Origin of the sequence: Leptospira johnsonii (assembly GCF_003112675.1) — a bacterium.
Lineage (GTDB): Bacteria > Spirochaetota > Leptospiria > Leptospirales > Leptospiraceae > Leptospira_B > Leptospira_B johnsonii.
Genome location: NZ_BFAY01000007.1, coordinates 1 through 57,671, shown reverse-complemented (window position 1 = coordinate 57,671; position 57,671 = coordinate 1). Strand labels below are relative to the sequence as shown.

Below are 57,671 nucleotides of genomic sequence, written 5' to 3'. Positions count from 1 at the left end.
GGAAAGTGGGAGATCCGACTGAAGATGGATTAGAACTTAGGACCAGCTATTCCATTCTTCCTACCTGGCAAGGAACTGCTCATCTGGATTTTGAAATTTCCAATTACCAGTATAGAAAAGGAGGACTTTGGAAACCTCCTGTTTTGGGCACTGCGGAATGTGTCGGTCGCTATTACATGGATAGAAGGGACTTAGAGGGGATACTCTGCGGAGGCCTTTTCTTCTTAGGGCTATTTCATATTTTCGTATCCGTATTTTATAAAAAAGATTCTTCCGCTTTGATCTTAGGAATTTTTTCCATCACAGTAGGTTTAAGATTGTATTCCACTGGAGTGAGATTATTCCCCGAACATTTTTTAGTGGGACCTGAAATTTATCTTAGAACAGAATTTATCGCGTGGTTTATGGGTATGCCCTTAGCCCAACATTTTTTGTTAGAAGTATTTCCTGTAAACTTTGGAAAAAAATTCCTGAAGTTAGGTTATATCTTCGCGGGAATATTCACACTTATCACTTTGTTTACTGGGCCTGCGATCTATTCTTATCTGATCAATCCTTCTTATCTACTCTTTGTATTTAACGGAGCCTGTTCCTTAGTTGTCTTAGTAAAAGCGGTTTCTCAAAGGATGGTGGGAGCATATATCTATCTTACTAGTTTTATCTTTCTTCTATTCTTCATGGTAAGCGAGATATTATTTCATGCAGAAGTTTTGGACTCTTGGGAATTGAGCGGGATCGGGGTCGGAATATTCGTACTGGGAAATTCTCTTTCTTTATCCAGCAAGATGTTGAGCGGATTCCGAGAAAGGGAGAAGGTCCAAGAGATACTGAATACCAATTTGGAAGAGTTAGTTCGGAAAAGAACCAGGGAATTGGAATTTGCAAGAGACGAGGCCGAAGCTGCCAACAAGGCGAAGAGTGAATTTTTGATCAACGTAGACCATGAGGTCCGCACTCCTATGAACGGGATCGTTGGGATCACTCAGATGTTATTGGATTCCGATCTAAAGCCGGAACATAAGGAAATGTTGGAGTTACTTAAAAGAAGCGGGGATGCTATGATGGTAATCCTAGGCTCCATGCTGGACGCTTCCAGTTTAGAAAAAGGTACATTATATCTTTTGAATAAACGATTTAACCTCAAGGCCTCCATCTATGAAGCTGCTATGAGAGTAGAGGACAAGATCCGCAGAAAGAACCTGGACTTTAGTGTCACTCTTTCGGACAACCTTCCAGAAGCGGTAGATGGGGACGAAGAAAGATTTAAAACAATGCTTTTGGTCCTTCTGGAAAATGCGGAGAAGTTCACGGTAAAAGGGTTTATCAAACTTATCGGGGAAAAAGTCCAAGAAACCAATCTGGATTATAGACTTAGGTTTAGGGTCCAAGACTCCGGCATAGGAATTCCGGAAGATAAACTCAGTTCTATATTCAATCCATTCCAACAGGTCGATTCCGGAGTAACTAAACCTTTCCAAGGAGCAGGGCTTGGACTCGCACTTTGTAAGGCTCTCGCCCAGAAAATGGATGGGGATATCTCCGTCCAAAGTATCCCAGGCACAGGTTCTGAGTTTATCCTGGAAATCGCACTCTCTAAACCGGAAATCCAATCTTGACATAAGATTTCATCCTTCCAAGCTGGGTCCAAACTATATGGGAAGGATCCAAGAACTCAGTCCGGAACTAATCAATCAAATCGCCGCCGGGGAAGTGATAGAATCTGCTCACTCCGTCTTGAAAGAAATGATGGAAAACTCCGTGGACGCAGGAGCGGACACGATCGAAGTGGAATCCAGAGATGGAGGCCTGACCTCCTTACTTCTTTCGGATAATGGATCCGGAATAGCAGAAGAGGATATCCCACTTGCAATCCAAAGACATGCCACGAGTAAGATCCAAACATTAAAAGATCTTGAATTAGTTTCTTCTTATGGATTCAGGGGAGAAGCTTTGGCATCCATCGCTTCCGTTTCCAAACTTACGATCGAGACAGGAACTGGACTACCGACCGCTTGGAAGGTAAGAGCCGAAAAAGGTCAGATACTTTCCAAAGAAGCCATCCCAGGTTTTCAAGGAACTAAGATCCTGGTAGAGGATCTATTCTACAATACTCCGGTCAGAAGAAAATTTTTGAAATCGGTCCGTTCCGAAGATAAGAAGATCCGTGACAAAGTAACTGTCCAAGCACTCGCTAGGGAAGATATACGTTTTAGATTTGTCCAAGATCATAAAGAGATTCACAGACTTTCTCCAAAGAGTAAAAAAGAAAGGATCATTGATCTATTCGGAGAAAATTTCAGGGACCACTTGTTGGAGGTCCAACTAGAAAAAAAGGGTTGGAGAGCGAAAGGGTTTATAAGCGATCCTGATTTTTATAAATCCAACCGCACAGGCCAATTCATATTCGTGAACGGAAGGCCTGTGGAGATCAAATATTCATCTCATCTATTAAAAAAATGTTATGATGAACTTCTCCCTCCAAACGGTCATCCATACTGTTTTTTATTTTTCGAAGTGGATCCTGAATCTATAGATGTAAACGTTCATCCCGCTAAAAAAGAGATACGCTTTTTGGACGAGGAAGGATTTAATACATTTTTCTTACAGTTGATCCAGAAAGAACTCAGGTCCAGTACACCGGTCAGCTTCTTAGAGTTGAAAAACAGGCTTTTAAGACCCGAGCCTAAAAAGATGGAATCCACATTATATTCCTTTTCTTCTTCTACCGGAACGGAACAACAACTTTTGGGCGGCGCGCTTTACGAAGGAGTAAAACATTCTCCTTCTTTTCCCGTGGAAACTGTAGGTCCAGGTTCCAGGTTAGATGATCTAACCGATATTCCGGTCAAACATTCTGAGTTTATTCCTAAAAAACATTTCGGATTATTATTCGAAACATTCATCTTGGCAGAAGGTGAAGATGGTTTTTATATCATAGACCAACATACCGCTCACGAAAGGATCCGTTACGAAGAAGTTTTGAGAAAACTGAAAAAGAAAAATTACGGCATCCAACCTCTTCTTACTCCGATTCGTATTCCTGTTTCTAAACAAGAAGCGGAAGATATCAAAGACAGGCTCGGAGAATACCAAGAGGTCGGTCTAAAATTAGATTCACTCGGAGAAGATACAATGGTCCTCCGAGAAGTTCCTGGTTACTTTCTACCCGGCCATGAAAAAGAGATCGTTTTGGATTTTCTAAATCGTACCGGAGGCAAAGAAGTTCCAGAGCCGGAGTTATACGATCTTATGGCAAAATGTGTGGCTTGTAGATCCGCGGTTAAAAAAGGGGACCAACTTTCGGACCATCTCATCGCAGAGATGCTCAATCGTTTGAGTTATTGCGAAAACCCTTCACGTTGTCCTCATGGAAGACCCACCTTGGTCAAATTAACCAGAGAAGATCTGGAAAGAATGTTTCATCGCAGGTAAAATTTGAAAACCGAATCCCAAGAACTTAAAAATTCCACGGAGAATGTAATCTCCTCCTTAGTCCGACAAACATTGATAGCAAGTGTGATCTTGTTATTGATCGTTATAGTGCTCGCAAGATTTTTTAATGAAAGAGTGACTCAGGTCGCCGGTATCTTTTTGGATTACACTGGAGTATGGGGAGTGGGTCTTTCTATATTCATTGCGGATTCGGTGCATGTGTTCTTTCCTCCTGATACTTTTTTGATCCTTGCGGTCGCGGCAAACATGCCGGATTTCTGGGTAATCTTCTTTGCATCTTTTGGGTCGTTACTTGCAGGAGGATGTTCTTACTCCCAAGGAAGATTCCTTCTTCCTAAGTTAAACGTATTCTCTAAGTTCATTCGAGATCACGAAGAGAAGTTAGAAGTATATGTAAAAAGATTCGGATTCTGGGCTGTGGTCCTTGCGGCGCTCACACCATTGCCTTATTCTTGGACTTCGGTGGCTGCAGGCGCAATGAAAATGAGGGTAGGACTTTTTTTTACGGCCGCACTTTTTAGGATTCCCCGTTTTATTCTTTATTACTATCTAATAAAGGGCGGATGGATCGGGATCTAGACATTCGGATTGACGCATATAAGAACCAAAGGTAAAAAGTTTAGATGATGGACGATTCTCCCAGACTCATTCCTAAGACCAGAAAGGAATTGATCTTAGAAAATTTGGATTGGTTCGGTTTGCCTATTCGTATTTCCGAATTGGTGGAGAATGTATTGGATGGAAAGATCAGAGAACAATCTTTAGTATGCTGTCATAGCGCCTGCGACGTATGCAATTCTACTATCCGTTCCTGCATACGTAAGGTCCAAAGAGAATTGGAAGAAGAACTTGGGCAGTCTATTTGAAAGAGCACCCCTTCCTCATAAGATCAGACCTAGTTCCTTTGCTCAGGTCATTGGACAGGAAAAGGCAAAGCTTCAATTACAAAAATATAAAGAACCAGTAAGTATTCTTCTGTACGGGCCACCCGGAACGGGAAAATCAACTATCGCCAGGATCTTAGGCGGTACTTGGAAATTACCTTTTGTAGAATACAACGCTGTCACCACCGGTGTTGCAGACATCAAAAAACTATTGGAAAGATCCGAAAAAGAAGGAAGTATATTACTCTTTCTGGATGAGATCCATAGATTCAGTTCCTCCCAACAAGATAGTTTATTAAAAGGAGTGGAGACCGGAGGGATCGTGCTCATCGGGGCCACTACTGAAAATCCATCCTTTAGAATTACAAGGCCATTATTATCTAGATGCCAGGTGCTTAGACTAGAACCATTGGGAGAGAATGATCTTTTAGAAATACTTTCCAGAGGAATAGAATCCTTAGACCCAAAACCAAATATTACAAAAGAAGCAAGTTCTCTATTGGTCCGTTATTCCGGAGGAGACGCGCGGAAACTTCTCTCCAATCTGGAAGGCTTGGTACTCTCCAGAGATCCTGGAGTTCAGATAGAAGCTTCTGATATAGAGACGTTTTTGGAAAGTAGAGTAATCGAATACGATCAAAGTGGAGAAAGTCACTATGACGTGATCTCCGCATTCATCAAGTCTGTAAGAGGAAGCGATCCGGACGCTGCATTATTCTATTTAGCACTGATGTTAGAAGGGGGAGAAGATCCACTCTTCATCGCAAGGCGACTCATTATCCTTGCATCGGAAGATATTGGAAACGCTTCCGTCCACGGTTTACCTCTGGCAGTTGCGGGGCTTCACGCCTTAGAAACAATCGGGATGCCGGAAGGTAGGATCATTTTAGGACAGGTTACTACATTCTTAGCCTCTTGTCCTAAATCAAACGCGTCCTATTTAGGGATAGGTTCTGCACTTTCTTTTGTAAAAGAAAGGGGAACAAGTTTAAAGATCCCGAACCGACTCCGAAACGCTCCCACTGCCACTCATAAAAAAGAAGGAGCAGGTCAGGGTTATAAGTATCCTCATGATTTTGGTGGATTTACGCCATTCTCCTATTTTCCGGATGATCTATCTGATAATCCTCCTCAATTCTATAAACCTACCAAAAACGGAATGGAAGGAAAGATCAGAGAACATCTTTCTTCCATCTGGAAAAAGATCTCCGGCAAAAATTACGAATAATAAGTTCATAAATTTGTTGCGTAGCTAAATGGCTACATTTATATTTGTAGTTAAGTGGCTACATAATGAATTTGAGAAGAGATGTATTTCAGGCAATAGCAGACCCCACCAGGAGGGCCATACTTCTGTTGGTTGCCTCTCAGGCGATGACTGCTGGGGCAATTGCTTCCAATTTTGATACTGCCAGGCCCACTGTTTCCAAACATTTGCAGATACTGACCGAGTGCGAATTACTGAAGCAGGAACAAAACGGCAGGGAAATTTATTATCAATTGAATCCGAATAAGATGAAAGAAATTGCCGACTTTATAGAACCATTCCGTAATATGTGGGACGACCGATTCAATAAGCTAGAGTCCGTAATGAAAAAATACAGATCGAGAAAATAGAGTATGGAAAGAAAAACTAAAATAGATGCAGAAGACGGCAAGCAAGAGTTGTTGATTACCAGGGAATTCGATCTTCCTTTGGAGTTACTTTTTAAAGCTCATGTCGAACCGGAGATTGTTTCGGAATGGATGGGAACAAAAGTGGTGAAACTGGAAGGTAAAAAGCACGGAAGCTGGCAATTTGAAACCACAGATCCTCATGGAAACAGACATGGATTCAACGGTGTAATTCATGAGTTCATTCCGAACCAAAAGATAACCCGCACTTTCGAAATGGAAAATTCTCCTTTTCCTGTTCAATTAGAGTTCTTAGAATTCGAACCGTTAGGCGAAGAAAAAAGTAAACTTACTATGCATATAGTTTTTAAGTCAGTTGCACTCAGAGATCAAATGCTCAAATTACCGTTTGCTCAGGGCATCAACATGGCTCATAACAGATTACAAGATATTGCAAATAAATTAAAATAGGATATTGGACATGAGAAATAAGATTATATATTGGATCGCTACTGCATGGCTTTCTTTAGGGATGGCATCGACCGGGATCGTGCAGTTGATCCAAATGAAAGAAGAGGCGGATATGTTTGCACATTTAGGTTATCCTGCCTATTTGCTAATCATATTAGGTGTTTGGAAATTGTTAGGAGTAATCGCAGTGCTTGTTCCTAAATATCCTTTGATAAAAGAATGGGCTTATGCTGGATTTTTCTTTACTATGTCCGGGGCTGTGTTCTCTCATTTTGCAGCTGGGGATGGAGCGAAGGAATATTTTGGACCAGTATTATTGCTGGTGCTAACAGTGGCTTCCTGGTATTTCAGACCGGCTGATAGAAAGATCATTTCTGCGTGAGTAAAGGTATATGAATCCAAAAGTTGATTTCTTTTTTAAAAAGGCTAAAACCTGGCAAAAAGAATATGAGAAATTAAGAAGTATCGTTCTAGATTGTGGACTGACGGAAGAGTTAAAATGGGGACAGCCATGCTATACATTTCAGGAAAATAATATAGTTCTGATACATGGATTCAAAGAATACTGTGCGCTTTTGTTTTTCAAAGGCGCATTATTAAAAGACCCGAAAGGAATTTTAGTACAACAAACTAAGAATGTACAATCCGCTCGCCAGATCCGGTTTACCGATTTGAAGGAAATTGATAAGCTTAAAACTGCCTTAAAATCTTACATCAAAAATGCGATCGAGGTAGAGAAGTCCGGGCAGAAAGTGAATTTCAAAAAGACCAAAGAGTTCGATATGCCTGAAGAATTCTTAAGTAAATTAGAACAATCTCCCGACTTAAAATCTGCTTTTGATCAACTGACTCCAGGCAGACAGAGAGGTTACCTTCTTCATTTTTCTTCTGCCAAACAATCTAAAACCAGAGAAGCCAGGATAGAAAAGTATATCCCTCATATCATGAAAGGTAAGGGACTAGATGATTAAGAAGAAAGTAACAGCAAAGAAGAAGCTTACCAAGACCACGATCAAGAAATCACCTAAGATTGATAAGGCTGCAGCAAAGAAGAAGCCGGTTCTACTCTCAGGCGGAAATCCTCAGATCGCAAAAGGTTATGGAGATGGGCCGGTCCAAGAATATATCGCTGCCATGCCCGGTTGGAAAAAGGAAATCGGTCGCAAACTTGACCAACTTATAGTGCGCACTGTGCCTCATGTTAGTAAAGCGGTAAAATGGAACTCTCCATTGTACGGTATAGAAGGACAGGGTTGGTTTCTGGGCGTACATGTGTTTGCCAAATACGTTAAGCTAGCATTCTTCAATGGTGCTTCTTTAAAGCCGATGCCTCCAGGTGCGTCCAAGGTCCGAGGAAATCGTTATCTGGATATTAGAGAAGAAGACGAAATCGATGAGGCCCAACTTTCTTCTTGGATCAAACAAGCGAGCGACCTGCCCGGTGAGAAAATGTAAGACCAAGCGATTGGGCAATGGACCATTCTTTTGTTCAATAAAGCATATAAAATATCTGCAATAGCATATTAAATTCTTCCCATTCCTAAGTCAGGATCCTGAATGTTTTTAACTTCGGGAGGAAGATATGGCAAATACTGTATTCGAAAGTAAGGCTTCTTGGGCAGGAGGTTTAAAATTAAACCTACAATCCAGGAATCACAAATGGGTGGTGGACGAGCCGGAAATTTTAGGTGGGACGGACCAAGGACCGAATCCAGTTGAACTCGTGTTAGGTGGGCTCGCAAGTTGTGTAGGAGTTTTGGTTTCTCTTTATGCTCCTGCACATAAGGTAGAATTGAAGGATTTCCAAGTATTCGTGGAAGGAGATCTAGATCTGGATGGGTTCCAGGAACTTGCGCCTGTTCGCCCCGGTTTCTCTCAGATCCGCTATAGAGTAGATATCCAAACAGATTCTCCTAAAGAGCATGTGGATTCATTACTTGCTCATGTAGAAAGGATCTGCCCTGTGAAGGATACATTATCCGGAGTAGGAGTATTGTCCCAAAAATCAGGCTCTTCTGTCGCAGCTTGATCTTAACCTAGATTCCTTTTCGAAATTTCTGATTTGGATTTTCGGAAAGGAGTTCCTACCTCCGCTTTAAAAGAAATATATTTCTGTAATATTCTAGTCATCCACTTGTTGTAGATAGGGAGTACATTAGTTAAGAACTAGAAATTTTTGACATAATACGGTAAGGAAATCGCTGTTTCGAGACGAAACTAAATAAGGAAACCGCGGGTCTTACCCACCAAGACGAAAAAAGGAGGTTTCGAATGTTCCAATCCGAAAGAGAAAAAAACGAAAAGAGCCAATTCCAATCCGCTGGACCGATCCAAGTCAGAAGGGAATTTGCGCATTCAGAATCTGTGAATTTCTCCTCTAAAAAGGCAGAAAGCAGAAACGAAAAAGTGGTCCGACTGAGACCAGACCTGTACGAAAAATAGATCTGGAACTTTTCAAAGAAGTTCCGAAAGCCTTTCCAAAACCCGATCGTTCTGTTCCGGCCTTCCTATCGTAATCCTCAAGGCATTCAATCCGTAACTTTTCAGATTTCTTAATATGATCCCTTCCTTCAGGAGTGTCTCGAAGGTTTGGGTGGAATCTAATTTTGCTTGGTCCAATTTGATCGTGATAAAGTTTGCATAAGACTCGAAATAAAAGAGTCCCTTCTTCTTTGAGAAGTCTTCATAACGGATCATTTCTTTTAAGTTTTCCTTTAGATAATTCTCAACAAATTCCCTATCGCTTAGCGCGGTCGCCGCAGCCAACTGAGAAAGCTGAGAAACATTGAATGGAGGTCTTAATTTGTAGAATGCACGGATCATTTCTTCCGAAGCGATACCGTATCCGATTCTCATTCCTCCCAATCCGTAAATTTTGGAGAATGTATTCGTGTATAATACGTTAGGAAATTTTGAAATTACATCGGCTGCCTGGATCTCTTTTTTCGGATCTCTAGTTTTTCCGAATTCCATATAGGCGGCGTCTAAGACAACCATTGTCTCTAAGGAAATTTTTTGGAGAAAAGTATATAGATCCGACTTATCCAATGCATCTCCGATCGGATTACAGGGAGTGCAGATGAATATGATCTTAGGAGAATGTTTTTTGTATAGATCCAAGAACTGGTCCAAATCATGGAGTTCCGAACTTGTCTGGATTGTCTCAGCTCCACATTGTCCCGCATAAATGGAATACATTGAGAAAGTTTTACCGTTCTGGAGGATCTTATCTCCCGGACTTAAAACAGATCTGGTAGCAAAATCGAATATCTGGTCGCTACCGTTGCCTTGTATTACGTTTTTTGCATCTACTCCGTGAGCCTTTGCAAGTGCATCCTTTAGCGCCTTATAGGAATCGTCCGGATATAAAGGCATCTTATAGACCGCTTCTTTTATGACCTCGGAGACCTTGGGAGACACACCATACGGATTCTCGTTGGAGGCAAGTTTGAGAACTTTCTCCGGAGAAATTCCGTATTCACGTACGACTAGTTCTATCGGTTTGCCGGCCTCATACGCCGGGATCTTGTCTAAAGCGGGCTGGAATCGCATCTAATTCCAGAAAAAAACGGAGTCAGGATTCTTCCAATCGTTTTTGTTCTACTAACCTTTGGTAAAGTCCTTGGAAGTCTTTGAAAAATAAGGATTCGTTGAGTGCGTATTCCATTACCATTCTTTTGGTTTCTTCGGAGCCGAGTAGGGCTCTATCGGAAGCGAGCATTCTAATTCCACCGTCCAAAAGTAGATCCCTAAAATAATGATTATTGAATATATTTGGAGTGTCGGTAAAGGACCCCTTGGAATGCCAACCCAAAGTGTGAACGCCTAAGAGTAGAACTGTATCTCTGACGGAAAATCCCATCATGGAGAAATAATCCAGGGAATCTTTTACGTCCGGACTGTCTACAGGCATGAGCATTCTTCCGGACGGATAACTAGAATCCCGTCTTCCAGGAAGAATATGCACCTGAGGTCCTCCCGCTTTTTGCAGTGCAAGCGCGCCTGAAAGAGCTATCATGTCCGCAAGAGAAGGGACATTAGCTCTTCCTTCTTTTTCCATTTCTTCTTTTAAATGGATAACTGCCTCTATTTGTTTTGTGACTCCGCGATTGAACTCGTCGTTTAGGATACTTGGAAAACGGATGGAACCTTCGAGGCCTAACCATTCTCCGTCTGCGGAGAAGATAGAAGCAGCATGAAACACCATACGAAGCCAAGCACCTGCCTCCGTAGGATCTATCTTGTCCCAAAGTCTATATCCGGTTTCTTGCCAAACACTTCCTTCGCAGTTGTTCTTGGTCCCTAATACTTCGTGGACTTTATAATTCCCGGTCTTACCTTTCAGTTTCGTCTCGAAACTTCTTCCTTTCTGGATCCTATCCTTTACGGATTCATAAACCTTTTGGGAAATTAAGATCTTTGCACCCGCTTTCTTTGTGGTTGTTTCTATTCTACTCGCAGAATTGACTGTATCACCGATCGCTGTGAATGACATACTTAAAGGATGTCCTAACTTTCCTAGGATTGCAGTTCCATAATTGATCCCGATCCCAATCTCGAATTCAGCGCCCAAATGATTTTGAAGGTAAGTATTCAAATTTTCTAATTCAGATCTCATCTCTAACGCGGAACGGATCGCATTTAGATTTGCACGAATCGGATCCGGATCTTCTAATCCGAAAATCGCCATGAGCCCATCGCCTATGTATTTATCGATTGTCCCACCGTATTTTAGGACCTTGTCTCCCATTCTATAAAAGTAACGGTTGAGAATATGTATAACATCGTAAGGTAAATGATTTTCAGAGAAGCTAGTGAAGCCCCTGATATCGCTGAATAAGATCGCAACCGGTTTCTCTATCCCTGAGATCAGATCGGAGAATGTGGAAGCAAGTGCCCTGTCCGCCTCATCGATAACCAATCTGCGGAGCACAATATCACCTGTTGTTTTTGTTTGGCAGGCCAGTCTTACGTTTTCCGGAAAACCTTTCTTCTGAGCGAGTGCCGTTTCTTTTTCGTTGCGGGGAAGAAGATGTTCGTCCCCATCTTGGATCAATACCCTGCATGTGGAACAACGTGCGTTACCTCCACATGCGTGTATGTGCGGGATACCCGCGTCCAATGAGATCTGTAATAATGGCTTGTTTAATTCGGAAGGTTCGAGGAATACTTCTTTATCGTTTTCGAAAATTATCTTTATCATATTTGGAGATCGACTTTGGCGATCAGTGTTGGATCTTAATCTTTGTTCATTTTTATTTTTACATGATAAATACTGGAAGACTAATACTCAGACAGATCTATACATTCATCAGGAATAAAAATATTCTTAGGTCCGGACCGGAAATTCTTTTTTTCCGCGTCTAATCCCAAGTTCTCCGAGTATCCAATCGTGCAAAACAAAGAAAACGGATCATCAGATGAATCACCTAAAAGATCGGTGATTTTATGCGTCGACGACGAACTGATCATTCTAAGAGGATTGAAGGAGCAGCTTAAATCTGCCTTCGGAAAGGCCTACCAAATAGAAGCCGCAGACAGTGCAGAACTTGCCCTCCAAATAGTGGAAGAGTGTAACCAAGCTGGAATTCATATACCTGTGATATTAAGCGACCAGGTTATGCCAGGGATCAGAGGAGACGAGTTCCTGATCCGGATCCAAGAAACAAATCCTAATACCAGAAAGATCATGCTCACAGGACAGGCGAGCGCGGAGTCTGTGGGAAACGCTTTGAACAAGGCAAACTTATATAGATATCTTTCCAAACCTTGGGACTCGAACGATCTACTCATGACCGTAAAGGAAGCAGTCCGTTCTTATGAGTCGGATATTTCCCTTTCCGAATTGAACAAAAAATTAGAAGAGGCTCTCCTCTTTAATAGAGACTCAGGACTTCCCAATTTGGAATCCTTGAGAAGAAGATTGGATCTAGCAGCGGAAGAAAAGGAAGATTCTCTTCTCGCATTGATCCGTATAGAATCCACTTCCTTGACCACAAGGGATTTCGGAGTTTCTCTTTATAAGGATTTGATGAAGAAGTTCCTGGACTCTATGAAATCTATCCTCGGGAACTACGGAGAAATTTACCACGTATACGAAGACGAGGTAGCGATACTTTCCAAAGTGCAGGAAGAGGAGTTCCTACCGCACCTGATCGCATTTAGGATACTTCTCCGATCCGATTATTTTACAGCTTCCGGGATCTCTTTTCGGATCAATGCAACCATAGCTACCGCAAGTGGAAAAAAAGAGCTGTATTATAAGGCAAGACTCGCCCTTGTCAAAGCAAGCCAAGAACCTGAATTTGATTCAGAATCAGGGATCTATAGCTATTCTGAGAAGATGGACGACCAGGATCTGTACAAGATCAATATGGATCTGGGAAAAAGACTGAACCAGGCAATCCATTCTGGCAATGTAGTGCCTTATTTCCAAGGGATCATGGATAACCAAACCGGTAAGGTGGAAAAATTCGAATGCCTCGCTCGCATTGTGGAAGACGGGAAAGTCTACGCACCAGCGAGCTTTTTGTATCTGGCGAAATCCACAGGGCTTTTGAGAAGGATCAGTCCTATCCTTTTTGAAAAAGCGCTTCGTAAATTTTCAGATTCTCCTTATTCATTCTCCATTAATCTTTCCGAGACAGAATTAGAGAGTCCAAGTTTTCCGAAATGGGCTGCGTCTAGAATGGAACATTACGGCATCAATCCATCCAGAGTGACTTTTGAAATTTTAGAGACCGCAAGTTTTCATGGAAATCCTGAACGTCTGAAGGTGATCTCAGAACTGAAAGAATTAGGAGCAAAAATTGCAATCGACGATTTCGGAGTGGAGCATTCCAATTTTTCCAGATTATTGGAGATCCAACCGGACTTCATCAAGATAGATGGAAAATTCATCCAATCCTTGGAAAGAAATCGGACCGCATTCATTTTAACTTCTGCCATTACGGAACTTGCTCACAGGATCGGTGCGAAAGTAGTCGCTGAATTCGTCTCTACTCCGGAAGAATTGAAAGTTGTACGATCTCTGGGCATAGAATATTCGCAAGGGTATCTGATTATGCAGCCTTCTCCCGACATAACCCCGGTTTCGATAAAAATTATTGAATAGGTACTTTGGTCTATTTTTTCCGTACCACCTTGTAATTCATTCTTTCGAAAGATAAAGTCGAAAATGAGTTGCAATCATAATTTATAGAGTAAGTATCCTTGTTTTGCTCCGGATTTTGAGCCGGGGTTTTTATGTTTTTGTTCGTCTAATTTATACGTTGGTACCGGGGGAGCGGTGGAGAAAGCGATTCTTTTTGTTGATGATGAAGCGCTCATTTTGATGAGTATGAAATCCCAAGTCAAAAGACATTTGGGAGATACTTATCGTTATGAGACAGCTCTAGATGCGTCCGAAGCGATGCAGATCATTGAAGAATTGGTGACAGAAGGAGTTAAGATCCTGATCGTAATTTCCGACTGGCTGATGCCCAATATCAAGGGAGACGAATTTTTGAGGATCGTTCACCAAAGATATCCGGAGATCCAAAAGATCATCATCACCGGTCATGCCGACATTGCTTCTGTGGAAGCTTTAAAGAAAGAGATCAATTTATACAGTTACTTGAAAAAGCCTTGGGACGAAAAAGAATTAGTAACCACTATCACCTCAGCCCTTAAATAAATAGGGGGGCAATAATGAGCCTTCGAACGCGCTTTTCTCTTTATTGCGCCATTGTTCTATTTACATTCTCGGTTCTGCTAACTCTGTTGGTGGCAGCAGCTGCATATTACGACGCCAAAGTTTCTTCTCAGGAAGCTGCGTTCGCAAAAGCAGAAGGAGCTTCCTTCGAAGTACGTAAAATTTTTTCGGAAGCAATTACCAAAGTTGGAGAGGCAAAAAGTCGTTGGGAGCATTCCCGACCTTCTCGCGCTTCGGTTGAGAAAGACCTAGTAGATCTTTTTCAGAATGATAAGAAATTTTTAGGAGCAGGAGCTGTCTTTGAACCCAATCTTTTTGACGGAAAGGATTCTTCTTTTATAGGACGTAAGGGTTCCAACTCCAGTGGTAGATTTGTTCCGTACTTTCACAGAAGTATCAAAAATCCGAATGAGATTAGTTTAGAAGAAAGTGTATATTACGATAATACGGACGAAAGCGGGAACTATTATCAGATCCCAAAGGCAACGTTAAGCGATTTTGTCGGAGAGCCTTATTTTTATCCATTAGAAGGAGTGAATGTTTATATGATCTCCTTGATCCGACCGATCATCCGACAAGGAAGATTTATTGGGATTGTCGGCTTAGATCTAAAACTTTCCGATCTAGAAGAGGAATTGTTTTCCAAAAGGCCGTTCGGGGCCGGACATTTGGCGTTGATCTCCCCGGGCGGAAAATATGCTGTCCATGGGGCCAAAGGGATCCTTCAAGGAAAGAATGCGGGAACTCCTGAAGTAAAAGATTCCATCCAAAAATCCTTATCTTCCGGACAACCGTTTGCTTATTTAGTAGAAGGTGGGAATTCCTACATATTCCCATTCGGTATGGGGACTTACGGAAAGAACTGGGCCATAGAAGTGTATGTTCCGGATTCCGTTCTGTGGAATGATCTAGGTCCGATCATTCTAAGATGTTTGCTTATCACATTTGCACTCTTGCCAGTCTGTTTGTATTTTCTGGATAGATTCTTTTGCAAGTATGTCTCGGAAGGTTTGTCATCTGCTACTACTTTTGCAGATTCTTTAGGCGCCGGGAATTATTCCGCTCAGATCCCTACTAGAAACTTCCATGACGAGATCCATCATCTTTTTATAACATTGGAGAATATGAAGGAGAAGTTACTGGCTGCTATAGACCAACAGATACGGTCCGAAAAGATCCTAAGAGAATCCGCAGAGATCTATTCTCGTAACGAGATCATCCGTCTCCAAAAAGAAGAATTAGAAGAGGCATTGGGCGAATTAAAAACAGCTCAGGAAACCCTGCTTAGAAACGAAAGATTGGCGGCGATCGGTAGGATCTCCGGAGCTGTCAGCCATCAGATCAATAATCCGCTGGGGGCAATCGGAGCATCTAGGGAGAATATTTCCTTTTACGTAAAAAGAGTTACTGCACTTCTTCCTTTTCTTTTCGAATATTTGAGCCAAGCGAGCGAGCCGGAAAGGGAATTTTTCAATATCACCTTAAAAAGAACATTAGAAAATCATAAAGAACAGATCGGGAAAAAATTCAGAGAGACCAGGCATTCCATAGAGGCATTATTAAAACAGGAAGAGATAGAGGAAGCGAGTGATAAGGCTGCAGTTGTCGCTGAATTGGGATTTGCCGATTGTCCGGACTTTATTCTTCAATTATGTAGATGTTCCGAATGGGACCGTATTTCAGAATTTTTGATGGCAATCCGAGGATTGGAGATCTCGGAAGAAGTAATCCATAGATCTACGGATAGAATGTATAAAATTGTATCGGCGTTGGAAACCTATTCAGGGATCGCAAAGGAAGATAAAGAAAGATGGGTCAAGATCTCGGACACAATGGAAGTTGTGCTTGGAGTATACGAAGGTGCCGGTGGGAACAGAGTCACGGTAGAAAGAAATTATATCTCGGAAGCAACTATGAGATGTATCCCGGAAGACATGGTGCGGCTTTGGACTCAAGTTGTGGACAACGCGTACCAAGCAATGTCCGGAGAAGGAAAACTTAAAGTAAGTATCTATGATGCAGAATCCAAGATTATCTGCGAAGTGGAAGATAGCGGTTCCGGTATTCCTAAAAGTATCAGAGAAAAAGTGGGAGAGGTTCTATCTTCCGGAAAGTCGGAGGGAGAAGGAGCAGGGATAGGACTTGCAGTTGCCGCTTCCATTTCTAAAAAATACGGAGGCAGTTGGGATTGGGAAAGTGAGCCCGGCTGCACCATCTTTCGTTTTTCCTTTCCCAAATCAGAATAAAATATAATTTTTCAGGCTTTTTCAATGAGTATCAGATATAGAATTTCACTCTACTTAGCGATCGTACTTTTAACCGGCTCATTTGTTCTCGCCGGTATTAATTCATTTTCCTCTTATTTCAGTTTAAAGTCCCAGGTGGATTCAGGATCTACCATGGCGGGTAAACGTTACGAATATGAAATTTCAAATTTTCTAAATTCAGTTTTGGGATCTTTGAGGGGTTTTCAATTTATGTTGGAAACTTCTCATCCGACTAGAGAAGAGATGGTGGTCTCGCTCAAGAGATTAGCCGAAACAGATAATCATTTTTTCGGGACCTGGGTGTTGTATGAGCCCAACGCTTTTGACGGACAGGATGCCAGATATAAAAATACTCCTTACCACGATGCCACGGGAAGATTTGTTCCATATTGGAATAGGGCAACTGGAGAACTAAAGATCACATTCGCTGAATCTTACGATGTGGATGATACGATCAGCTTTTACTATCGTGTCCCTAAAAAGACCCAGAAAGATTTTATCTCAGATCCTTACGTATATTCCGTAAGCGGAAAAGATGTGCTAATGGTTTCTATGGTAAAGCCGATCCTACGAAACGGAAAGTTCGTAGGAACTGTCGGAACAGATATCGCCATGGAAAACTTACAGGAACTATTGGGCCCTATTCGGCCTTTTAGGGGAGAAGGTTATCTGGCTCTGGTTTCACCTGACGGACTCTATGCGGCAAATGGAGGAGATCCTTCCTTGGTGGGAAAAGCAATCCCTGAAGAAAATATCCGTGCCCAAGTAAAAGAACTAAGCCTAAAGGGTGAGGATTTTCAAATCAAGGGTTCCGGCCATACTAGATATTTCTTTCCTTTTTTATTAGGAAATTATGATAAACCTTGGGCAGTAGAAGTTTCAATTCCTGATTCCATCTTCTGGTCGGATATGAGAGGAGTGATCCTTCAGACGATTTTGTCCTCTCTGGTGATCATGGTAGTCATACTGATCATTCTAAACTTGATCTTCAATAAACTCATCACCACAGGATTATTAGAAGCGATCGGTTTTTCTGAGAAGATTGCGGATGGAGATCTGACTTCCCATATAGAGATCGCAAGAGAAGATGAGATAGGTAAACTACTCAAGTCCATGGATATGATGAAAGTGAATCTTTCTAAGATCATCCAGGATATCAAAACTTCTTCTACAAAACTGAACAGTACTTCTGATCAAATGGCGGAGTCCAGTCGTAACTTCTCGGATGTTGCTCAGGCCCAGGCTTCTGCGGCAGAGGAATCTTCTGCAGCTGTGGAAGAACTTGCAGCCTCCGCAGAGAATGTTCGTAGATCGATGGAAAAAGCGATCGAGAATATGAAGGAGATAGATACCAACGTGGTTTTACTTAGAGAACAGATTGGTACTATCAATAATGAGATGCAGACATTATCCCAGGTGGCATCCGAATCCCAGGAGAGAGCGGTGACAGGGGAGAATGCGATGGGTGCGACGAACCAAGCAATGGATGAGATTGGAGAAAGTGCGAGTCGTATCAATGAGATCTTATCTATCATCACTGAGATTTCTGAAAAGACAAATCTTCTCGCATTGAACGCAGCGATAGAAGCAGCAAGAGCCGGAGAAGCTGGTAAGGGATTTGCTGTAGTTGCAGAAGAGATAGGTAAACTTGCGTCTCAAACTTCTTCTTCCGTACAAGAGATCGGCGAGCTTGTGGATTCGACAAACAATGCGGTTCATAACGGAAACACTAAAGTAAAAGAAGCAAGTGATATACTTCGTAAGTTAAGGACCTCCGTTGATTCCTTTGGATTATCTGCGAAGAAGGTATTGGAATCAGTAAGAACCCAAGAGAAGAATACACAAGACATCCATCAATCAGCGAATTTCCTCATGAGTTTCAGTTTACAAATAGAAGAAGCAGTCCAAGAACAGAAACGTGCAACCGACGAGATTACTAAAACGATCGTAAGTATCTCGGAAGGAACTCAGGAAGTAGCCTCCGGAGCGGATGACCTCACTTCTTACTCTGGTGAGATGCACCAGCAATCCGAAGGACTTCTCAAATCTGTGGATAAGTTTAAACTTTAACTTCTAAAAATGGAAGAATGATCCGGAACATTGTGGATCCGGGTCTTGTTTCTACTTCTATCTTTCCTTCGTGTTTTTCCACGATCTTTTTTACAATATCCAGTCCTAAGCCGCTTCCTTCTCCCGGAAGTTTGGTGGTGAAGAACGGTTGGAAAATTTTATCTAAAATATTTTCAGGGATCCCTGGTCCATTATCAGTGATCTCCACGCAGACGGAGTCAGCCTTTTGGTAAACCTTGATCTTGATTGCTCCTCTGAACTCCATTGCTTGTAGGGAATTGTAGATCAAATTTGTCCATACGTGGATCAGATCGTCTGGATAACATAATATTTTTGGAATACTCTCGTATTCCTTGGAGACCTGGATCCCTTTTTTGAGTTGGTTTTGGTAGATTGTGAGAACCGTTTCTATATTTTCCGTGATAGAAGCCGGGATCTTTTCCGAAGTTGTATCGAAATGAGAGAAGTTTTTTAAAGCGTATAAGATCTTAGAAACGCGGTCCACTGCGATCTGTATCGTATTCGTATTAGAGAAGAAGAATGCTTCCAAAGTGGAATATTCCAGGAGAACGTTTGCTCTTTCGCAAATTAAGAAAGGAAGTGCGATCTTAGGCAATTCCCTGAATCCCATATCGGTCAGAGCATCCGCAATGGCATAAGGTGTTGGAATATTCAATTCTTGTAATTGAGACACTATATTCTTTTTAGCGTTTCTTTCTTCCATTCCTGCCAATTGATCTTTCGGCTGCCGAACCATACTTAAGAATTGGCGGAACGATTCTACTTGTTCTGCATTCATTCCAGTTAATACGTTTTGTACATCCGGTAGAATGGTTTGGAAACGGATAAGACATTCTTGTAGGTTTTGGTTGGAGGCTTGTACTGCACCGATAGGATTATTGATCTCATGAGCTACTCCTGCGATCAACTGTCCGAGAGCTGCCATTTTTTCGGATTGGATGAGCTGTGCCTGAGCTTTTTTAAGGTTTTCTAATGTTTCCTGAAGCTCATTTTTTTGCATCTCTATCAATCTGTTCCGGACAGAGATCTCATCGTTGATCACTTTTAATTCTTCTACTTCTTGGATGGCAGAAGTATCCAAAAGACTGATGGCAGCTACATATGATTCTCTTTCCGTATAAAAATGTACACTTCCGATAGCTGAGAATACCTGGCCGTTCGAGCGTATCGCTCTCAATTCCAGGTTTTCGGAACTTTCGAAAGAGCGTATTCTTGCATGTAGTGTTGCCCAGGAATCAGGAGCGAATAAGGATATGGGAGAAACAGAGTGCAGATCTTTCTGATTAAAACCGAATACTCTCAAAAAAGCAGGATTGGTATCTAAGATATCTTCCGTTCTTGGATCTAAGAATATGATCGCCTCGTTAGCGAATCTATAGAAGGTTTGGAACCTTGCTTCGCTTGCTTTCAATTTTTCCTCGGACTTTTTTCTGTCAGTGATATCCGCGATGATACCTGCCATTCTTCCCGGAACCTTCTTAGAGTTCCGATATACTTGGCCTTTAACTTCCAGCCAATGGATGGTTCCATCCGGATGGAAAAATCTATATTCTAAATTGATTACATTCTCTTTGCCTGAAAAACTATTTCGTACCGCTTTTCGGATCTTGATTTTGTCGTCTGGATGTGCAAGATCCATGAATACGGAACTATCTTTATCAAGATCCTGAAGATCCATCCCGAAAACGGAAGCAGCGTCGGAAGACCAATGAGCCGTTCTATCTTTTAGATTCCAACTCCAGGTTCCCATTTTAGATGCGTTCAATGCAAGTCTGAGTCTTTCTTCGCTCAGCTTCAACGCTCTTTCGGCCAAAAGTGATTCAGTAATATCTAATATTAGAAAAACTAAATTTTTGATCTTACCGGAAGCGTCCTTGATCGGGGCTCCGTTGATAGAGAGGAATTTTTTATTTCCGAAATCGTCCTCTATTGCATGTCTGATATCGTATACTGGCTGCCCGGAGGTGAGTACTCTGACAAATGGTTGGTCGTTTAGAGTCCATTCCCCTCCGTCTATGGAGGTTGCCTTCCATTCGGGTGCATTGTATTTTCTTTTTTGGATCTGATCTAGATTTAAGCCGAGAACCTTCTCTGCAGAAGGATTTGCATATAAGATCTCTCCTTCAGGATTTAATACTGTGATCGCCGCTACGGAAGTTTTCATGATCTCGGAAAGAAGATCTCTTTCTGCGATGAGTTCACTATGCTTTCTCTTTCTCTCTATTGCGTTTGAAAGTGTCTCACCGATTGCTTTCAAGTTCGCGATCTCGAATTCTTCTAACTTGAGATCCGTTTCGTTCAATGGAACTTCACTATTCATTCCTAAGGCTCCGACTACTCTCCCTTCTAAGGTAAGCGGAACGGCGATTAGGAACTGGATCTGCAAAGAGTTCAATTTGTTCTTAATATCCGATTCTGGAAAATCTTCCTGATTTAACAGAAATATCTTTCCATCTAAGATCTTCTTTGTCAGAAAATTATTCGGATCTACAGGACTTTCAGTAGGCCAGCTAGGGTTTTGATTATTGGATTTTGGATCGATGAATTCATACACCAGGGTCCTGATTAATTTGTCCAAATCGTATAATACTAGATTCCCTCTGGACATCTTGAAAGTTTTAACGATCTTTCCGACAGTATATGCGATCGCTTCTTCAATTTCTAATATGGGTTGGTTGATAAGTTCCGTAGAAATGGAAGAAGTTAGACTCTCTATACTCCTTTTATATTCTTCTTCCTTCTTTCTTTTTACCTCGTCGCTGATATCTTGGATCGTTCCTAAAAGTTTCAGCACTTTCCCATCTGAATCGTTGATGAAATCCGTTCTGTTTAAAAGGAATTTTTCCTTTCCGGAAGGGGTGATAGATCTATATTCAATTTCTGCCGAGATGCCTTCTGTGACGGACCTTTTGAAATGTTCTTCTACTTTCTCTCTGTCGTTCGGATGTATATAATCGAATGTAGGGACAAGCATTCTATCATTTGTTTCTAATATTTGGTATAGACCTTCCGAAGCGGTCATCTTTCCGGAAGGAATATCGTATTCCCAACTTCCGATTTTTGCTGTCTTTTGAGCCCTGTCTAAGAATAGTTTTGTTTCTCTTAATTCGTCTTCTATCTGCTTTTGTTCAGATATATCGATATGGATACCGATCATTCGGATCGGATTTCCTTCCGGATCTTTGTCCGTTATTTTTCCTCTAGTTAGGATCCATTTATAAGAACCGTCTTTGCATCTTAATCGGAATGCCGTTGAGTAGGCAGGCAATTCTCCTTTTGCGTAACTTTGCCATGCGGAGTTTGTTTTATCCCTATCTTCCGGATGGAGACTATCGTTCCAAAATTCGTAGGTGGGAATTATTTCTCCAATTCGATAACCAAGCATTTTCAGCCAGTTCTCGTCTACATGATGTTCGTTCGTTACAATATTATAATCCCATATTCCTAGGTTGGCTCCTTGGACTGCGAGATCCAAGGTCCTTTCTTTTTCTTCTAGGATCTTTTCTGTTTCTTTTTTTTCGGTAATATCAATGTGGATACCGAGTGCTCGAACAGGAGTGCCATCCTTGTCTCTTTCCCAAACTTTTCCCCTGGATCGGATCCATTTCCAAGATCCGTCCTTACATAACATTCGGAAGTCCGTTTCGAATAATTCCGATCGACCTTCCATATGTTCTTTTAGTCCGTCTACGATTAAGGTACGATCATCCGGATGGATCCTGGATCTCCAGAATTCGCTCGTCGTTTTGAATTCTTCTAGAGTGAATCCAAGGATCTCTGCACATTTTTCATTTGGTATTATAATGCCGTTTGGAATATTCCAATCCCAGAATCCTAGGTCCGCACTTTTGATGACTAGATCCAATTGTTCTTCTCTGCTTTTGAGAAGTTCTTCTGCAGCGAGTTCTTTTCTAAGATCGATTATATTTCCGCGGACTAGATTGGTAGAGCCAGGGATCTTTACTAAATGTATTTCGCAGGGAATGACTTGTTTGTTCTTATCGCAGTGATTCCATTTGAATACGGGAGTTTCTCCCCGCAATGCCAGCGTTATTTTTTCGTAGGCGGATGCTCTGGAAGTTTTTCCGTCTGGCTGGAATTCCGGAGAAATTTCTGCAGGACCTAATCGTAAAAATTCTTCTCTAGTATAGCCGAAAAGAATTTCAGCAGTTGAATTGACTACCTCGAAGATGCCTGTATCCGAGTTCACAATTGTGATTGCAGAAGGAGAATAATCGATCAAGGACCGCAAAAGACGATTGTCAGATTCCGAACGTGAAAGTTTCTCTAATTCTTTCTCTAACTCAGAAATCCTCTGGCTTGCAGCTTCCAACTCCGTTTGGAGATCCTTGCCATTCTGTTTTGTATTTTTGGGATCCACTCTCTATTTAATAGAAAGCGAAAACCTCACTTTGAAAACAAAAATACTGGAGGTCTTGGTTTTTCATTCAAGCTTTGTTGTGATTGTGTGGAAAGAATAAGGCAAAATTTTCCTGATTCCCGCGATGCTTAAAACATAAACTATTCAAAATATTTCAAACGTTCAGAAATAAATTATCAATATTTTTTATAATAAAATTTTTTGAGTGACGAGTTAAGATAAATACAGATTTCTTTTCGTCTTCTTAAGGATTCTCGTCCTGTAGAAGATCACTCTATGTACTTGGGAAAAATCGAGAGAGAATAGGGTGGCCCGCCCTAGTTTATATTGGAGAAACAATTATGTTCCTTGGAGTTTGGCCGAAGCGTCCGCTCGCCTGCGTGGCAGGACTATTTATTATTTTCGGTTTCGGAGAATTATTCTCAGCCGATTTTGTTCGTTTAAAGAACGGACAGGTGGTCCGAGGTAAAATCATCTTAGAAGACGATGAAAAAGTATTGGTTGCCGAGAACGATGACTATGTCCGTTTCGTGGATAAGGATAATGTAGCTCAGGTAAGTTATGAGAAAGGGAAGCAGAATGTAGGAGCTTCTACCTTAGATAAAAAAACGACTCCACAAAAAGTTTCCGATATTCCTCAAGGACATGTGGAAACCGGTCCTCCGAATATGTACGGTCCGAGTGCAGGGTCTAGCAATGGTAACGGAGGAGATACCTCTATAGAAGTGATACACGAGGTGGTGACGGACTTTATTTGGCGGGGACTTAGTTTCTCCGGAGAGATCGCAAACCGTAGGGACAACGAAAGTTATAGAGCAATGACCTTCGTTCCTTCTTACCAACCTACTGTGACTTTTAATACTCCGCTAAAAGGTTTCCAAGTACAGTTTTGGGGAAACTTCCAATTAACGGAACGTAATGATAGGGACAACGACGGAAGATTCCAAATGTATCCAGGAGGAGCCGGTCCTGGTTATGCTGGGCAAGGTTCTGCCGGATCTTTGAGTCCATTCTCTGCTCCTTCTCCAGACTCGTTAAACTCTGCTTGTCCTTATGATACTCAGACTAACTTGATGGCGGGAAATCCGACAACAGGCTCCACTTGCGGTGGAGATGTTCCAGGCTTTAAGAAAGAACAGAACGGTATGAAACGTTCGGATGGATTGTTCTACGCATTCTATTATAATTTTGAGAAAACCAGTTGGGGAACTTTTACTGCGGGGATATGGTTCTATAATACTTTCCAAAAGAGTTCTGCTTACCTTTCCCCAGCTTTAGGAGCATACAATTCTTCTGCGGCGCAAGGAGTTGCAGGAGCGAATAACCCTTCTACTCAGATCACTCGTTTAGCGTGGCAGGAATATTTCTTCTTTTGGAAATTGCCTTTCTTGCAATGGGTGAATCCTACAATTTCATTTTATACTCAATTCTCTCAGGAGAATGCGGGTTTGATGGCGGGGAAAAACTATCTATCTTTAACGATGGGTCATGAATTTTTCGAAGGTAGTTTTTTCAGGATACTTCCTCAGGTCAATATAGGTTATGCGATGAGTAATAATATCGTGGATAACAGATACGGGATCCAGGATATTACTTCGACTCTTACTTTTTTCTTCGGAAAGTTCTTCGTGAAGGCTGCAGACGTATATAGACCTAATTTATATATGTATGATACGGATAATTATTATGGAGCGACTGGCGGTTACGTAAATAGCACTAGTAAGGACAGTAAGATCGTGGATCCAGGAAAGGTGAACGGTCCTGCTAATCAGTTGGTACTGGATTTTATCAATTCTTCCACTTCTATACCTGATCAGTTGAGACAATCAGTGAGGGAGTCTTATCTTCTCCAGAAAATTCCTTCTCACTTGGTATGGTTTAGTATTGGTTTTAGCCAAAACTTCTAGGTATATAAGGAATATTTAAAATGAGTATTCGGTTCAGGATTTCACTTTATCTCTCGGTAGTTTTACTCTCCGGTTCGGTCATTTTGACCGCGATCAACTCGATTGGATCTTATTTCAGTCTGAAGTATCAAGTGGAAGATGGATCCAGAATGGCCGGAGAAAGATTTGCCTATGAGGTGAAGGATTTTTTGGACTCAGCCTTGGGCTCTCTTAGGGGGACCGAATATCTATTAGAATCTTCTAAACCAGCTCGGGAAGAAGTTGTTGCTGCACTCTGGAAATTGGTGGAGGCCAACCAATATTATTTCGGGACCTGGGTTGTATTCGAACCTAACGGATTTGATGGACAGGATGCAAGATTTAAGAATAGACCTCCTTATCATGATGGCACAGGGAGATTTGTGCCTTATATCAACAAATCTAAAGGTGCAGTCACAGTAGAGCCGGTAATATATTACGAAAATCTGGACGACTCTGGGGCCTTCTATACTGTTCCTAAAAAGACTCTTCATGATTTTGTTGCGGATCCTTTTTCTTATCCTGTAGGTGGAAAGGAAGTTCTCATGGTTTCCTTGGTGAAACCAATATTTAGAGGAGGAAGTTTTTCAGGAGTGGTAGGCATCGACCTCGCCATGGAAAATTTACAAGAGCTCTTAGGGCCTATCAAACCATTCAGGGGAGAAGGTTATCTTACACTTATTTCTCCAAATGGAACCTACGCAGCTAATGGAAAGGATCCTTCTTTAGTCGGTAAAAAGAACCCAGACCAAGAATGGTTGAAACAGATCGTAGAAGGAATCTCAAAAGGAAAACCTTTTTCTCTACATGGAGGAGGAGAAGGTCATCATTTCTTTCCTTTTTTATTAGGAAATTATGATAAACCTTGGGCAGTAGAAGTTTCAATTCCTGATTCCATCTTCTGGTCGGATATGAGAGGAGTGATCCTTCAGACGATTTTGTCCTCTCTGGTGATCATGGTAGTCATACTGATCATTCTAAACTTGATCTTCAATAAACTCATCACTACAGGACTATTGGAAGCGATCGGTTTTTCTGAGAAGATTGCGGATGGAGATCTGACTTCCCATATAGAGATCGCAAGAGAAGATGAGATAGGTAAACTACTCAAGTCCATGGATATGATGAAGGTGAATCTTTCTAAGATCATCCAGGATATCAAAACTTCTTCTACAAAACTGAACAGTACTTCGGATCAAATGGCGGAGTCCAGTCGTAACTTCTCGGATGTTGCTCAGGCCCAGGCTTCTGCGGCGGAGGAATCTTCTGCAGCTGTGGAAGAACTTGCAGCCTCCGCAGAGAATGTTCGTAGATCGATGGAAAAAGCGATCGAGAATATGAAGGAGATAGATACCAACGTGGTTTTACTTAGAGAACAGATTGGTACTATCAATAATGAGATGCAGACATTATCCCAGGTGGCATCCGAATCCCAGGAGAGAGCGGTGACAGGGGAGAATGCGATGGGCGCGACGAACCAAGCAATGGATGAGATTGGAGAAAGTGCGAGTCGTATCAATGAGATCTTATCTATCATCACTGAGATTTCTGAAAAGACAAATCTTCTCGCATTGAATGCAGCGATAGAAGCAGCAAGAGCCGGAGAAGCTGGTAAGGGATTTGCTGTAGTTGCAGAAGAGATAGGTAAACTTGCGTCTCAAACGTCTTCTTCTGTACAAGAGATCGGAGAGCTTGTGGATTCGACAAACAATGCGGTTCATAACGGAAACACTAAAGTAAAAGAAGCAAGTGATATACTTCGTAAGTTAAGGACCTCCGTTGATTCCTTTGGATTATCTGCGAAGAAGGTATTGGAATCAGTAAGAACCCAAGAGAAGAATACACAAGACATCCATCAATCAGCGAATTTCCTCATGAGTTTCAGTTTACAAATAGAAGAAGCAGTCCAAGAACAGAAACGTGCAACCGACGAGATTACTAAAACGATCGTAAGTATCTCGGAAGGAACTCAGGAAGTAGCCTCCGGAGCGGATGACCTCACTTCTTACTCTGGTGAGATGCACCAGCAATCCGAAGGACTTCTCAAATCTGTGGATAAGTTTAAACTTTAAAATGATTCACGCAGGGCGTTAAGATAAAAAGATCTTAGAATTACTGAGAAAAGTCTTCGCGGCTTCGCGTTCCCAAAACGATTTAGAGAAAGAGTATTTTCTCTATCATTTTTCTTTGAATAGTTAAGGTATCTTTTTCGATACCGTTTCCCATTCGGAAAATCGGTTTATCATTCTTTAATATTTCCAATTCCCAAGGTTTCTTTTCTAAAATCACATGCACGTAAGAAACAAAAGAATCCGCAAAAAAATCGTCTGCATTTGCTGCAGAGTATAAGGTAGGAAAAGGAGTTTTGGAAAGGATCGGGTAAATTTTCTCCCAGTTGTCTTCCAAAGAAAGAGATTCAGAGTAAAAACGGATCTGAGGTCGGATCGTAAAAGTAGAATCATCCAAGTAGCTTACCTTCTCGGATTTCCAAACTTCTTTATAAAACTCAAAGTTTGCAAAGGATCTTTTAGAAGAGAAAAAGCTTGGACCTATTTTTTCGGTTTCGGAGAGAATATGACCGAATTCATGTAACACAATATAACGAAGCGCATTTGCTTTAGTATTTTGTTTCTCTTCTTCTATCCGGATCCGTATTTTTATATTTCCTTTTTGGAATGTAGAATTTTCTTTATAGCTGATCCAATCGTCTGCGTTTCTGTTTAAGGTATTCGCATCTAAGATCACAAATCCTCCGACCGATTTACCGTCCTTGCGCACGATTCCGCTAACTGCTGAGCCGCCTAAATTCTCGCAGACATAAATACGAAGCAGTTTGTTTTTTAGAAGAGAGGCGACCGGTCCAGTTTGAGAATTTAAGGCATCTATCAGAGTGGATTTGAATGTATTTAGGTCTTTGGCGGGCGAAGGTGACTCAGCAAATCCATCCACTCGATTCAGTTCATTCACATAATCTAAAGCGTAGTTATCTAAATTGAAAATCCTAGAAGCCCAGTCAGGAGACTCCAAACCGACATAGTTTTCTATCCTTGAGAGAGGAGTGGAAGATAGAACATCTGAATAAGGATTTGGATCTCCCGCTTCTTCTTTGCAGGAGTAGAAGGTTTCAAAAATAAGAATGAATACGACAAACAATCGACACATTTCAGTCTTTAGCTTGGATTTCTTTTCGGAAAACATGCGGCTTTGAATATGCAAAACTTGAGCTAGAACGAAAAGTATTTTTCTTTGCATCGCAAAAAATAGGAAAGAGAAGGATAGGGTTATTGATTTGCATTTCATAGCCCCTTTGTAAGATTTGTGCCTGTCTCACATGAAGACTAGTGTCTTTTTTTATAACACTTGTAGATTTCCCCGCAATTATGCTCGGACTTCTTTCTTGTTATGTATAGTCGCTTTGTTTCTTTATGGAGTCTCGATCTTTTCGGATGTGACAAATCCTTGGGAACTTCCTAAAGATGAGAGGATCTTGAATCGAAAGGATGTGAGTCATATCGTTTTAGAGACAAGGCCCGGCGGATTTCGTGTAACTTTACTGATTAACGAAAGATTTCCGTATAACTATAAATCAAAATCAGCCGCTTTCTATTATTCTAATATTAAGGATTCTAAAGAAGGTTTGGAATTGGCGGAAAAATTAGACCGATATCTTAAGTCCGGCTTCAATATGAAGATCAGATTTAATGGATCGGAAATTTACGAATTTATATTAGATGAATCTATTCAATAAAAAAGCTAGCGGAATACTCAACCCTTGGTCTTTCCTGGAAACCGAGTTCAACTACAGGGAAGTAAGCGCCTGGAAAGACTTCGTTCGGATCGATCAATCATTCATTCGACTTGCTTTTTTTCTGCACTTCTTAGTCTATTTTTTAGCTCTGATCCCTGAGATACAGAATTCTCCTAATGGAACCATCTATTTCGGTCTGATACTAAGTTTGAACCTTCTCAGTTTGGTTCTTTCTTTTCAAAGAAAATACCTTCCTGCAGTCATTCATGGCACAAATTTCAGCATTATTTTTTTAGTGATGCTGATCTTAAACGAATCCTTCTACACATTCGACGATCTTCATAGTTTACAACTTTATAATAATTACTTTCTGCTCGTCGGATTTTTGGTTTTATTCCAAATGTTTCGGCTTAAGGTAAAGGGCTGCTTTTTAACAGCTACGTATTCTATAGTATTACATCTTGGATTCATTTATTTTAAACTAAAGAATGGTCCTCTTCCGGGATTCCCTTTGGTTTTATTCGTACCGGATGTTGTCTATCTGATCCTAAGTTTAATCGGGACAACAATTGTTGTAATTGTAAGAAGGTTGGTTCGTATTTCTTCCGAACTGGATTCAGAATACAGATTTTTACAACATGAACTTCAGATTGCAAGAAAGGTGCAGGAGACATTATTTCCGGAAGATATTAGCATAAAAGGTTTTAAATACGAGGTATTTAGATCCACTCCCAACGAGATCGGCGGGGATTTTTACGATTTTATACAGTTAAGGGAAGGAAACACAGGGGTTTTCTTAACTGATATAGCGGGCCATGGGATCGCTTCCGCGTTAGTCGCGTCATTTATCAAAATTATGGTCGCGACCATGCCTTATCGTCTCAAACTACATCCTGTCCGACTATTGGAATATTTGGACGAGACACTTCTTAGACAGTTCAAATCTCATCATGCTTCTGCGGTTTATATATTTTTCGATTTTATTTCCAAAGAGATCCATTTTGCAAACGGGGGACATCCTTATCTGATGCATTCCCAGAATGGAAATGACTTTAGGGAAATTGAAACTACCGGAAGTATATTAGGATTTGGGATCAAAAGACCGATCGCTGAACTGGTTTCTTTGCCTATTGCGTCCGGAGAGAGGTTGTTTTTATACACGGACGGATTGATAGAGAATCGAAATCCACAAGGAAAACAGCTTGGAAGTGAAGGCCTAATTGAAATCCTGAACCGAAATAAGTCTTTTACCGATTTAAAACAGTTTAAAGAAGCTGTCCAAACCGAATTGTCTGCATTCTTTAGAGACGTAGAGTTCGAAGACGACACACTTTTTCTGATCATCGAGATGGAGTAAATATATGAGCGAATCACTGATCCATTTGCAGAAAGAAGGCAAACTGGCGATCTTAGAGATCAACCGTCCTTCTGCGTTAAACGCATTAAACGAAGAACTATTAAACGAACTAACTAGCGAGATCAATAATCTAGAAAAAGATCCGTCGATCCGCGTAGTGATCATTACCGGGCAAGGAAAGGCATTCGTAGCCGGAGCCGATATCTCTAAAATGAAAGAATTGAATGCAGACGGAGCGGAGAAGTTTGCAGCCCTAGGACAAAGCACTTTTGATCGCATCCAAAAGAGTAGATTGGTATCCATCGCAGCAGTGAACGGATTTGCATTGGGTGGGGGACTGGAGCTTGCGCTTGCTTGCGATATCCGTATCGGTTCCGAAAAAGCAAAATTAGGACTTCCTGAAGTCTCCCTCGGCCTGATTCCCGGATTTGGCGGGACCCAAAGACTTGCAAGATTGGTCGGTTACGGAAGAGCAGCAGAACTTATCTTCACAGGAGATATGATTGGTGCAGAAGAGGCTTATCGTATCGGTATATTAAATAAACTTGTTAAAGATGGAGAAGATCTGATCTCCACCGCAAAAGCGACCGCAGAATCCATTTTGAAAAAAGGACCTATCGCAGTTTCCGCGGCTAAATCGGTGATCCTGAACGGGTTGGATATGCAATTATCCAAAGGACAGGAATTGGAGAAAAAAGAATTCTCCAATCTATTCTCCGGAAAAGAATCCAAGGAAGGAATGGGAGCATTCTTAGAAAAACGCACCCCTAATTTTTAAGGATCTATGAAAGTTTTCAGATTCTTTTTACTTTCTGTTTTATTCTGCCTTCCTATGGCAGGTTGGGGAGAATATAATTCTCCCTTATATTTAGAAAAGACCACCATATACATAGGCGATCATGCTCTTCTTGTAGAAGTCGCAAACACAGACGAATCTAGACAGAGAGGATTGATGTTTCGTAAAAAGTTAGGTGAGAATGAAGGAATGATCTTCATCTTTCCTAATGAGGACTATTTATCTTTCTGGATGAAGAATACTCTAATTCCTTTGAGTATAGGTTATTTTTCAAAAGACAAGAAGCTCGTCGATGTTTACGAAATGGCCCCGAACCAAACACAAGTTCTGTATCATTCTACCCAAAAGGTACTGTATGCAGTGGAAGCAAATCCCAGATGGTTTGCGAAACGTGGATTGGGAAAAAATTCAGTTTTAAAGATCGAGAATAGATTTATTGGAAAATGACCCGCCCGTAAACAGGGCGGATCTTTTGCAGCCTGGTCTGAAGTAATAGACCGGGCTTTTTTATAGTCCGTCCCAAAACTTAGGTTATCGACAATTACCAAGTCTCGGGCTTCAAGAGCCTGGACCTTTTGGGACAGGCTCTTATATTAAAGCGATTCTGCCGCTCTTAATTGAAGGTCTTGCAAGCTTTGAGCTTCAACTACTTTAGAAGATTTTAATTTACCTTGCTCAGTAAGTTTTAAGATCACTTGGGATCCTACTGACTGAGAAGTAACTTCGATCTCTGAAAGTTGACCTTCTCTCTCTACGAAAAATTTACCAGGCTGAGAACGAAAAGCGGTCAGAGTTTCTGATTTTCCTTCTTTAGAAATAGCTGTCAGATCCAATCTGGAACCGAAATCAGTGTAAACTAAAGTCAGTTTTTCTCCCTCTTGTTCGAAAGATTTCGCGTATCTTCCTTCTTTATCGTACTCGTTTAGTCCTACAGGGTTACTTCCGGACCAGAACTCGATCAGGTTGAAAAGAAGAAAGTCGATAAATCCACCGATTGCCATTAAAAATCCGAAAGGAATATAAAATAGAACCGTTTTTACGATCTTTGCAAGAAGGCCGCCGCCCACATTGATTCCGTCGTTGGCATTGTAAAAGACTCTTACGAGTGCGAATTTCCCAAAGCAGTTCGCTAAGGAACCGAAGCTAGCTCCTACCAGTACCAAGGTAAGGATGATTTTTTTTAAAACGTTTTTCATCATTGAAAACGGAACTCCTTTATATGAGTGGAATGCGAAACTACGAATAAAGGATGGAAAAAATCTTGCAAGAGATTTACATTCTCTCTTCCGTTTTGTAGGACAAAATCTTGACTGAAAAATTCCTGCCCTAAACTGATCCAATAAAGGAAAGAGAATCCCTTGACCTAGTTCCAGTCTCGGTATTTCTGGACCGAAAGACGGTTAATAACAATAAAACCGTCTTAGGGGCGGATGCCCGTTTGATTTAGGGAACCTACGTGATCTTTCCCACACTGGAATTTTTTCTTTTTTTCTCCTTCGTATTTGTAACCCATTGGTACATTTTACCGGCGCTTATTCCGGAGCCAAAACTACGCAAATCACTCATCCATATTTTCCTACTCATCATGAGTTATATCTTCTATATGAGCTGGAACTGGAAATTCGGCGGTTTGATCTTATTATCCACCGTAATTGATTTCTTTTTGGCGGATCTGATCTTCGAATCTAAGGACCAAAGTTTCCGAAAGAAGATGATCGTCATCAGCTTGGTCTTGAACCTTGTATTCATTTTAGGATTTTTTAAATATTACGGATTCTTAAGCGAGAATCTGAATGCTCTCCTGCATTATTGGGGCTTTCCTGGTTTATTCCCTATTCTTAAAATAGTTCTTCCTGTTGGGATTTCCTTTTATACCTTCCAGAGTTTGAGTTATACGATAGACGTATACAGAGGAGCCATTCCGTCCGAAAAGAACTTCATAAGATTTGCGTTATTCGTTTCCTTCTTCCCTCAGTTGGTGGCGGGGCCGATCGTTACAGCCAAAAGTTTTTTACCTCAGCTACAAACAGAGAAGAAGATAGAGGATATCCCTTTCAGAAAAGCGATCCGTTATTTTCTAATGGGATATTTTAAGAAGGTAGTATTATCGGATAATATTTCTCCGATCGCAGACCTGATCTTTAAGAACCCGGATGTGTATTCTACGGAAGCACTTTGGTTAGGCGCGTTTCTTTTCTGGGTTCAAGTATACTGCGATTTTAGCGGTTATACGGATATGGCATATTCTGCGGCTCTTCTCTTAGGTTATGAGCTGCCCGAAAACTTTAGAATGCCTTATATTTCTCAGTCGGTTACCGAACATTGGAGAAGGTGGCATATCACTCTTTCCAGTTGGCTCAGAGACTATGTGTATATTTCTCTGGGTGGAAATCGTGTAGGGCTTTTTCGTCATAGATTTAATGTTTGGTTCACGATGTTTGTGGGGGGAATTTGGCACGGAGCCAATTGGACTTTCCTCATCTGGGGATCTATCCAAGGCGGATTCTTATTATTAGAATCTGTATTAAAAGAATGGAAAGCAAAATGGTTCCCGGAATTAACAATTTCAGATTCTTGGGACAAGATATTAACCCCTGTTAGAGTTTTATATACGAGCACGGTGGCAGTTACCTTCGGTGTGATCTTCCGATCTGCAAATATAGAATCCGCTCTGAATATGATCCACGGAATGTACGTCTATCAAAGCGGGGAACTTAGACCTTATATGTTAAAGCAAGGGATCCCAGCGATACTTTGTGTGATCATCGGACATTATCTAGGTTGGCTTATTTACGAAAAAGGAAAGGAGTTTAAGATTCCTGTCTGGTTGGAATTTTCTCTTTATCCATTGATCGCATTTTGTTTTGCGATCTTAAGTCCGGATGGAGAAATCCCTTTTATCTACTTCGACTTCTGAAAAAAGTAAAACGCTGGACACTTGCCGAATTCGTTTCTAATTTGATCCCTTATCGATGAGCGAACCCGGCCAAAAACCTAGGAGTCCCAGATTTTATCCCAGAGATTTCGACGAGTATATCGTACAGGTGGATTCTGGTCTCATCACGTTAGAAGGAAAACTAGGCAATATTTCCGAATCCGGTATCTGCATTTTAATGAGCGGAGAAGATCTGCCAGGCTCCGTTCCGATCGAAGGTTCAGTCATCGAAAGAAGGACTGGCAAACGTCTGGAATTTTTAGGAGACGTAGTTTGGAAAATCCCAAAGCAGGTGGACTCCAAACGAAAGTATTTATATGGGATACGCTTTAGAGATCCTTTAGAACTGACAGAGTCTCTAATACTCATCAATCTTTCCTTAGAAGGTTAAAATCCTAAAACCGCATACGTAAGAGCAAGCTTCCTTACGTCATATTTTTATTGCAAAGGCCAGGGAAGAGCCTACCTATGTCGTAAAGGCTTCTAATGATCGAAACCGATAATCCTCATCGCAAACAAACCGTACGAGATAAAGAAATCCAACTTCTAAAACGGATCAAAGAAGGGGACGACAAGGCATACATAGAGCTTACCGGCCCTTATAGAGAGAGATTGTATAGAAAGGCTGTCTCTATGGTAAAAGATGGAGATGACGCGGAGGATATCGTCCAAGACGCACTGATCTCTGGATACCGCTCCATACGCAATTTTAGGGCAGAATCCGGGGTTTATACCTGGCTTTACCGTATCGTGGTCAATAAATCCAAGGACCTTCTGGCCAAAAGAAAGAGGGCCAGGGAGAATTCCATGGACGATTCCGAGTTCCAGGTCACGGATGATCGTATTAGCTTCGAAAAAAAAGTAGAACTTTCCGACGAGAGTAACTATCTAATCAACAAAATCAACGAACTCGAGGATATATACAAAGAAGTCATCGAGCTCCGGTATTTCGAGGAAATGTCCTATTCACAAATAGCAGAGATCCTCGGAACCAATATCGGAACAGTCAAAAGCCGGCTCTTTAAGGCAAAGGAATTTTTGAAACATCTGATTATGAAAGATGGAAAGGGCGAAGGCTTTTTTAGGTAGTAAGGTATGGAAAAACAAGCAAGTAAACAACAGGGCACGAAATTCGGCTTCGCCGCAATTTTTCAAAAGGAAGACCCGGATCATGTTAAATTAGAAAATTCTTTAGTTCGAGCGGTTTCCGAACTTAGAATGGAACAAATGAAGGATGTCCGTCTCTCTAAGGACTTTGATCTTCGACTAGAGAATCTTCTCAAAGATGTCCGCTTCGACGAAGAAACTTCTTGGTCTAAACTTTACCGCAGTTTTGTCTGGAACCGTTCCTTCCAATACTCCCTCAGCGCAGCTCTCGCAATCCTAGTTCTTGCAGTTACAGTCGGTCGCTTCTCTTCTTCCAACGAAACAAGTTTGGCAGAAAGATCCGGAACTCTTACAGTCGGCGAAGACCGCGAATTCGTGGATCTTCCTTCCTCTGCAAGAGTGGATGTGGATATGAATTCACGTCATCTTCTGGAAATTTCCAAAAATCCCCAAGCTCATAAGACCTTAGGTTCTTTAGAGCAGTATTTTCTCGAAAAAGGGGATTATAGAACGGCTCAAGAAATTCGCCACGTTCTGGAATCTACTAGCAAATAATTCTCCACTGCGCGGCTTCATTCGAAGCCGCAAAGAATACTAAACTTTTAGTCTTTTATGATACAAACCTGGATCTAAAGAATCCAGGATACGTTTTGCTTCCTGTGCTATTTCTCCATAAAGGATCGAAGTTCTGGAGTCGAGCAAGGCGCAGCAAAGTTGGATCATTCTACACTTTACCTTAAATTCAGTTCCACCTTTACGTAGCCCCAAAGAATCACGAAGTCTGAACAATTCGGAACGATATACATCCAATTCCTTATCGCTCATTTTACGGATCTCTTTGAATACTCCCCTTTCTAAAAGAAGTATCGGCAATGCTTCTTTTAGTTCACCTTCGTCCTTGAATTCTTCTTTTAGGATCTGTATGGCGGAAAAGATGGGCTCCGACCGTACGGATTCCAGTCGGATTGCGCTTGGCTCTTTTAAGAAAGCTTCTCTATAGAGTAGTAGTCCTTGGGAATGATGTCCGCTTAGGTAAGTACATTCCGCTCTAAAAAATAATAACTCGGGAGAGAATCTTTCCAAGCCGGACGAATCTCGGACGACTTCGGAAGCGAGGTCGGTGTCTTCTGCGAGTAATAGTCTGTATGCAAGTTCTGCGATGAGTCCTGGAGAAAGTGATTGGATCCCTTCTTTTCTAAGAGCGATCCGTACTTGGTCCGTGGTTTCTTGCAAGATAGATTTCATTGCAGAATGATAAGATAGTTCTTTTGGGAAGGATTTACTTTTATAAACTGAATCGAAATCCTTCAGGAATTCTAATAGAAGTCCCGTTCTTTCTCTTCCTTCTTTTGTGAGATGGATCCGATCTATTCTATGATCCCAGAAGGAAGAAATATAAAACCCCGAGGCAAACTCGGGGTTTTCGGGGTCTTCTTCCAATAGGGAATCGAATAAGTTTCGGGAGAGTTCGAACTCTCCTTCGGATAAATGTTTTATCGCTTCTTCGTACTTCCTGTCTTGGTCCATCAATGAGCGGCTTTTTTGTCGTGGTGTTTGCTTACTTGTTTTACGATCTTATCTTCTAAACCGTCTATGCAGGAATAAATATCTTTGTCTTCGTGTTGAGCGTTAAACTTACTTCCGTCTGCAGCTAAATTCAAATTAGCGCTGATCAGCCCATGCACCTGTTCGAATGAAATTTCCATCGAAACTAACTTTTGTATGTATTTAGAGACTCGTTCTAACTTTTTTCCGGCATAATCTTCTGCCGTTCCGGAATGATCTAAATTTTTCCAATTAAAAACGATTTTCATGTAAAGCCTCCGTGATCTTTATTTATGGCTTCTCAAAGTTTCATCATAGCACGAATGCGGACCAGAAAAAACTAAAGAAACGTAATTTTGGACGGGGAAAGAAAGGGAGTCATCCCAACCCAGGAATTCCTGTAAGATTAGGATGGAAAAAATCAGAGTCAAATCAAAAAAAGCGCCCGCCCCGCAAGGGGCGGACCAGGGAAGTTAGAACTAGAGATGGGATGATTTCCTAGCGTTTCTTAGTCCTTGTTTAGAGTCAGGCTTGGCTGTTTCGCAAAAGCCAGGCTACATGCTTCCTGGTATTTTTTAAGACCTTCTTCCTCTGCGTGAAGAGCTGAATCAAGGTCACCAATCTTTTGGTATACATGGATAACTTCTTTAATGTTCTCTAAAGCTTGGCAGGATTTGCCGAGACGGAATTCGGAGATGGATTTCAGGTAAAGAACCAGAGCGTATCCAGCACTTTCTTTATCACCGATTTTTGTTCTCACAGCTAAGGACTGATCGTAAAAAGCGATTGCACCTTCGTAGTCTCTGGTTTTTTGTTTTAGACTTCCGAGGGCAGTAAGCTTATTTGCCAGCTGGGTATCTGTCTCAGGTGTATAGTTCTTGAGCGAACTTTCGATCACACTGGTCTCAGGTTCTGCATAAATTGCAGTGGAGATGCTTAAAATTAAGGCAATTTTAATTATTTTGTTCATCTTTTTATCTCCCAGCCGGGGCTTTGTATAATATAGTGCAAGGGCCGTGCCAAGTTCCTGGGATTTCTTCGATTTTTATTTCTAAAAGCTGAAAATTTCCCAGAAGCATGATCCGAGTATAGCGTATAGGCTTCTGGAAGTATATGGGGAGGGGTGTAAGGAGTTCCTACCACCCCGTTAGGAAAGTATTAAAGAGAGTGGGAGCTTGCTGGTTCTTAGATAGGTGCTTCTTCCAGCTCCAGATCTGCTGATTTTTTACTCTGTTCAAATGGATATTTGAGGCTGGTTAGGCTTGCGATCTCATGCATACAATCATGTAGGAAATCTTCCGGGTCCATATCTGCAGTTAAATATCTGAGTTTTCCTGCGCGAACTATGAAGCTGGTCCTACGCAAGAAGCCTCTTGGCTTATATTCCAATCCCAAGCATAGAACGGGAAGCGGTTCTTCCGGTTTTCCGACTATAAATCTAAATCCACCGGGGCGGCCTTTTCCCATTTTGTAGGGAACGGTAGTTTGTTCTGGAAAGATCACTAGCATATTTCCTTCGTTTAGGACCTTTTTAGCGAATAGTAGATCGTTTTTACTTTTTCTGGGTTCTTTTCTGTTGAGAGGAATTCCCCCACAACGAAGGAAAAAATCAAAGAACATGGGAGAAGCAAGCGAGTCTTTCATGATCGCCCAGATATCCATTCTTCTATGGTATAATGCTTTGGAAAGTCCCAAGGGGATATCGTCGTTTCTTTGGTGTTTGGACAATACTAGGACTTTTCCGGTTTCGGGTACATTCTCTAATCCGTAAACTTCCGCTTTATAAAATAAGGATCCGTAGAGTCTTCCGAACCAGCGCAGAGCTTTTCTGGCTTTTTCGGAACTTCCTGGATGTGGCTTTTGTATATTCTTGGATGACATTGTTGAATAAGAGGATAATTTGGAGAGAAGGTTGCAAAATAGCAAAGGTATTTTCGTTACATTTTTATCTCGCAAAGAGTGCACACAGGATTTTTAAATAGGAATAACCACTTCTCTCCGTGTGAAACGATCCTTTATTTTTCGTGTTAACCAGACTGAAAACGAATAGGTGGATCTTCTAAAAAACTATTTATCAGTTTTAAAAGCCTTTGCTTCTTGGATTTCTACGATTGGATAGTTCTCTTTTTGGATCAGCGGAAGTTTGTGTTCTACTTGGAAACTTTCCGAAATGAAATTCAATTTCGAACCTAAAATTTTTTCCGATCGGGATTTCACCTTGATACTTAACCAATCGTATTTTAATTCCACTGTTTGATCTTCTTTTGCTACAAGTGAGATCGATTCCATATTTTCTATCGGAATAGTGATCTCGAAACGTTCCGAATTTATAAGTAACTTTCTTTCTTCCAAAAGAACGGATTCTACGAAGAAGGTCCTGCCGTTCTTTAAGAGTATTTTTAATATAGGAGTAAGATGAGAAAGATCGGGTGAATTTTCGGGTGTAATAGGTTTATTTACTTGGTTTTTTTTCTCTTCCCGTTTTCCGAAAGTATTCAATATTATTTCTTTGGCTTGTTTTAATTCTTCGGAAGCTTTTTCCATGTATTGGGAGATCGTATTCGCTAAGACTCCCGTTTTATATATTTTTTTCGGATTTTCCGAAGTGATATATGGGTCCTTTCCGGACGATCCTATCGAACGAAAATTTTCCAGCGCTTCTTTATCGTTTAGAATTTCTGCGGTTTTTAATGAATTTTCTGTAACGGTTTTGTCCTTATATTTGAATTTTCCGATTACCATCAGCCTGCGATTCGAAAGAATAGAGGCCCTATCTTTCCTTCCCGTTTTTATGATGTTCGTGTATTTTTTGACTGCTTCCGGGATCTCTCCTTTTAGTTCGGTGCAGCGGGCGCGCATGTATTGTTCATTCCTGGTGGGGTTTCGGATGTTATCCAGGTATTTTAACGTTTCCGAACAATCTCCGAGTGAAAATAAATAAGATACTTTTTCTGCGCTTGTCCCTTCGGCTTTGAAGGAGGCTCGAATATCAAGATTTTGTAATAATAAGGAAAGTAATAATTCTGCAGTTTCCGAATAATTTGTTCCGGGATATTTTTCTACGGTCTCTTTCAGTTTTGCGATCGCATTCTCCAATTCTCCTATTACCGCTAAACAAAATCCCCTATGTAAGGAAACGAATGCCGCCTCGTCAGTCCGAGAATCTAATTTTTTTTCCAAAGACCAGTATTGCTCTTCCGCTTTATCGTATATCCCGCTTCTTTCCATTTCAAAAGCGAGCTGCAGATAGAAGATTTGTTCTAGATCTTCCTCCAAACGGATAGGAGGTTTTAATGTTAGGAATCTGACTATATTAGCGATCCATGTTCCGGATCTTTCCCAAGGTGATAGGGACAATCTGAGATTTTCAGGGGACTCGTTTAGAATGGAACTTTCTAATACTCCGGTGACCAGTTCTTCTTTGAAATTTTCCGAGTTCAAAAATGTAAGGCGAACCCTGGATTTTAAAACGACCGATGCCAAGTCGTAATTCATGATCCTTTCTTTTAATAACAAATATCTCAGTTCTAAAATTTTCGCGTTCCCAATCCAGTAGGCGGATATCGGAAATAAGACCATCACTACCAGGATGGAAATAACGTATGCGGACCGTTTCATTTCGGGATCTCAAAAGCGAGTATGCTCACATCGTCCCTGAATCTGGCAGCGAATTTTTCGAACTCGAAGGAGAGTCCGTCTACGATCTCTTTGCAGGACTTGTTCTTGTTTTCTAAAAAATATTCTTGTACCCTCTGAAGTCCGAATTCTGTCCCGTCGGCTCCCATCGTTTCGACTAAACCGTCCGTATACATCAGTATCTTGTCTCCGGGAGCGACTTTCATCCGCACTAACTCATATGAATATCCTGTGATTGTTCCCATGGGAGGCCCGGAAGTAGGTATGGTCCTTATTTCGTCGGAGGAAGGTCTTAGGATCATCGGTTCATTATGAGCGGCATTACATACTTCCAAGGTTCCGCTAGGATATAATCTTAAAAGAAGGGCTGTCGCAAAGAATGAGGATTGCAGTTTTGTTCCGATCAGATCGCTTAATCTGCTTAAAGTTTTTTCGGGAGATTCGTATTTTGCGGAAACCGCATCGGTAAAAATCCCAAGTACCACTGTGACTAACGCAGCGCTTACGCCATGACCCGAGGCGTCTGCGAGAAAAAAATATTGGGAGGAGTCCTTGCCTGAGCCCAATCTGTAAAATTTGTATAAATCTCCGCTAACCTCTCTCAAGGGTCTATAATATATGGATAGATTGTAACGTTCCATTCTGGAAAGTGCTATCTTGCTTGGCAGAAACATCTGCTGAACTTCTTTACCGATCGCCAATTCCTTGGAAATTTCTCGATTTAGTTTAGTGATCCTCTCCATGTTCGAATCGATCTGAGAAGCCATCGCGTTGAATGTCTGCCCTAAATCGTCCAATTCATCCTGATTCTTGAAATTCCATGCAACTCTGGAGCTTAAGTCTCCTGTATACATCTTATGGCTGGTATTTTTTAGTATTCCTATCTTTTTGAATATTCTCCTGTACAAATAATATCCGAACAGTCCATGGAATACGATTCCCCAAAAAATTGCGATCGCCATCTGTGCAAATATATGTGTCACCCTTTCTCGGATCGAAGGGAGGGAAGCGATGCCTAACAGATACAAGGGTTCTTTTTGGACGGATCTAAAGGGAATGAGAAGGCGAATTGAAAAATTCGTCTCGTCCAGATCCGTCTTATAGGGAGTTCCTACAAAATTTCCTGACGAATCTGCTAATTGTTTTATCTCGGAAAGGATCTCAGGAGAAATATTCTCTTCCGACGGCTGTTTTGGTTGAGATATCCAGATCTCTCCATTCTCGCCGAACACTTTGTAGGAGTTGGTTCCTAAAAATTTTAGATTTCTTTCGAATGAGTCGTAAGACTGTGGTTCTCCTTTGGATAAATGTACCAAACTTAATTCCTGTTGGAGTTTTTCCGCTAACGTCTTGGACTGAAATTTAAAGTTTCTTAAAAGCAGATCGGATTGATTTTCGAAGATCATCACCGAGAAAAAGCTGATGTTTACAGCAGCTAATAAGGAATAGAAGAGTCCGATTGTCCAAACAAGCGACGTCTTTTTGGCATCCACTGCGGGTGTAACTACGAAATTTTGTAAAAGCATGATTAGGCAGTACTTCCTTTCTTTTTTGGATACATCAAAACTGGTTTTTTCAAATTTTTCCGATGATTAATGCGGCGAAGCGTAGTCTTGAACGCGTTTTATAAAAATGGAATGCGTTTTAAACACCTAAAAAGTCTTCAAACAATCTCCTGTTCTTTCTCATTTCGCGACCTATTTGCATTATTTCTCTTTTTTAGTAAACTATTAATAGGTTTTTGTCCAGCGAAAGTATTCGTTTGTTATAAAACGAGTTTAGGGACGTAATTACGGAAATTCATATTTTATGAAAACGTACATTATGAAAATGGAAATAAATAATTTATTATTCTTATTTTGTGAGGATGTTTGTGATTTGAGCGCGATGAATTTTTATATTTTGTTTTGAAACATTCTATTTCTAATTACTTAGGATTAGTTTTGCTCTCTTTCTTATATTAATTTTTGCGTATGTTTTTCGATGTTCCTAAAAATTTGTAGAAAAACGAAAGATCACTTGTTATAGTGCGTTTGTTTTTCGTTCTTCTTGTTTTTGTTTATTTGGAAATAAATTATAAAAAAGGAATATATTTGGCATGTTTATCCGTGTTCGATCGATCTTTCCTCGAATTGCCGGATATGTATTGTTCGGTGTTTTTCTTTTTCAAAGCTGTACGATTTGGCCTAGCCTGACTGCTTTGGCAGGGATTCAGGCCAACGGCGGCTCGGGGTTGAATCCTTTTATTTTTCTTCTATTCGGGAAAGGGAGTTTAGAACGGATCGAAATATATTCTCCCTCAGGATCTTTTGCGAAAACTTCCACACTCTCTTTGAAAGCGACTGCGATCTATACCTTCGGCGAGAGAGAGGACATAACTGAAAAAGCTATATGGTCTTCTTCGGATCCTTCCATCCTTAGTTTCGGCGGGATTGTTCCGGGGCAGGTGCTCGGTGCCGAGATGGGTAGAGCGAGAGTTCGGATCGGATTTAGGAATTTTACGTCCGAAAGGGAATTAGAAGTAACTAGAGCTCCCGTTACTTCGATCACGATTACTTGTCAAAATCAGAATACCGATTTGGCGATCGGAGTAATACGTCAATGTGCTGTCACAGGAACATTTGCGGACGGCACAAGTCAGGATTTAACCGGAGATCCCGGACTTGCTGTAACGTCAGGGAATGGATCTATATTAAGGGTATTGCATAATCCGAATAATGATCCGGATACGATAGATATTACCGGAATCAGGGCAGGAAGTACCCAAGTCAGAGCCAATTATAGGGGAATTTCCACATCTATTAGTGTGACTGTGGTGGATACTAGTCTGGTTACCATACAGATCACTCCGGTGGCTCCTCCGATTGGACAAACTTCCGGCAATGGGCTTCCTAAAGGAAGGACTATGCAGTATATTGCAACGGGTTCTTTTGCCGATGGATCTTTCCAAGATATCACAACCGTAGTTACGTGGAGTTCGGATGATACTGGTATTGCGGAAATAGACGACGCAAGCGGTTCCAAGGGATTATTAACTGCAATTGGATTCGGAAACACGAATATTAGAGTTTCCGCTCCTCCTAGTTTGGCTGGCGGTACGGTGATTACCGGTTCGACAATCGTTTATATTTCCGCAGCGGTTTTGGATCGGATCGAAATTTACTCAAGTGGCCAAAATCCTTTACCCTCGGTCGCCAAGGGAAGGTCCGCACAGTTGACTGCCATCGGTGTGTATAGCGATGCAAGTACACAAAATATAACAAATTCTGCAACTTGGAGTTCAAGCCTTACGTCGGTTGCGACAGTGGATAATGCAGGGACGATAGGTCTTGCACATGCGGCGGCTGTAGGTTCCACTACTATCACGGTCCAATATTCCGGTGTGAGCGGGACAGCATCCTTTACGGTTACTTCTGCCGTTCTGGAATCCATCGAGGTTACTCCTGTGAATCCGAATGTAGCCAAGGGATTGACTCGTCAATTCACTGCAACAGGAACTTTTTCGGACGGAACGACTCAGGATTTGACTTCTACCGTTACTTGGACTTCTTCGTTTACAAGTGTTGCTACGATCAATAATACGAATTCCGGAAAAGGACTCGCTAATGCTTTGAGTTTGGGAACCACTACGATTACCGCAACGTCCGGATCTTTTAGCGGAAATACTGTTTTAACTGTAAGTGCGGCAGCTTTGGTCTCTATTCAGATCACTTACAATTCGGTAAATCCTGTAACGATACCGAAGGGGATCAATCCTCAATTGATCGCTACAGGAACTTATACGGACGGAAGCACTCAGAATATTACAAATTCTGCAAGTTGGTCCTCTTCGAACACATCCATAGCAGTTGTGGATAATTCCGGTTCGAAGGGATTTGTGACAAGCATTGCAGTAGGACAATCCACGATCGAAGCCGTCATGGGTTCCATTACGGGGACTGTGAATTTAACGGTAAATGCGGCACAACTGATTTCCATTTCCGTTTCCCCGGAAGAATGGATTTTAATCTCCGGAGAAAAATATTCTTATAGAGCGATCGGGACGTATACGGATGGGGTTAGAGAAATTACCGGGCTCGTTCTTTGGGAAATCATACTGGCAAACGGCACAAGCGGGGATGCGACCGTGAGTAATGATCCATCTACGAAAGGGGTCGTCACTGCGGTATTTAATACAACACAAGGATATCCTTTAACTGCTCGGGCCAGTCTGGATGGTATCGTCGGAAATACCACATTTACTATCATAAGCGATACCGAGAGGCCGATTCTTTTAAGAGCGCAGTATATAGATTCCACACACATACAAATAGAATATTCGAAAGTGATGTATGCAAATACTCAGGCGGGAGCGCCGTATCGTTATAAGTTGGTAAAATCCAGTGCGGTAACAACAATGGAAGATTCCAACCAGGTACGCTGTTCGAATAATACAAATTATACGGCTACTTATCCTTCTCCCGATTCGATCTCTATTTCTTCTCTCTCTCCGGCTACCACTAATTCCAGGGTATTTGTTATGACTTTAGGGACGGCCCTTACGGCAGGGACCGAATACACTGTGATCGCCGATAAAGCAAGCCTCAGCGCCACTTCAGGTGCATTAACTTGTCCGAACACCGCCGATTTTGTTGCGGCAGAGCAGATCAAATTGAAGTCTGCTTCTTGTGCAAATTTAAACCAAGTCGTATTAGGCTTTTCAAAAGGGTATCTAGGCGGAGTGGATGCAGTAGGTTCGGCCCTTTGTTCCAGTCCGATCGAATGTGCAAAACGTTATAAATTCAATACCGGTTCATTGGGAGAAATCCAAAGTGCAGTTGCGTTAGACGGAACTGCTTGCGGAGGAGCGGCGGCCGATCCTAACAAAGTTTGTTTGTCCCATACTAATATACAGTCGGGAAGCCAATTTTCTCTGATTGCTGCGAACGGGGCGAACGGGGACGGATTCGACAATTCTTCTTGGGGATCGATCAGGGATTCAGGAAACGGGGAAAATTTACAATCTAGTCCTTTCGATAGAGTAAGCTTTTTAGGATGCGGTTCCGCACCGATCAATTTTGACGACGGCCCTCTATTGCTTGATCCTTATGGATCCACTTTCGGGAATTTGGTGGATTATAAAGGTAGAATTTATAGCGGACCGAATAATGCGGGAAATGCTGCCCTTAGATTCAATTATGACGGTTCAAATCCGGAACTGATAGGCTTTAGTCTTCCCAGGGATTCGGTCGCTTCTCCAGGGGGAGTTGGGATCCAAGCAAACGATTCTTGGACTTCTACAAATACTGCGAATACTGGAAATGGGGTCATTAAAACTCTCGGGCATGCCGGATGTACTCCAAATTCCGCAGACAGGGCCTTAGGATGCGGCCCGGATAATGAAAGTGGACGGGGAATTTTCGCGGTTGGATCCCTTGGATCTGATTCTTTCCTGTTCGCTGCAGGGGCAAAAACACAACTGATCGCGGGACAATATTATTTCGGGGACTATGTATATTATACATTAGATTCTGATAATACTTTAAATTTCAAATATACGGATTGGGCAAATATTACTGGAGGAATTACTGCTGCGCCTTCCAGTATGCTGACGCTGAACAATAGACTTTTAGTAGGTTGGGCGAAACGAAACTGGGATGGAAGCACGGCGAACGACTCTCCCGATTTCGGTTTTATCAGCTTCAACTCAGCAGATACCGATACCGGATACTGCACCGCCGGAAATAACTGCGACGCAAACACTGCTGCTATCAAAGGAAAGCGGACCTATATCAATTATCTTCCTTATTTCGGAGGAACTGCCAACGGAGTGGCTCTCAATTCCTCTCCGAATTGGGGACATTATCTGGATGTGGATTCCGTATTTACTTTCAATAATTTGATCTATGCCGCGAATGGTGGAGGGCCTGCAATAGGACACAATGGATCCATTATACGTTCGACTAATTCGGATCCTACTACCCCTTGTTCAGCACCGGATGCTTGCGCAAACTGGATGGAAATAGGGCCTAGAACAAACCAATACTGGCATAACGTGGAGAGTCCAATGGACAATCCGAGTAATAACTGGTTTTCCTTGGAGTTATATAAGTTCTTCGATCTGATCCCGGGAGATAAGGCGTTCCCTGCTTTCGCCGAATTTAACGGAAAACTTTACGTGGCAAGGAACGTATGTTTGGCGAGTGCCGGAACGATTACCGATTTTAGGACAACACCATTCTCGGGAACAAACGGTTGCACTGGTGGAAGCGACGATTCTAATCGCAGAGCCCAGATCTGGGTATGTAGTCCGGCTCTCACCGGAGCGGCGGACAGTTGTGAATCAGGCGATTGGAGTTTAATCGCAAATAATGGAAGTGGGAACGTTGATTTCGGAGATCCTACAAATCGAACGATCTCTATGCTGATCAAAAACGGATCATATTTGTATGTAGGGTTCGATAATCCGGGGGGAATTAGGATTTATAGGACGAACTCGGCTAACCCTAATTCTGCGAGCGTTTGGTCTAAGATCGGAGCTGATGGTCTCGGAGATCCAAGTAACGTGCAGCAGATTTTTTCGGCAATTTCGGTCTTCACGTTCGGCTCTGACTTCGTTTATATCAGCACAGGAAAGGACGGAGTCCCGATCAGAGTTTATAGGCAGCATAATTGAAGACTGAAATTCCAGGGAGGATTAACTATATGAGCAATCGGACTTTATTACATATCCTTACTTTGATCCTATTCGCTTTTAATTGCAGGCATGCCTGGGTAACGTATCCTGCCATTCCCCCCGAAGCATGTTTGGCCTATGCGGAAAGCTCGGAATGTAAAACTGCTTTGGACCAACGAAAGAAAAATACCAAAGGAAAGATCGGAGAAACTTTTAGCATGAAGGACCATTATTATCTAATGGGCCTTTTTCCGAACGAAAAGGTGGTAAATCTCGCTTCTCTTTGTCCCCAAGGACCTAAGTCAGTACATCAGTACATGACGTTTTGGGACGTATTCTTTGAGCAGTCTACTATAGGGATATATTCTCCCCAAACTCTGGAAGTGGAGTGTTATCCATGGTGAAACGAATTCTAATATTTCTCGCTGTGGTTTTATTGGGATGCCATAAAACCGTTCTTACATTCCAGAAAGATTCCAGATCCATAGTATTTAAGCCTAATACCCAGGAAATGAAATCCGCTAGGCAGGGAAGTCTAGTTGCAGGGTATTATTTCGTTTCGGACCCCATTGAGTTCAGTTGCCCGAATCCCAAAGAAATTCCTGAGGTGAAAATTATCACCGGGATCTGGGATTCTGTGATTCATGGGCTGATCGGGGGGATCTATTCCACTAAGACCTTAGAATCCTTCTGCGAAAAAAATTAGGATTGTCGTTTTCCATACGAGACCGGTTAGATTAAATAATTCTTTTTTAGGCTAATAAGATCTTCCTGGCATAGCAGCTTTGTTTGAAAATACAGCTGATCTTTCGGAAAAAACGAATAGCATTTGCATGGATTTTTTCTAAACTCGTTTTGGAAGGTCTGCCGGATGGTCGCGCTTTCTTTTCTGATCGAGTGGGTTTTCCCTCATTCGGGAAGTTTGTGAGGAAAGTCCGGACACCATAGAACCACGGGACCGGGTAATTCCCGGAGTTCGGGATCGTAAGAAACCGGATATGGAAAGTGCAGCAGAAAATATACCGCTAGTTTTCTAGTAAGGGTGAAATGGCGGGGTAAGAGCCCACCGCCGCTTTTGTAAAAAAGCGGGCAATGTAAACCCTCCCGGGTGCAATCTCGAATAGGCGGCCATCGTAGGTTCTGCAGGGCCGCGGGTAGAGAGCAAAGAGTCTTTTCGGTAACTAAAAGACCAAGATAAATGATCATCGCTCGCAAGAGTACAAAATCCGGCTTATAGGTGGATCTTCCATGGCAATATTTTTTATTTTAGATAGGATTTATCCACCTTCAGGAGCGAAGCGACTATAGGCAATCTTCCACTGTCCTTATATGAATATTATAAATATGGAATGGTTAACAAGAGAGACGGTTCTCATTTTAGTATTTGGATCAGCATTTGCTTTTTCTCTTACATATACGTTCGAATATTTTATAAAACATACGGATCGGCTCCAAAAAAAATCCAAACATTATTTGAGGCTGCCTGTATTTTATAGATTTGCCGGTTTCTTTCTAATCTGCTTGGTTCCTGTCCTTCTTTTAGGAGATATTTATTTTACTTTTCAGAAGAATGGGGCCTTAAGTTTTCCGGATCCAATTTTATGTTTGGTTTCTTTCCTATTATTTTTGGCAGGGGTCTTACTTATACTCTACTGTAAGAATTATAGGATCATATTAGAGCAAGATGCTATCTTATCCAAAGGAATTTTCCGAAAACATAAAAGAATACTCTGGAAGGATATTCAATCTGTTCGATTTGAAAGATCCGCTTTCTTTCTAAACGACAGCAAGTATCAGATAGAAGTTGTTACTCTGTTATCCGGATTCGAAGTTTTTCTTTCCGCTTTAGAAGAGTCGGTTGCGCCGAATTTGTATGAAGAAGCGCTTCAGAAATACAAACAGTTTTCCAGAAAGTCCTGATTACAAACCTTTTCATAAATCACTTTTTACTTTAAATTCTTTCCTTTTCAGAATTGATCCTATCCATTTTTCTAGCACTATGTCTAAACCGGAAAGATACTCATACAGTGTTCAACAAAAAGTAGCCTGGGGAGATATGGATGCCTTTGGTCATGTGAATAATGTGGTCTATGCAAGATATTTCGAAACTGCAAGGGCCTCTTACTTTGACGATATGGGGCTTTGGGAATCTCCTCAAAAGCCTATGGAAGGCGGGCCGGTTCTCACTCATATTGAAATGGATTACAGAAAGCAGGTTCGTTTTCCTGAGACGATTGATATTTCAGTGAAATTGGAATCCGTTAAGAACAGATCTTTTTCTATCATTTGTTCCATGTGGAATCAGTCTGGGGAATGCGTGTTGACTGGAAAAGCGGAACTGTTATGGTTTAATTTTTCTACCGGAAAACCGGCGGCGATTCCAGATGTCTATAAGGAACAATTCTTCCAACAAAACAAATGAAACGCCTGCAATCACAAGCGTAAAAGAATTTTTATCTGAGGAATCTCTTTCGCGATTTCGTTTCGCGATGTCTCTTTTTCTTTTTTTCGCGGGATTTGGTTTGTTGTTAGGTGATACCTCCTCCCAGGGAATTTACGATCCGAAATGGATCAGAGTCGCTCATGTTACGCTAATTTGCACTTCCTTATTCTTAAGTTTTAAATTCGAAAACTTTAAAAAATACAGCGAGTCGGTTTTACTCTTTCACTTCGCGGTGATGAGTATTCATTCATTCTATCTTTTGTATGTGAACGGTTTGTATTTGGGTTATCTATTCGGATTGATACTCGTTGTATTTAGTACCGGGGTTTCCATTAACAACCGAAGGGTACTAATCCCGGTCCTTCTTATTTTTATAGCGATCGCATTCTTTGTGGGTATACATGTAAAAGATCCTAAGATAGATGTAGGGATGTATTATTTCGGTCTCATTTCTTCCGGAATTTTGTCCGTTCTTGTGATCGGCTTTAGAATGAAAACATTCGAAACCTTATTAGAAGCTGACGTACAGATGGAGAAATTCCAGATCAATATCGAAGAAGAATTATCTATCGCTCAAAAAACCCAAAAGAGCCTCGTGGATCTCGAATTTCCGGAAGCTGGAAATTTTAGGATCTATTCTTATTTTAAACCTTTGGAAAGTGTGGGTGGAGATCTAATCAAAACGAATCTGGGCAAAGAAGGGGAGCTTGACTTTTTTTTTGCGGATGCTGCGGGTCATGGAGTTTCTGCCGCAATGGTTTCTGCGATGGCGGTAATGGCCTTTAAGACAATTGCTCCTATTGCGGAAACTCCTTCAAAAGGGCTGACTTTGATCCATGAGTCTTTGATGACTATGATCGGCGGATTTTTTATTACCGCAGTTTATATGCGATTGGATAGAGAGGAAAAAAGCCTAACTTATTCTTATGCGGGTCATCACCCTGCAGTTTTGATCAAGTCCGACGGCTCTGTCCAAGAATTAACCGGAAAAGGAACAGTTCTTCTGGCCCTTCCTAAATTATTCAATCGAGATTATGAAATTTTATTAGAGCCTGGAGATAGAGTGCTACTGTTCTCGGATGGAATGTTCGAGTTTTATGTTGAAGAAAAAGAATTTTTCGGTTACGAATCATTCTTGGATCTGGTCCGAGATTATACATCTCTTTCCGGCAGAATATTTTTGGATTCTCTGGGAGAAGCCATTCTGGGCCTACATTCTTCTCCGCCGAAAGACGATATGACCATGTTACTTTTGGAAGTTCTTTAAACTAAAAAAACGTCTTGCTCTTCCTGTGGGAAGAGTTAGTATCCCTGCCTATGTGCGATACTTTCGTGGCCACTCCGGATTCCACTTCTTCCGGAAAAATGATCTTCGGAAAAAATTCGGACAGAGAGCCGAATGAACCCCAATGCCTGGTAAGATTTCCTGAAAGAATTTCTAAGGAAAGCCAACAAAGACTTACCTTTATCGATGTTCCAACATCTAAAAAAACCAGAGAGGTTTTGATCTCTCGTCCTCTTCATATTTGGGGAGCGGAGATGGGAGCGAATTCAAAGGGAGTAGTGATCGGTAACGAGGCAGTATTTACTAAACTCAAGATTGAAAAGAAGAATGATGGTCTTACCGGAATGGATCTCTTACGTCTGGGCCTGGAACGTTCCGATACTGCAGCGGATGCAAGAGATCTGATCATAGAATATTTAGAAAGATTCGGCCAAGATGCATGTGGCGGTTATTCGAATCGGGACTTCTTCTATCATAATAGTTTTATCATCGCCGATCCTAAAGAAGCTTACGTTCTGGAAACCGCTGACAGATATTGGGCTTGGAAGAAAATCAAAGGTTTTTATGCGATCTCCAACGGTCTGACCTTGGAATCCGATTACGATGGTTTACATTCTCATGCCATCGATTTTGCAAGAGCAAAAGGTTGGTTGAAGAAGGGGCAGACGTTTTCCTTTAGGGAAGCATTCTCAGATTCTCTGTTTACTAGTTTCAGTAAATGTAAAGTTCGAAGAGAGATCGTTTCTAATGGAGGAAAATTTTTCGGTTCTAAGCTGGGTGTTCAGGAAGCGATGCAGATCCTAAGATTAGAAGGTAAAGAAAAGGGAAGTGTTCCACTTTCTATCAGCCAAGGAGGGTTTCCATCTAAAAGTATTGGTTATTCTCCAGCTCAGTCAGGTATGGGTTCCGTTTGTCTTCACGCGGGAGGTCCTTTTTCTCCGAATCAGACTACTTCTTCCTTCGTAGCCGAACTAGATACAAATCCGATATATTCTCAGTTTTGGGCGACCGGCTGTTCTATTCCTTCATTGTCCGTTTTTATTCCATTTTCCATTCCTGGAAAAACTTTCTTGGAGGGAAGTATTGTACAACCTGGAACCAGTCCGGATTCTTCCCTCTGGTGGAATCATGAGATTTTATACAGGCTTTGTCTGAAAAATTATGATAAGGCAACTTCGATCTTTAGCGCGGAATTAAAGGAGAAGCAGGAGAAATATATTCAAAAAGTAGAATATACTCTGGGTTTAAGCAGGAACTTGTCTCTGGATCCGATTACTAAAGAGGCTTCGGAAGAAGCGGATAAACTTTACCGAAAGTGGAGAAACCAAGTGTTGGAACTTGCGGTGAACGGAAATATTCTTCCGAACTTTTGGTCTTCTCCACTTTATAATCTAAGCTGGGCGATCTGGAACCGAAAAGCAAGGATCAACTCCAGAGTTCTTAAGGGGATTGATTTGCCTTACGAACCCGCATATTTATGAACTCCACAAGCAGGGAAAATGCCATGGCGAAATAAATATATCCTTTTGGAATATGGAAATGTAAACCGTCTGCAAATAACATAACTCCGATCATGATCAAAAAGGAAAGAGCTAAAATTTTCATGGTAGGATGTTCGTTGATAAAATCGCTTACCTTCCCTGAGAAGATCAGCATAATTACGAGCGAGATGACTACAGCAAGAACCATGACCATCAGATCTCCGGAAAGTCCGACTGCAGTGATGATAGAATCCACTGAGAAAATAATATCCAGAATGATGACCTGTAATATCACATTAAAAAAGGAAGGAGAAGATCCGGTGTCCAAATCAGTTTCACCTTCTTCCATTTTATGATGGATCTCACTAGTACTTTTGGCCATTAGGAAAAGTCCCCCACCCAGCATGATGAGATCTCTTCCGGTGACTGTAAAATTTCCCACTTGGAAAAGTTCGTTTGTGAGACTGGCAAGCCAACTTACAGTAAACAGCAATCCGATCCGAAAACCTAATGCCGCTACAAGTCCGATCGTGCGGCCGCTTGCCTGTTGTTCTTTAGGAAGTTTACCGACTACTATGGAAAGAAACACAATATTATCAATCCCTAGAACGATTTCCATTACAGTTAGGGTCAGAAGAGAGACTATTACGTCTACAAGATGCAAATCCATTGTAGAAAGAAATTCGTCTAAGGACTAGAAAAGCAATCGATTTCCTTTCCGGCATCGTAGAAGATTTGAAAGAGAGATGAAATTCCTACCGAAAGAAATTTTGGAATCCCAGGTCGAAGGAAGAAATTTAACCGGCCTAAGCTTCGGGGACAATCTTCCTCAAAAACCTAGTCTGGTCGTTTTTCTACGTCATCTTGGTTGTATATTTTGTAGAGAAACAGTGGAAGATCTTCGCGTCTTCAGTTCCGAAATGGCTGCATTCCCACCAATTTTGTTTGTCCATCCCGACTCGGTAAGAGAAGGAGATGAATTTTTCGCCAGATTCTGGCCGGAAGCAAAAGCGATCTCAAACCCGAGTGCTTCATTTTATGAGAAGCTCCAAGTGCATGAAGGTAACTTAATCGAATTAGCAGGCCCAGAAGTTTGGGTTAGCGCAGTAAGAGCGCTTGCAAAAGGAAATTTTTACGGAGTCCAAGGAAGACATCTACTTAGAATGCCTGGTGTGTTTTTAGTTTTGAAGGATCGGATCCTCTGGACACATTCGTATCGCCATATAGGAGACGAACCCGACTGGAGCAAAATACCTGGTTGTACTCCTTTGCCAACGGATGAATACGATCCAGGGATTTTGCCGGCGTAATGCCTCTGCGAGCGCCTCTTTTTACATTCTAGGTCCGCCTCCAGGTGGAGGAGGTGGGAGTGCTGCTTTACATGCAGAAGATAACTTGCTTTCGTTTTCTCTCATACATTTCATATGAGCAGGTCCACGTTCTATGTTCTTGCAATATTTTTCGTCATCTGCAGCACAAGCCGATCTGAATTTTTCGAAACGAGAGATCATTTCGTTTACATGATTTTTGCAAGTCTCTGATAGTTTTGAGATATATTCTTTTAGACAACGATCCGTTTCCGGGCCCGGTCTGGAATCTTTGCAATAGGTTTGTCTTTCCGTTTTACAGGGATCTTCTCCTGGCGGACGTCCACCTGGTTGTGCAAATGCTGCTCCTGTTAATACGAGTGCTAATGCAGAATGTAAGATCAGTTTTTTCATAATGTTTGCCTCTTGCGGGAGTTTGTTTTTAGTTCCTTACTTTTATTTACTATTGCGACCTAAGTTGCTGCGATTTAGTTTCATATTGCATTTTTCGTCCTTAAGGGACATTATTATCCGAATAAGGAGAGTTTTCATTTTGTAAAAAAATTTCTTCCCTCTTTTCCCGGAACCTTCTTACTGTAGGGATCGCGAATTAAAAAAATCCAAAAAAGTTCGTCTTAGCTCCCAATTTAGGCTCTAAGGCGAACGGTTCCATTTTTATATTTGTAGAAGATCGGATCTACAATGATCGAAATCCGATCATGGAAAAATTATCCGAAAAAGACAAAAGACTTATCTCTTCCGTCGAATTTTATTTTAGAGAAGGGAACTCCGAAAATTTTCTAAAAGAAGCATGGAATTGGGCCTGGGCCCTCGCAAGAGGAAGATACAATCTAGACGAAGACTCCTGCTCCGAAATCGTTCTTAAGTTGGTTTTGGACGCGGAAGAAGTATTACATCTCTTCAAAGAAAGAGGGTATTCCAATTTTCCCGCGTTTTTCACAACATATACAAAAAACTTAATTGCTAACCAGAGAAGAAAAGAGATCCGACTCAGCAGAAGTGAGATCCTGTCCGATGGATTCGAAAGATTTTACGACCCAAGGTCCGAATTCACGAAAGAAATATTGAGCCGAACCCAGGAAGTTTCTCTTCTGGTCCGAACCATTCTTTCCGAAATGGATCCGATCGCCTCTCTTATCCTCAAATTAAAACATAGGATCCCTTTAAGCTTGAAAGAATTCAGATTATTCTACTCAAAACTAAAAATGAAAAAATTGAAACTGAAAGATTATTATGTGAAAGATATAGAAGAAGAAAGGAAATCCTGGCTCAGGAAGAAAGAGCTAAACGAAAAACTTTCCAGACTCTACCAAAACATGCAGATCCATCGTTTCGAAAATTTAGAAAGATGGAAAGTTTCCAGAAGGCAAATACTCGAAGTCTCGGGGGCAGTAACGAAAGAAAAAAGTTTCAAAAAGATAGGCTGGTATTTAGGCTTAAGCGAACATTCTGTCCGAAAAACTTATTACTTCGCGGTTTCCGAATTAAAAAGAAAAGAAGAACTAAAAAAGATCGGATTTTCAGAAGCCGCTTAATGATCAGCTTTTCCCTTTGTCCGGCCGGATCGTAGGAAGAAAAAGTTTTCTTAAAAGTTTGGATTTGTTTTTGAGTCCGGAAATTTCTGCGATCATGTTCGCGACCAATCTTTGACCTGCTTCCATACCTTTGGAAACGGAACGATTCAAAAGTTTGGAACTTGTGGTGACCATGCTCAGTTCCGATTCTTCCGGAGAAATCACTCTGATCTTTACACCCTTAGGAGGAGAATGGATGATGCGAACGGCACGATTGTACATTGTATGATGCACCTTAGTGATCATATGAGAAAGTTTTTTGTTAGAAGGATAAGAAAGCCAACCTTGAAAACCGGGGATCGGATCCGAAAATTCATCCTCGGGACTATTTAAGACTACCGTAATATCCTTATAACCAGCTTGGATTACAGACTCCACTGGGATCGGGTCGGAGATCCCTCCATCACCGTAATACTGCCCACCCAATTTCCATTTTCCTCTGGTGGCGATAGGCAAAGAAGTAGCCGCTTTCAATAAATTCAGAACATTAGAAGCGGTGGCCTTGACATATTCGGCTCTAGCTTTCGCGAGATTCGTAACCACTACATAGAAAGGGGAAGTTTCCTTTTTCTCCAGATATTCGGAAGGAAGCCTATACTTAGTTCCGAATAAGTAGTCTATTAGATATTCCTGATCTAGAATGGTTTTGCCTCGAAAAGGATTTAAAAGAGAGATCAATTGGCTGCCTGTGAGTTCTTTTCTCCAAATGTCCAAAATTTTCAAGCCGTCAGCATGGTCCGTTTCATAGCCCGTAGTATAATAAGCTGCAGCGCAGGAACCAGAAGAAACTCCCAAAATTAGATCGAAGTATGTAGAAGGCACCGCTTGGTTGATCGCATATAAAGCTCCGCCCGCAAAGGAGCCTTTCATTCCGCCGCCTGCGACAACCAATGCTCTTGCACCTTTTTTTGCCTTAGGCAAACCGAGAATCATTCCCGATTGTTCCGATTCCCCAGGAGAAAAATACGAACTCATCTAAAGATAAAATTTTCGATCCTTCTCCATTTGCAAGAAACTTGAACTTCCAAATCCCAAATTTGAATCGGCTTTTTCCCTCGAAAGCGAAACTTTTTTGCAACATACCGCATGCACATAAGATAATAATTTCTAAAATCATCGAAACGGCTCAGTTAACTGTCCCAGATAATCTTTCGGAAAACTTTTCTCTCTTTCTAAACCGACTGCTGCTCCTGTTACGAAACCTTCTTCCTTTTGCAGACTGCCGAACATTCTATCCCAAAAGGAAAATACAGCTCCGTAATTTACCTGAGTTTCTCTATATTTTTTTCTATGATGCCAACGATGAAGTTCTGCCACTGAAAAAAATTTCTTTAAGATTCCTGCCTTATAATCCATATTTCCATGTTGGAACATAAGGTGAAGACTAAGGATAGTCAGCCAGCCTAATACAATCTCGGAAGATGCTCCTAATAAAAGAACTAGAAGAATTCCGGGACTTCCTTCCAGAATTGCATGAATAGGATGCCTTTTTTCTCCGTTCAACCAATACAATCTCTCCGAGCTATGATGAACCGAATGTAATTTCCATAAAAAAGGAAAGGAATGACTGAGACGATGAACCCAATACATTCCAAAATCGACATATAATCCCGCCAACAATACTTGAAGGAAATAAGGCAGATTCTCCGGCCAAACCGAAGGAAGGGGGATTATGGACCTGAAAAATTTTAAGGAAGTAAAACTTAAGTAAATCAAAAGAAAGTTCACTAGATTGTGGAGTATATCCGCAGATAGATCCCCTATATTCCTGTTCCAGTTAGGATCGTAGGGGAGAAGCTTTTCCAAAAAGTACACGACAGAGCCTAAAGCCAGAATACTTGTTAAGGAAGAAATTAGAGAGTTTATATCCAAGGAGATCAGCAGAAAAAATACTGTGGAAGCTCCTGTGAAAAAGGTAGGGTAAATCAGGTATCGAAACATTTTAATCTGGTAATCAATCCTATAGAAAAAATCTAAAAGGAAGTTTATACCGGATCGAATATATACAATTGAACGGAGCGGCTATCCGTTAAAAATTTTGAGGGATTTACTCCGAACATATCCATAAACGTCCTACTAAAATGAGCGGAGTCCGAAAACCCTGATTCATGACAGACTTCAGTCAGATTTTTTCCTGCCTTTAATGCGAGGACCGCTTTAGTGAGTTTAGTCCAAAGAACGAATCGTTTAAAAGGGATCCCTAAAGACTCAGAGAATAGATGGGTGAATCTTCCGGGGGAAAGTTTTGTTTTTTCTGCGAAAGTTTTAAGGTCCGGGGTCTTTTCGAAATCCCAATTCTTGAGAAGCTCAAGCGTTAGTATGATCCTTGGATCTATTTTAGGAATTTCGAACTTTATTTTGCTACGATGAAATCCGGAGAGAAAATTATCCAAGGATAAAGGATCAAATTCTCTTCCTCCATATTCTTTCAATTTTTCTATAATGTTTCTATTTGTTCGATTTTCCGGCTGATTGTATTCAGCCTCCAAAGCAGCAGATATTTTAGAATGAGGATCCGTGTAGAGTAATATCAGGTTATCTCCATTGTTTTTTGGGCCTTCTATTATTCTATGTGTGGTGTTTCCTGGAATAAAAACAAAGTCGGAAGATACTTTAGAATTTTCTAATTCAACGTGAATTGGGCCATGAACTCCTACTATGCTCTGGGCAAGAAAATGTTTATGGCTTTCCGTTTCGAAATGTTTTCCCGAATATAAAACTTTATCCGGCCAGATATATAGATTTGATTTCATAGAAAAAAGTTATTGAGAACGAAAGGGAAAACCTCTCGGCAAAGTTGGCCTAATAGCTGATATTTTTTTAGATCAATTTCGAATGAAATCGAGAAAATTCGTCCTAGATTTTTCTCCAAAAGAGAAAAAATCGAAATCAATTTTCACAAAAGTTATTTGACCGGTTGAGCGACGTAATTAATATGGTCTTTACGCCTGAAGGAGTTCGCCTGGGAAGGAATGAGCCTAAGGGGATCTAACAAGATCTTT

Annotated in this window: 51 protein-coding genes and 1 other RNA gene (1 of these 52 running past the window's edge); 36 read left to right on the top strand and 16 right to left on the bottom strand. The window is 41.4% G+C overall.

Going from position 1 to position 57,671, the window contains the following annotated elements; translation table 11 throughout:
* The 12 genes from LPTSP_RS05775 to LPTSP_RS19075 form a co-directional block, all read left to right on the top strand.
* A protein-coding gene (locus LPTSP_RS05775) for a sensor histidine kinase (protein ID WP_108927879.1) crosses the window boundary here: on the top strand, nt 1-1,616 show its 3' portion. Its footprint begins 421 nt before the window's first position; only the last 1,616 of its 2,037 coding nucleotides appear in the window; its start codon lies off the left edge, out of view; it ends in the stop codon at nt 1,614-1,616.
* 37 nt (nt 1,617-1,653) lie between these two features.
* Nucleotides 1,654-3,432, top strand: a complete 1,779-nt coding sequence (gene mutL / locus LPTSP_RS05770) for a DNA mismatch repair endonuclease MutL (RefSeq protein WP_108927878.1) — start codon at nt 1,654-1,656, stop codon at nt 3,430-3,432.
* 3 nt (nt 3,433-3,435) lie between these two features.
* Complete coding sequence (locus LPTSP_RS05765; protein WP_108927877.1) at nt 3,436-4,032, top strand: YqaA family protein; 597 nt, start codon at nt 3,436-3,438, stop codon at nt 4,030-4,032.
* Nucleotides 4,033-4,076: 44 nt separating this feature from the next.
* Nucleotides 4,077-4,319, top strand: a complete 243-nt coding sequence (locus LPTSP_RS05760) for a hypothetical protein (RefSeq protein ID WP_108927876.1) — start codon at nt 4,077-4,079, stop codon at nt 4,317-4,319.
* Nucleotides 4,303-5,565: a replication-associated recombination protein A gene (locus LPTSP_RS05755; RefSeq protein WP_108927875.1), complete on the top strand. Its 1,263-nt coding sequence runs from the start codon at nt 4,303-4,305 to the stop codon at nt 5,563-5,565. The genes LPTSP_RS05760 and LPTSP_RS05755 overlap by 17 nt, the downstream gene beginning before the upstream one ends.
* 65 nt (nt 5,566-5,630) lie before the next feature.
* Nucleotides 5,631-5,954, top strand: coding sequence for an ArsR/SmtB family transcription factor (locus tag LPTSP_RS05750; RefSeq protein ID WP_108927874.1), 324 nt, complete (start codon nt 5,631-5,633; stop codon nt 5,952-5,954).
* A 3-nt stretch (nt 5,955-5,957) separates the two neighbouring features.
* Nucleotides 5,958-6,422 carry an SRPBCC domain-containing protein gene (locus LPTSP_RS05745; protein ID WP_108927873.1) on the top strand — a complete coding sequence of 155 codons (465 nt, stop codon included), beginning with the start codon at nt 5,958-5,960 and terminating at the stop codon, nt 6,420-6,422.
* Nucleotides 6,423-6,432: 10 nt separating this feature from the next.
* Nucleotides 6,433-6,804: a DoxX family protein gene (locus LPTSP_RS05740; RefSeq protein ID WP_108927872.1), complete on the top strand. Its 372-nt coding sequence runs from the start codon at nt 6,433-6,435 to the stop codon at nt 6,802-6,804.
* Nucleotides 6,805-6,814: 10 nt separating this feature from the next.
* The gene (locus LPTSP_RS05735; RefSeq protein WP_108927871.1) at nt 6,815-7,393 is read left to right on the top strand and encodes a YdeI/OmpD-associated family protein; all 579 of its coding nucleotides are present in this window, start codon (nt 6,815-6,817) and stop codon (nt 7,391-7,393) included.
* Nucleotides 7,386-7,877: a DUF1801 domain-containing protein gene (locus LPTSP_RS05730; RefSeq protein WP_108927870.1), complete on the top strand. Its 492-nt coding sequence runs from the start codon at nt 7,386-7,388 to the stop codon at nt 7,875-7,877. The genes LPTSP_RS05735 and LPTSP_RS05730 overlap by 8 nt, the downstream gene beginning before the upstream one ends.
* Before the next feature lie 127 nt (nt 7,878-8,004).
* Nucleotides 8,005-8,451, top strand: a complete 447-nt coding sequence (locus LPTSP_RS05725; RefSeq protein WP_108927869.1) for an OsmC family protein — start codon at nt 8,005-8,007, stop codon at nt 8,449-8,451.
* Between the two features lie 242 nt (nt 8,452-8,693).
* Nucleotides 8,694-8,864, top strand: coding sequence for a hypothetical protein (locus LPTSP_RS19075; RefSeq protein ID WP_167396412.1), 171 nt, complete (start codon nt 8,694-8,696; stop codon nt 8,862-8,864).
* Nucleotides 8,865-8,876: 12 nt separating this feature from the next.
* Here the strand turns inward: LPTSP_RS19075 and hisC are convergent, their stop codons facing one another.
* Together hisC and LPTSP_RS05715 are read right to left on the bottom strand one after the other, a co-directional pair.
* Nucleotides 8,877-9,974 (bottom strand): histidinol-phosphate transaminase, encoded by a 1,098-nt coding sequence (gene hisC, locus LPTSP_RS05720; RefSeq protein ID WP_108927868.1) that lies wholly within the window; start codon nt 9,972-9,974, stop codon nt 8,877-8,879.
* Between the two features lie 22 nt (nt 9,975-9,996).
* Nucleotides 9,997-11,625: a peroxidase family protein gene (locus tag LPTSP_RS05715; RefSeq protein ID WP_108927867.1), complete on the bottom strand. Its 1,629-nt coding sequence runs from the start codon at nt 11,623-11,625 to the stop codon at nt 9,997-9,999.
* A 189-nt stretch (nt 11,626-11,814) separates the two neighbouring features.
* Between LPTSP_RS05715 and LPTSP_RS05710 the strand changes: the two genes are divergently transcribed.
* The 4 genes from LPTSP_RS05710 (at nt 11,815) to LPTSP_RS05695 (ending at nt 18,452) form a co-directional block, all read left to right on the top strand.
* Nucleotides 11,815-13,536 (top strand): EAL domain-containing response regulator, encoded by a 1,722-nt coding sequence (locus LPTSP_RS05710; RefSeq protein WP_108927866.1) that lies wholly within the window; start codon nt 11,815-11,817, stop codon nt 13,534-13,536.
* A 174-nt stretch (nt 13,537-13,710) separates the two neighbouring features.
* Nucleotides 13,711-14,097 (top strand): response regulator, encoded by a 387-nt coding sequence (locus LPTSP_RS05705; protein ID WP_008597002.1) that lies wholly within the window; start codon nt 13,711-13,713, stop codon nt 14,095-14,097.
* Between the two features lie 14 nt (nt 14,098-14,111).
* The gene (locus tag LPTSP_RS05700; protein WP_108927865.1) at nt 14,112-16,361 is read left to right on the top strand and encodes an ATP-binding protein; all 2,250 of its coding nucleotides are present in this window, start codon (nt 14,112-14,114) and stop codon (nt 16,359-16,361) included.
* Nucleotides 16,362-16,385: 24 nt separating this feature from the next.
* Nucleotides 16,386-18,452, top strand: a complete 2,067-nt coding sequence (locus LPTSP_RS05695; RefSeq protein WP_108927864.1) for a methyl-accepting chemotaxis protein — start codon at nt 16,386-16,388, stop codon at nt 18,450-18,452.
* Here LPTSP_RS05695 and LPTSP_RS05690 read toward each other — a convergent pair.
* A complete protein-coding gene (locus tag LPTSP_RS05690) occupies nt 18,442-22,854 on the bottom strand; it encodes a PAS domain-containing protein (protein ID WP_108927863.1) in 4,413 nt (1,470 codons plus the stop codon). The two genes, LPTSP_RS05695 and LPTSP_RS05690, sit on opposite strands and share 11 nt — an antisense overlap.
* A 341-nt stretch (nt 22,855-23,195) precedes the next feature.
* On the opposite strand from LPTSP_RS05690, the gene LPTSP_RS05685 reads away from it, so the two are divergent.
* Complete coding sequence (locus LPTSP_RS05685) at nt 23,196-24,761, top strand: LA_0442/LA_0875 N-terminal domain-containing protein (RefSeq protein WP_245915478.1); 1,566 nt, start codon at nt 23,196-23,198, stop codon at nt 24,759-24,761.
* 20 nt (nt 24,762-24,781) lie between these two features.
* Entirely contained in the window at nt 24,782-26,851 is a 2,070-nt protein-coding gene (locus LPTSP_RS05680) for a methyl-accepting chemotaxis protein (RefSeq protein WP_108927862.1), read from the top strand.
* 82 nt (nt 26,852-26,933) lie between these two features.
* Here LPTSP_RS05680 and LPTSP_RS05675 read toward each other — a convergent pair whose 3' ends face one another.
* Nucleotides 26,934-27,977 (bottom strand): hypothetical protein, encoded by a 1,044-nt coding sequence (locus LPTSP_RS05675; protein ID WP_245915477.1) that lies wholly within the window; start codon nt 27,975-27,977, stop codon nt 26,934-26,936.
* A gap of 133 nt (nt 27,978-28,110) precedes the next feature.
* On the opposite strand from LPTSP_RS05675, the gene LPTSP_RS05670 reads away from it, so the two are divergent.
* The 4 genes from LPTSP_RS05670 to LPTSP_RS05655 are packed head-to-tail and all read left to right on the top strand — an operon-like array spanning nt 28,111 to nt 31,127.
* Complete coding sequence (locus LPTSP_RS05670; protein WP_174704433.1) at nt 28,111-28,527, top strand: hypothetical protein; 417 nt, start codon at nt 28,111-28,113, stop codon at nt 28,525-28,527.
* The gene (locus LPTSP_RS05665; RefSeq protein WP_108927859.1) at nt 28,511-29,884 is read left to right on the top strand and encodes a PP2C family protein-serine/threonine phosphatase; all 1,374 of its coding nucleotides are present in this window, start codon (nt 28,511-28,513) and stop codon (nt 29,882-29,884) included. Before LPTSP_RS05670 ends, LPTSP_RS05665 begins: the two co-directional genes overlap by 17 nt.
* 4 nt (nt 29,885-29,888) lie before the next feature.
* Nucleotides 29,889-30,662 (top strand): enoyl-CoA hydratase-related protein, encoded by a 774-nt coding sequence (locus LPTSP_RS05660; protein ID WP_108927858.1) that lies wholly within the window; start codon nt 29,889-29,891, stop codon nt 30,660-30,662.
* A gap of 6 nt (nt 30,663-30,668) precedes the next feature.
* A complete protein-coding gene (locus LPTSP_RS05655) occupies nt 30,669-31,127 on the top strand; it encodes a DUF192 domain-containing protein (RefSeq protein WP_108927857.1) in 459 nt (152 codons plus the stop codon).
* Between the two features lie 146 nt (nt 31,128-31,273).
* On the opposite strand, the gene LPTSP_RS05650 is transcribed toward LPTSP_RS05655, so the two are convergent.
* Nucleotides 31,274-31,879 carry a DUF3332 family protein gene (locus LPTSP_RS05650; RefSeq protein ID WP_108927856.1) on the bottom strand — a complete coding sequence of 202 codons (606 nt, stop codon included), beginning with the start codon at nt 31,877-31,879 and terminating at the stop codon, nt 31,274-31,276.
* Between the two features lie 257 nt (nt 31,880-32,136).
* Here LPTSP_RS05650 and LPTSP_RS05645 point away from each other — a divergent pair, with 257 nt between their 5' ends.
* The 4 genes from LPTSP_RS05645 (at nt 32,137) to LPTSP_RS05630 (ending at nt 35,277) form a co-directional block, all read left to right on the top strand.
* Nucleotides 32,137-33,597, top strand: a complete 1,461-nt coding sequence (locus LPTSP_RS05645) for an MBOAT family O-acyltransferase (protein ID WP_108927855.1) — start codon at nt 32,137-32,139, stop codon at nt 33,595-33,597.
* Nucleotides 33,598-33,652: 55 nt separating this feature from the next.
* A complete protein-coding gene (locus LPTSP_RS05640) occupies nt 33,653-34,006 on the top strand; it encodes a PilZ domain-containing protein (RefSeq protein ID WP_108927854.1) in 354 nt (117 codons plus the stop codon).
* Nucleotides 34,007-34,101: 95 nt separating this feature from the next.
* Complete coding sequence (locus LPTSP_RS05635) at nt 34,102-34,704, top strand: RNA polymerase sigma factor (RefSeq protein ID WP_108927853.1); 603 nt, start codon at nt 34,102-34,104, stop codon at nt 34,702-34,704.
* A gap of 6 nt (nt 34,705-34,710) precedes the next feature.
* A complete protein-coding gene (locus LPTSP_RS05630; RefSeq protein WP_108927852.1) occupies nt 34,711-35,277 on the top strand; it encodes an LIMLP_12425 family protein in 567 nt (188 codons plus the stop codon).
* Nucleotides 35,278-35,316: 39 nt separating this feature from the next.
* Here the strand turns inward: LPTSP_RS05630 and LPTSP_RS05625 are convergent, their stop codons facing one another.
* From LPTSP_RS05625 to LPTSP_RS05600, 6 genes are all read right to left on the bottom strand, one after another.
* The gene (locus LPTSP_RS05625) at nt 35,317-36,249 is read right to left on the bottom strand and encodes a hypothetical protein (RefSeq protein WP_108927851.1); all 933 of its coding nucleotides are present in this window, start codon (nt 36,247-36,249) and stop codon (nt 35,317-35,319) included.
* The gene (gene hpf / locus LPTSP_RS05620; protein WP_020771476.1) at nt 36,249-36,536 is read right to left on the bottom strand and encodes a ribosome hibernation-promoting factor, HPF/YfiA family; all 288 of its coding nucleotides are present in this window, start codon (nt 36,534-36,536) and stop codon (nt 36,249-36,251) included. The genes LPTSP_RS05625 and hpf overlap by 1 nt, the downstream gene beginning before the upstream one ends.
* A gap of 239 nt (nt 36,537-36,775) precedes the next feature.
* Nucleotides 36,776-37,237 carry a tetratricopeptide repeat protein gene (locus LPTSP_RS05615; protein WP_108927850.1) on the bottom strand — a complete coding sequence of 154 codons (462 nt, stop codon included), beginning with the start codon at nt 37,235-37,237 and terminating at the stop codon, nt 36,776-36,778.
* A 215-nt stretch (nt 37,238-37,452) separates the two neighbouring features.
* Complete coding sequence (locus LPTSP_RS05610) at nt 37,453-38,148, bottom strand: lysophospholipid acyltransferase family protein (RefSeq protein WP_108928180.1); 696 nt, start codon at nt 38,146-38,148, stop codon at nt 37,453-37,455.
* A 186-nt stretch (nt 38,149-38,334) separates the two neighbouring features.
* Entirely contained in the window at nt 38,335-39,885 is a 1,551-nt protein-coding gene (locus LPTSP_RS05605; RefSeq protein WP_108927849.1) for a hypothetical protein, read from the bottom strand.
* Nucleotides 39,882-41,429, bottom strand: coding sequence for a SpoIIE family protein phosphatase (locus tag LPTSP_RS05600; protein ID WP_108927848.1), 1,548 nt, complete (start codon nt 41,427-41,429; stop codon nt 39,882-39,884). Before LPTSP_RS05600 ends, LPTSP_RS05605 begins: the two co-directional genes overlap by 4 nt.
* 707 nt (nt 41,430-42,136) lie before the next feature.
* Between LPTSP_RS05600 and LPTSP_RS05595 the strand changes: the two genes are divergently transcribed.
* The 8 genes from LPTSP_RS05595 to LPTSP_RS05560 all read left to right on the top strand — a co-directional run bounded on the left by LPTSP_RS05595 (nt 42,137) and on the right by LPTSP_RS05560 (nt 51,767).
* A complete protein-coding gene (locus LPTSP_RS05595; protein WP_245915476.1) occupies nt 42,137-46,558 on the top strand; it encodes an Ig-like domain-containing protein in 4,422 nt (1,473 codons plus the stop codon).
* A 29-nt stretch (nt 46,559-46,587) separates the two neighbouring features.
* Nucleotides 46,588-46,962 (top strand): Bor/Iss family lipoprotein, encoded by a 375-nt coding sequence (locus LPTSP_RS05590; protein ID WP_108927846.1) that lies wholly within the window; start codon nt 46,588-46,590, stop codon nt 46,960-46,962.
* A complete protein-coding gene (locus LPTSP_RS05585; protein ID WP_108927845.1) occupies nt 46,956-47,264 on the top strand; it encodes an LIC_10461 domain-containing protein in 309 nt (102 codons plus the stop codon). The genes LPTSP_RS05590 and LPTSP_RS05585 overlap by 7 nt, the downstream gene beginning before the upstream one ends.
* Before the next feature lie 153 nt (nt 47,265-47,417).
* Nucleotides 47,418-47,808: RNase P RNA component class A (gene rnpB / locus LPTSP_RS05580), an RNA gene on the top strand.
* 94 nt (nt 47,809-47,902) lie between these two features.
* A complete protein-coding gene (locus LPTSP_RS05575) occupies nt 47,903-48,478 on the top strand; it encodes a hypothetical protein (RefSeq protein WP_245915475.1) in 576 nt (191 codons plus the stop codon).
* A 79-nt stretch (nt 48,479-48,557) separates the two neighbouring features.
* Nucleotides 48,558-48,980, top strand: a complete 423-nt coding sequence (locus LPTSP_RS05570) for an acyl-CoA thioesterase (RefSeq protein WP_108928179.1) — start codon at nt 48,558-48,560, stop codon at nt 48,978-48,980.
* Between the two features lie 100 nt (nt 48,981-49,080).
* Nucleotides 49,081-50,268 (top strand): PP2C family protein-serine/threonine phosphatase, encoded by a 1,188-nt coding sequence (locus LPTSP_RS05565; RefSeq protein ID WP_245915474.1) that lies wholly within the window; start codon nt 49,081-49,083, stop codon nt 50,266-50,268.
* A 50-nt stretch (nt 50,269-50,318) separates the two neighbouring features.
* The gene (locus tag LPTSP_RS05560) at nt 50,319-51,767 is read left to right on the top strand and encodes a peptidase C69 family protein (protein ID WP_108927842.1); all 1,449 of its coding nucleotides are present in this window, start codon (nt 50,319-50,321) and stop codon (nt 51,765-51,767) included.
* Here LPTSP_RS05560 and LPTSP_RS05555 read toward each other — a convergent pair.
* Nucleotides 51,727-52,437 carry a TerC family protein gene (locus LPTSP_RS05555; RefSeq protein WP_108927841.1) on the bottom strand — a complete coding sequence of 237 codons (711 nt, stop codon included), beginning with the start codon at nt 52,435-52,437 and terminating at the stop codon, nt 51,727-51,729. The genes LPTSP_RS05560 and LPTSP_RS05555 overlap by 41 nt on opposite strands.
* A 76-nt stretch (nt 52,438-52,513) precedes the next feature.
* Between LPTSP_RS05555 and LPTSP_RS05550 the strand changes: the two genes are divergently transcribed.
* The gene (locus LPTSP_RS05550) at nt 52,514-53,077 is read left to right on the top strand and encodes a SelL-related redox protein (RefSeq protein WP_108927840.1); all 564 of its coding nucleotides are present in this window, start codon (nt 52,514-52,516) and stop codon (nt 53,075-53,077) included.
* 21 nt (nt 53,078-53,098) lie between these two features.
* On the opposite strand, the gene LPTSP_RS05545 is transcribed toward LPTSP_RS05550, so the two are convergent.
* Entirely contained in the window at nt 53,099-53,488 is a 390-nt protein-coding gene (locus LPTSP_RS05545; protein ID WP_108927839.1) for a hypothetical protein, read from the bottom strand.
* Nucleotides 53,489-53,793: 305 nt separating this feature from the next.
* Between LPTSP_RS05545 and LPTSP_RS05540 the strand changes: the two genes are divergently transcribed.
* Nucleotides 53,794-54,630 (top strand): RNA polymerase subunit sigma-70, encoded by an 837-nt coding sequence (locus tag LPTSP_RS05540; protein ID WP_108927838.1) that lies wholly within the window; start codon nt 53,794-53,796, stop codon nt 54,628-54,630.
* Nucleotides 54,631-54,633: 3 nt separating this feature from the next.
* Here the strand turns inward: LPTSP_RS05540 and LPTSP_RS05535 are convergent, their stop codons facing one another.
* The 3 genes from LPTSP_RS05535 to LPTSP_RS05525 all read right to left on the bottom strand — a co-directional run bounded on the left by LPTSP_RS05535 (nt 54,634) and on the right by LPTSP_RS05525 (nt 57,422).
* Nucleotides 54,634-55,644, bottom strand: a complete 1,011-nt coding sequence (locus LPTSP_RS05535; protein WP_108927837.1) for a patatin-like phospholipase family protein — start codon at nt 55,642-55,644, stop codon at nt 54,634-54,636.
* Nucleotides 55,645-55,782: 138 nt separating this feature from the next.
* Nucleotides 55,783-56,610, bottom strand: a complete 828-nt coding sequence (locus LPTSP_RS05530; protein ID WP_108927836.1) for a sterol desaturase family protein — start codon at nt 56,608-56,610, stop codon at nt 55,783-55,785.
* 44 nt (nt 56,611-56,654) lie between these two features.
* On the bottom strand, nt 56,655-57,422 hold the full coding sequence (locus LPTSP_RS05525; protein ID WP_108927835.1) for a helix-turn-helix domain-containing protein: 768 nt from the start codon (nt 57,420-57,422) through the stop codon (nt 56,655-56,657).
* Between the last annotated feature and the right edge of the window lie 249 nt (nt 57,423-57,671).

What these genes read in the sequence shown, in the direction of transcription:
- mutL (WP_108927878.1), top strand. Translation starts at nt 1,654, where the DNA reads ATGGGAAGGATCCAAGAACTCAGTCCGGAACTAATCAATCAAATCGCC.
- LPTSP_RS05760 (WP_108927876.1), top strand. Translation starts at nt 4,077, where the DNA reads ATGATGGACGATTCTCCCAGACTCATTCCTAAGACCAGAAAGGAATTG.
- LPTSP_RS05750 (WP_108927874.1), top strand. Translation starts at nt 5,631, where the DNA reads ATGAATTTGAGAAGAGATGTATTTCAGGCAATAGCAGACCCCACCAGG.
- LPTSP_RS05745 (WP_108927873.1), top strand. Translation starts at nt 5,958, where the DNA reads ATGGAAAGAAAAACTAAAATAGATGCAGAAGACGGCAAGCAAGAGTTG.
- LPTSP_RS05740 (WP_108927872.1), top strand. Translation starts at nt 6,433, where the DNA reads ATGAGAAATAAGATTATATATTGGATCGCTACTGCATGGCTTTCTTTA.
- LPTSP_RS05735 (WP_108927871.1), top strand. Translation starts at nt 6,815, where the DNA reads ATGAATCCAAAAGTTGATTTCTTTTTTAAAAAGGCTAAAACCTGGCAA.
- LPTSP_RS05730 (WP_108927870.1), top strand. Translation starts at nt 7,386, where the DNA reads ATGATTAAGAAGAAAGTAACAGCAAAGAAGAAGCTTACCAAGACCACG.
- LPTSP_RS05725 (WP_108927869.1), top strand. Translation starts at nt 8,005, where the DNA reads ATGGCAAATACTGTATTCGAAAGTAAGGCTTCTTGGGCAGGAGGTTTA.
- LPTSP_RS19075 (WP_167396412.1), top strand. Translation starts at nt 8,694, where the DNA reads ATGTTCCAATCCGAAAGAGAAAAAAACGAAAAGAGCCAATTCCAATCC.
- hisC (WP_108927868.1), bottom strand. Translation starts at nt 9,974, where the DNA reads ATGCGATTCCAGCCCGCTTTAGACAAGATCCCGGCGTATGAGGCCGGC.
- LPTSP_RS05715 (WP_108927867.1), bottom strand. Translation starts at nt 11,625, where the DNA reads ATGATAAAGATAATTTTCGAAAACGATAAAGAAGTATTCCTCGAACCT.
- LPTSP_RS05700 (WP_108927865.1), top strand. Translation starts at nt 14,112, where the DNA reads ATGAGCCTTCGAACGCGCTTTTCTCTTTATTGCGCCATTGTTCTATTT.
- LPTSP_RS05695 (WP_108927864.1), top strand. Translation starts at nt 16,386, where the DNA reads ATGAGTATCAGATATAGAATTTCACTCTACTTAGCGATCGTACTTTTA.
- LPTSP_RS05685 (WP_245915478.1), top strand. Translation starts at nt 23,196, where the DNA reads ATGTTCCTTGGAGTTTGGCCGAAGCGTCCGCTCGCCTGCGTGGCAGGA.
- LPTSP_RS05680 (WP_108927862.1), top strand. Translation starts at nt 24,782, where the DNA reads ATGAGTATTCGGTTCAGGATTTCACTTTATCTCTCGGTAGTTTTACTC.
- LPTSP_RS05675 (WP_245915477.1), bottom strand. Translation starts at nt 27,977, where the DNA reads ATGTTTTCCGAAAAGAAATCCAAGCTAAAGACTGAAATGTGTCGATTG.
- LPTSP_RS05670 (WP_174704433.1), top strand. Translation starts at nt 28,111, where the DNA reads ATGAAGACTAGTGTCTTTTTTTATAACACTTGTAGATTTCCCCGCAAT.
- LPTSP_RS05665 (WP_108927859.1), top strand. Translation starts at nt 28,511, where the DNA reads ATGAATCTATTCAATAAAAAAGCTAGCGGAATACTCAACCCTTGGTCT.
- LPTSP_RS05660 (WP_108927858.1), top strand. Translation starts at nt 29,889, where the DNA reads ATGAGCGAATCACTGATCCATTTGCAGAAAGAAGGCAAACTGGCGATC.
- LPTSP_RS05655 (WP_108927857.1), top strand. Translation starts at nt 30,669, where the DNA reads ATGAAAGTTTTCAGATTCTTTTTACTTTCTGTTTTATTCTGCCTTCCT.
- LPTSP_RS05650 (WP_108927856.1), bottom strand. Translation starts at nt 31,879, where the DNA reads ATGATGAAAAACGTTTTAAAAAAAATCATCCTTACCTTGGTACTGGTA.
- LPTSP_RS05640 (WP_108927854.1), top strand. Translation starts at nt 33,653, where the DNA reads ATGAGCGAACCCGGCCAAAAACCTAGGAGTCCCAGATTTTATCCCAGA.
- LPTSP_RS05635 (WP_108927853.1), top strand. Translation starts at nt 34,102, where the DNA reads ATGATCGAAACCGATAATCCTCATCGCAAACAAACCGTACGAGATAAA.
- LPTSP_RS05630 (WP_108927852.1), top strand. Translation starts at nt 34,711, where the DNA reads ATGGAAAAACAAGCAAGTAAACAACAGGGCACGAAATTCGGCTTCGCC.
- LPTSP_RS05625 (WP_108927851.1), bottom strand. Translation starts at nt 36,249, where the DNA reads ATGGACCAAGACAGGAAGTACGAAGAAGCGATAAAACATTTATCCGAA.
- hpf (WP_020771476.1), bottom strand. Translation starts at nt 36,536, where the DNA reads ATGAAAATCGTTTTTAATTGGAAAAATTTAGATCATTCCGGAACGGCA.
- LPTSP_RS05615 (WP_108927850.1), bottom strand. Translation starts at nt 37,237, where the DNA reads ATGAACAAAATAATTAAAATTGCCTTAATTTTAAGCATCTCCACTGCA.
- LPTSP_RS05610 (WP_108928180.1), bottom strand. Translation starts at nt 38,148, where the DNA reads ATGTCATCCAAGAATATACAAAAGCCACATCCAGGAAGTTCCGAAAAA.
- LPTSP_RS05605 (WP_108927849.1), bottom strand. Translation starts at nt 39,885, where the DNA reads ATGAAACGGTCCGCATACGTTATTTCCATCCTGGTAGTGATGGTCTTA.
- LPTSP_RS05600 (WP_108927848.1), bottom strand. Translation starts at nt 41,429, where the DNA reads ATGCTTTTACAAAATTTCGTAGTTACACCCGCAGTGGATGCCAAAAAG.
- LPTSP_RS05590 (WP_108927846.1), top strand. Translation starts at nt 46,588, where the DNA reads ATGAGCAATCGGACTTTATTACATATCCTTACTTTGATCCTATTCGCT.
- LPTSP_RS05585 (WP_108927845.1), top strand. Translation starts at nt 46,956, where the DNA reads ATGGTGAAACGAATTCTAATATTTCTCGCTGTGGTTTTATTGGGATGC.
- LPTSP_RS05575 (WP_245915475.1), top strand. Translation starts at nt 47,903, where the DNA reads ATGGAATGGTTAACAAGAGAGACGGTTCTCATTTTAGTATTTGGATCA.
- LPTSP_RS05570 (WP_108928179.1), top strand. Translation starts at nt 48,558, where the DNA reads ATGTCTAAACCGGAAAGATACTCATACAGTGTTCAACAAAAAGTAGCC.
- LPTSP_RS05560 (WP_108927842.1), top strand. Translation starts at nt 50,319, where the DNA reads ATGTGCGATACTTTCGTGGCCACTCCGGATTCCACTTCTTCCGGAAAA.
- LPTSP_RS05555 (WP_108927841.1), bottom strand. Translation starts at nt 52,437, where the DNA reads ATGGATTTGCATCTTGTAGACGTAATAGTCTCTCTTCTGACCCTAACT.
- LPTSP_RS05550 (WP_108927840.1), top strand. Translation starts at nt 52,514, where the DNA reads ATGAAATTCCTACCGAAAGAAATTTTGGAATCCCAGGTCGAAGGAAGA.
- LPTSP_RS05545 (WP_108927839.1), bottom strand. Translation starts at nt 53,488, where the DNA reads ATGAAAAAACTGATCTTACATTCTGCATTAGCACTCGTATTAACAGGA.
- LPTSP_RS05540 (WP_108927838.1), top strand. Translation starts at nt 53,794, where the DNA reads ATGGAAAAATTATCCGAAAAAGACAAAAGACTTATCTCTTCCGTCGAA.
- LPTSP_RS05535 (WP_108927837.1), bottom strand. Translation starts at nt 55,644, where the DNA reads ATGAGTTCGTATTTTTCTCCTGGGGAATCGGAACAATCGGGAATGATT.
- LPTSP_RS05530 (WP_108927836.1), bottom strand. Translation starts at nt 56,610, where the DNA reads ATGTTTCGATACCTGATTTACCCTACCTTTTTCACAGGAGCTTCCACA.
- LPTSP_RS05525 (WP_108927835.1), bottom strand. Translation starts at nt 57,422, where the DNA reads ATGAAATCAAATCTATATATCTGGCCGGATAAAGTTTTATATTCGGGA.